The following is a 49,738-nucleotide window of genomic DNA, read 5'->3' as shown; positions in this document are numbered from 1 at the left end:
CAAGGAGAGGGAACAGTCTGCGCCACCGGTTATTCCGCCATTAACCTAGCCGCCGCAAAGAAATAAATATTTTAAAGGCAATTAGTTACTAACCATCAAAAACAAAAAGGGAGCCCAACTCGGCTCCCTACGGTTTTAACGCATTGGCAATAACTCAGGCCGCCAACGTCGCCCCACCATCGATCACAATATCCTGCATCGTGATATGGCTAGCCCGGTCAGACGCCAGGAACAGAATCGCGTCGGCAATCTCCTGTGGCTGGGCAATTTTGCCCAACGGGATACCCAACTTAAACTGGTCAGGGAAACCCTTGATCATATTGCTTTCACCGTGTTCGTCCTGCCACATCCCGCGCAGCATCGGGGTATTGGTCGAGCCGGGAGAAACCAGGTTACTGCGCACACCATAAGGCGCCATTTCCAGCCCCACGGTTTGACACAGGCTGCGCATAGCGGCCTTGGAGGCGCAGTAAGCCGCCATACCAACGCGTGGCACATGGGCCGCGTTAGAAGCAATGCTCACGATGGCCCCCTGCTTCTGGCGGCGGAACACCGGCAAGGTATGACGGAACAGGTTAAAGGCACCACCCGCGTTCACCGCCATGCATGCCAGCCAGTCCGCATTGCTGGTTTCATCGGTCAGCCCCATGCGCAGAACGCCAGCCCCATTGACCAGCACGTCCAACCGTTCATGTTCCGCCAATAAACGCTGGCAAACGCTATCTACCATAGCGGCATCAGTGATATCCAGCACCTCGGTGCGGAACGGATAGTCCAGATCGCTAAAATGCAGATCGAAGCCGATAACCTCGGCCCCACTCTGTGCAAATGCCAATGCGGTTTGATAACCAATCCCCGCCCCGGCACCGGTCACCCAAACGCGTTTACCGCTAAATTCCGGTTCTCTAGCCATCAGGATCTCCTATCGGAAAGCAGCGCCCACCAGCTATCGATCGTCGGTGATTTGGCCAGCGCAATAAAATCGATATCTTCACGAATTTTACGCCAGCGGGTTGCCAACTCCATGATACGCACCGAGTCCAGACCGTAATCGATCAGGTTTTCGTCATTGCCGATCTCTTCACTATCTTCATCAAGCAACGGGATAATTTGCTGGCGCAGCGCATCGATGCTGGCAATACCGGGTAGCAGATCGGCGGTAGTCACCACTCGGCCACAGCGCCCGGCGGTGTAACGCAAGGCCATCAGGTGTTCCTCGCGGGAGAAGTCCGCCAGGCCATCGGCCACCATAAACGGCTTGATGTTACGCATAAAGGCGTCGATAGCCGTGGTCATACAGCCAATATGCGCGTAAACGCCGCAGATAATCAGCTGATCGCGCCCACTTTCTTGCAGGATCTCTTGCAGCGGCGAGCGGTGGAACGCGCTGTAGCGCCACTTCACCAACACCGTATCATCAGCATCCGGTGCCAATTCGCTGACCACCGCCTGCTGCTCAGGGTGCTTGTTCAGCCCCGGCCCCCACATATCATTCAGCAAGGCACGGTCTTCATCACTTTGCTGATTAGGCTGCGCGGTATAAAACACCGGGATACCCTGCTGCTTGCAGTAGCGGCGCAGAGCGGCAATGTTCGCGACCACCTGTTTGATCAGCGGGCTATCTTCGCCCCAGAAATTGAGGAAATATTGCTGCATGTCGTGGATCAGCAGTGCCGCGCGCTGTGGCTCGAAGGCCCAGTTAACCTTGTTAACCGGCAGCTCGCTCGGCGTTGGCAACGCATAATCGTTAAGTTTAGGGATCGCCATGACTTATTCTCCTTTGGCCTGAGCCAGTTGTTGCGTTTCCAGGCGTTCACGCAGCAGTTTTTTATCGACTTTGCCGACCGGGGTTAACGGTAGTGACTCCACCTGAATAAAGCGGTCGGGCAATTTAAATTCGGCCACGCCCTGCTCACGCAGATGGCGGCGCAGCACCACGGGTTTGACGGCCTCGTGCGCGATGACAAAGGCACAGCTTTTTTCACCCATCAGCTCGTCTGGCATCGACACCAGCGCGGCGTTAATCACCGCCGGGTGGCGCAACAACAGGTTTTCAATTTCTTCTGCGGCAATCTTTTCGCCACCCCGGTTGATTTGGTCTTTCTGCCGCCCTTGTACCTGCACGTAGCCGTCCGCCGTCAGGCTGATCAGATCGCCGGAACAGTAGAAACCGTTCTCGTCAAAGGCTTCGGCATTATGCTCAGGGCTTTGGTAATAGCCGCGGAAGGTGTATGGCCCACGCGTCATCAGGCGGCCCGTTTCCCCTACCGGTAGCGGATTACCTTGTTCATCTGCCACCCACAGCTCGTCGTCCGGGCACATTGGCGTGCCTTGGGTGGTGAGAATGTGTTGGTCGTCGTCATCCAGCAATGTGTAGTTCACCAGCCCTTCGGCCATGCCAAACACCTGCTGCAACTGGCAGCCGATCTCGTTGCGTATGCGGGCCGCCAGGGTTTCCCCCAATTTGGCTCCGCCAACCTGCAGCAGCGCCAGGCTGGCTAACGGCTGATTGCTGCCCCACTCTTCGATCGCCTGTAACCACAGGGTAACGGCAGGCGGCACCAGCGCGGTGACAGTGATCTGATGCTGTTCGATCAGTTTGAAACATTGGGCGGCTGCGGGATCGCTGGCAAACACCACCAGCCCGGCACCGTAGAACACCCCCAACACGCCTGGAGAGCTCATAGGGTAGTTGTGGGCCACTGGTAACGCACACAGATAGCGGGTAGCGCTGTCGAAGCGGCAAATCTCTACGCTGCGGCGAATGCTGTAGTAATAATCGTTATGGGTACGCGGGATCAGCTTCGGCGTACCGGTGCTGCCACCGGAAAGCTGGAAAAACGCCACCCGATCGGCGGCCATTGGCGTCGGTTCAAAAGCACCGAGTTCCTCTTCCAGCCAAGCGGCCAACGCCTGTTCACCTTCGGCCTGATTACGCAGCCCAACCACCCGTAGCGAAGGATGCTGTTCTCTGAACGTATCCAGGAACTGATCCTGAGCGAACAGGGCGTGATCGCGATCGGCAATCAGCAGCGCAGGCTTGATTTGGCTGGCATAGGCGTTCAGTTCGCTACGTTGATGGCTGAACAGGGCATTCACCGGCACCACGCCGATTTTTAACAGAGCAAAGAACACCACATAGAATTCAACCACGTTGCCAAGTTGAACCAACGCGGTATCGCCCGATTGCAGTCCGCGTCTTAACAAGGCGGCACCTAGACGATCGGAAAGCTGTTCCAGTTGGCGGTAGCTTAAGCTGCGTTGTGGGTCGATCATGGCAATAGCGTCGTTGTCTGCCTGACGGGACAAGATGTCGGTCAATGACCGATCGATCCAATAGCCGCGTTCGCGGTAACGGCGCGCGAACTCTTCTGGCCAGGGGGTAAAAGCAATAGTCATGGGACTCTCTATCCTTGATTAAGGCCAAACGCACGCAGAATGGTGCTGAGCTTGGTACCGGTTTCGTGCCATTCGGACTGCGGGGAAGAGTCCTGCACGATGCCCGCACCGGCAAACAGACGTACCTGATTCCCCTTGACGGTGCCGCAACGGATGGTGACGACCCATTCTCCGTTACCCTCGGCGTCACACCAGCCGACGATGCCGCCAAACAGTTGCCGGTCAAACGGCTCAAGCTGTTCGATAAGATCGCGCGCTACCAGTGTTGGGGTACCGCATAATGCCGGCGTCGGGTGCAACAGGCAGGCCAGCGACAGGGCATTCTCTGCCCGATCGGCCACTTCACCGTCGATTGGCGTCGAAAGATGCCATAACGTAGTGGTGCTGAGCAGTTCAGGGGTTGCGGGAATATGCAAATGACTGCAACGCCCGGCCAAGACCTGGCGCATACCTTCGGTCACGATCTGGTGTTCATAACGGTCTTTGCCTGAAACCAACAGTTGTTCGCTGACGGCCCGATCCCGCTGCGGATCGCTTTCGCGCCGAGCCGATCCCGCCAGCGGGTTGGAATGGAACTGGTCGCCAAATTTACGCAGCAGCAGCTCCGGGCTGGCTCCCACCAATGCCCCCTCTGCCAGCGGCACGTGGAAATGGAAGCCGTGCGGATTCTGGGCAATGATGCGTGTCATCAACGCTGCGTGGTCTACCGGCTTGCTGGTTTCAATGTCCAACAGGCGGGCGAGCACCACCTTATCCAATCGATCACCACTAGTTGCCTGTACGGCATCGCTAACCATCTGCATAAACTGCGGCTGCGCTGGCAACTCGGTTTGGCGGACAATCTCAGGGATCGATCCAGCAGCAGGTGCCAAACTGGCCTGCAAGGTTTCACGATCGAACCATTGCGTCTGTTGTGGGATAAACAGTGACGAGGGTTGACGAGTGTCAAAAGGGATCGCGCCGCACAGCAGCGGATCCTTGATGCCTGCCTTGCGGGCTTGCGCAAAAGCCTGCTGTATCGCCTGCTGGAATTGACCCTGCAGGTCATCGCCATCAACCGCTGGCAAGGTGATGCGGGCAAAGCATCCCTGGGTGCTCAGACTGCGAAAAGGCGAGGTAAAAAAGAAACCTGAAGTCGGGGATATTGTGGCGACCTGTGCCAGATCTACACCCTGTTGCAGGTCCTTTTGCGCAGCGCCCTTAACGGCTACGTCCATAGGTACTTCCTCTTGTTTCATTAACAATAACCAATATAATAATGATTATCATTTGTATTGCATCCGCGATAAAGTACCTGCCAGAACTTACCATGTCAATAAACGTAACCTCTTCTGCTAACCCACATTAACAGTTAAACTTGGCGGTTTCTGACCAATGAATGATAATCATTCGAATTAAAAGGATGTCACCGATGTCAATTCCCCTGCGGCTCAGCCTGGCGCTGTTTGGCCTGCTGGCATTGAGCGTAGCCCAGGCCGAGACTCAAGCCTGGCCGCGCAGTATCGAAACCTCGCACGGCGTTATCACCCTTAACCACCCCCCACAGCGCATCGTTTCCACCAGCGTGACGGTTACCGGGACACTGCTGGCGATAGACGCTCCGGTGATCGCCAGCGGAGCCACCAGCCCAAACAATAGGCTGTCGGATCGGCAGGGCTTTTTCCACCAGTGGGGAGAGATTGCGGCCAAACGTGGAGTGAAGCGGTTATATATTGGTGAACCCAATGCCGAGGCGATCGCCGGTGAGGCACCTGACCTGATTGTAATGTCCGCTACCGGAGCCGATTCTGCGGTGCGCCTGTACGATCAACTGTCGGCCATCGCTCCGGTACTGGTGGTGAACTACGACGATAAAAGCTGGCAGGAACTGGCCAACATCCTCGGCGTAGCGACCGGCCATGAAGCACAAGCGGAGAAGATCGTCAGCGAGTTTGATCGCCGTGAGAAAACGCTGAAACAGCAGATGACATTGCCACCCCAGCCCATAACGGCACTGGTGTTTCGCAGCGATGGCAAGAATGCCAACCTGTGGACCGCCGACTCATCACAAGGGCAACTGCTGCAACAGCTAGGCTTTACCTTGGCCACCTTGCCGCCCAAACTCAACGCCAGCACCAGCCAAGGGGCGCGGAAAGACATCGTCCAACTCGGCGGTGAAAACCTGGCAGAAGGCTTGAATGGCCAAACGCTGCTGTTATTCGCCAATGACGAAAGCGACGTGCAGCGGCTGATGAGCAACAGTTTCCTGGCCCATCTGCCCGCGGTGGAGAACAAGCGGGTTTATGCCCTGGGGAACGACACCTTCCGGCTGGATTATTACAGCGCCAGCAACTTGCTGACGCGTCTGGAAAAGCTGTTTATTTCTCCGTAGTCGCAGTGGCGGGTTGGAGTTTATCGCTCTGCCCGCCCATGCTCACGTTGCGCAGGCCACGCATGGCAAACGCCAGCACCACAGCCAGCAGCGCCGCACCGAAACCGAAGCTGGTCGAACTCATCGCTGGCAGCATAAATGCCCCCATCGCGCCGAGCAGCAAAGCACCAAGCGCATCCCCTACTACGTTCTGCGCGGTCCACAGGCCGTTAATCCGGCCCAGAAACGCGTCCGGCGTCAGGTTCTGTATCAGGCCATATTGCAGCAGCGAGTTCAGTGCGCTGAGGTAGCCAAACACCACCAGGCACAACAACGCCATGCCGTACCAAGGCATCAGTCCAAACAACCCCACGGCCACGAAAGCCGCTATCGCCGTTATCAACATCATCCAGCCTGGCCGTGCCATCTGAGCCACCCGGCCACTGGTAAATGCGCCAATCGCCGCCCCTAATGGCACCGCCGCATACATGATCCCCAAACTCTGGGTGGTAACCTGCCACATGCCCGAGATAGCTGGATATAACACGCGCACCGCACTGGCCATGGTCATCAACGCACCAATCAGCGCCACCATGCCAATCACCTTGTTCTGGAACAGGAAGGTGAAGCCGCCGATCAACGCCCGCAGCGGGTGTTCACGGGGCTGCGGCGGAGGTGGTAACTGGGGCAGTTTTAATAGCGGGATCAAAGTGATCAACGTTCCCAAGGCCGCCAGCGCATAGTTCCAACTGATACCCGCCCCGGCGATCACCAGCCCGCCGATAGCGGGAGACAGGATCGACCCAAAGCGCACGGTCAGCATGCTGATGGCCCCGGCCTGTACGATATTCTCACGGCCAACAATGGCCGGTGTCGCCGCCAGCAACGCCGTTACGCCTACCGCACCAAAAAATCCGTCCCACACTGCGAGAAGATAAATGGCCGTCAATGAAGGTGAAGGTAGCGCAGCATTGAGGCACAGCCCCAAAAAACCCACACCGCAGGTTGAGCGCGCAAACAGGATCAGGCGACGGCGTTCATAACGATCGGCCAACACGCCGCCCATCAGCAAACCGGCAAACATTCCGCTGCCCGCCAGGGTCACCGACAGCCCGACCAACAAGGTTGAGCCGGTTAACGCCTGGATCTGCACCGGAATGGCGATCGCCATCAGGCCCAATGCCAGGATCGAAATAAAACGGGCGCAGAATACGGCACGAAAAGCGGGGTTGGTCCTAAGCAGGCCAAAATCGAGCAAAATAGAGGGTTTATTCATCTGGTTATCACCACAACTTATATCCTTGATCTTCCACAAACAACGACACGATATTCGATAGGCTCGGTGCTAGTGCTGGTTAGGCTGCCATGCTACCATAGATAAATACAATCAATAATGATAATAGATATCATTGATATTCAGTTAAAATGGGCTGTCATGTTCCGGCTTACACCTAATTGTTCTCCTCCGCTTCCTGACCGCAGGGGCATACTGTTTCTGGGGTTATCCCGCGCCTTCTGGCAGCGCCTGTTTGGCCTGCTGTGCGCCTTTGCCGTGCTGCTGTTGGTAATGATGCTCAGCCTATCGCTGGGAGCTAAATCCATTCCTTTCAGTAACGTCGTTGCCGCTCTGAGCGGCCAATGCAGCGGCGCAGACTGCGTCATCATTACAGAAGCACGCCTGCCACGCACCCTGATCGGCGTATTGGCTGGCATTGCACTTGGGCTGGCTGGCGCGCTGATGCAAACCCTCACCCGCAACCCACTGGCAGACCCTGGCATCTTAGGAGTTAACTCCGGAGCCGGTTTCGCCGTAGTGTTGGGCATAACTTTCTTTGGTGCGACCAACGTCAGCCAATATCTGTGGTTCGCCTTTGCCGGGGCGCTGTTTGCCTCGCTGTTGGTGGCGCTGGTAGGCGCATTGGGCGGCAGCCGCGTTAATCCTGTGCGACTGACGCTGGCCGGGGTAGCGCTGGCCGCTGTGCTGGAAGGGATGACCACCGGCATCGCTCTGCTCAATCCTTTGGTGTTCGATCAGCTGCGTTTTTGGCAGGCTGGCACACTGGACATTCAGAATATGGCGGTAGTACGTGCCGTAGCATTGCCAATCCTGTTGGGTACGCTGATCACCCTGTGGCTTAGCAAGGCGTTGAACAGCTTAAGCATGGGGAGTGAGCTTGCAGCGGCGCTCGGCACCGGGATTATCCGCACTCAACTGCTTGGCCTGTTAGCTATAACGCTGCTGTGTGGCGGAGCTACCGCCGCCGTTGGTCCTATTGCCTTTGTCGGACTGATGATGCCCCACATTGCCCGGCGGTTAGCAGGTTCCGAATTAAGCTGGATGCTGCCCTGGACGCTGGTTTTAACGCCGATCCTGCTGCTAAGCGCTGATTTATTGGGGCGCTTTCTGGTTGCGGGGGAACTGCGGGTCTCCATCGTACTTTCCCTGATTGGTGCACCAATGTTGATTATGCTGGTGCGCCAGCGCCGTATGTTCCGGCGGGGAGGATAAGATGAGCCTGTTGGTTTCCCGCCAAATCCTCGCCAGAAAGCCATTTCGGCTGGCGCGTCCAATGGCAACTGCCCTGCTGTTGTTGCTCACCTGCCTTGCGCTGGCGGTTTATGCCCTCGGTTCTGGTACCTTGCAGCTCAGTGCTGCGCAGGTGATCGACGCGTTACTCGGCGAAGGCCCGACCAATCTTGCGGTGATCGTCACCCAGTGGCGTTTGCCACGTGTGGCCATGGCTTTACTGTTGGGGGCAGCGCTCGGCCTCAGCGGTGCGATTTTCCAGTCACTGTTGCGTAACCCGCTCGGCAGCCCTGACGTGATTGGTTTCAATACGGGAGCCTATAGCGGCGTACTGGTCGCCATCGTGCTGTTTAACAGCAGCGTTATCGGCATTACCTCTGGGGCGTTGGCCGGTGGCCTGCTTACCGCCGGGGTGGTTTATCTGTTGGCCTGGAGCAACGGGGTAGAAACCTTCCGCCTGATCATTGTCGGGATTGCCGTTCGTGCCCTGCTGCTGGCCGCCAATACCTGGATGATCATCAGCGCCTCATTGGAAGCATCCATGACAGCTGGGCTGTGGAACGCCGGTTCCCTCAACGGCATCACCTGGGCGAAAAGCCTGCCGGTGCTGGCGGTACTGCTGCTGGCGTTACTGGTATTGCTGACGTTGACAAGACGTATGCGGTTGCTGGAAATGGGGGATGACACCGCCTGCGCACTCGGCGTTGGGGTTGAACGCTCCCGGCTGCTGTTGCTGCTGGTCGGAGTGATACTAACCGCTGCCGCCACCGCCGTGGCCGGGCCGATTTCCTTTATTGCCCTGGTCGCCCCGCAAATTGCCCGCCGCCTGTGCGCCAATCAGAACGTCTTGCTGCTCACCGCGCTGACCGGTGCCCTATTATTGCTGGCGGCCGATGTGGCAGCGCAGCGCCTGTTTATGCCTTATCAGTTGCCGGTCGGTGTGTTGACCGTCAGCATCGGTGGCATCTATCTGATTTGGTTACTTATCCGTGAGTCACGAAAAAAATGAATGCTGAAACCCCGTTAACCGCACCGCTGCGTGCCGAAAACCTGACGCTGAGCTACGACAAGAAAATCGTCGCACGCGATCTTTCAGTGTCTATTCCTCATGGCGAACTGACGGTCATAATCGGGCCAAACGCCTGCGGTAAATCCACGTTGCTGCGCACCCTCAGCCGCCTGATGCAACCCCAGGCGGGCTCGGTGTGGCTGAATGGCCGACAAATCCGGGAATATCCCACCAAGGAAGTCGCACGCCAACTGGGCCTGTTACCACAAAGCTCAATTGCCCCAGGTGATATCACGGTGTTCGATCTGGTTGCCCGTGGCCGCTACCCTCATCAGAGCCTGTTCAGCCGCTGGCGCGAAGAAGATCAGCAGGCAGTGGAACAGGCCATGCGCTCAACCGGCGTGGCACAGTTGGCCGATCAACCCGTCGATACCCTTTCCGGTGGGCAACGCCAGCGGGTGTGGATCGCCATGGTGTTGGCCCAGCAAACGCCGCTGCTGCTGCTGGATGAGCCGACCACCTGGCTGGACATCACTCACCAAATCGATCTGTTGGAGCTGTTGCGCCAATTGAACCGGGTGAATCATTACACGCTGGTGGTGGTGCTACACGATCTCAACCATGCCTGCCGCTATGCCACCCATCTGATCGCCATGCGCGACGGCAAAGTGGTGGCCGAGGGCGCGCCAAAAGACATTGTTACGCCAGAATTGATCGAGGAGGTTTACGGGCTGAAGTGCGTGATCATCGACGATCCGGTTTCGCATACGCCGCTGGTGGTACCATTGGGGAAATAGCGGCCAGCAAACTCACGATGAAAATCAGACCACCGGCTGATAGCCGATGGCTCTACTGACAGATCATCACCGTGAGCGCGAGAGCCCTCTAACTAACTTTGGCCACCCAAGGTTGGAAGCCTTTACGCAGGCAGCCACAGCCGTGCTCCATTTACTTGGCAGGTGCGACATCCAAGACCGTGACGTTATAGACCATGGTCGAACCCGGCAAGATATCAGGGGGCAGGCCTTTATCGCCGTAAGCCAAGCTTGGCGGTACGACCATCGTGATACTGCCGTGATTTTGCAGCTTAGAGATTGCCGTTCTGAATATCGGTGGATAGCTGCTCAGTAACTGGGTGACCGAGGTGCCTGCCGCCTGCATATCCTTGACGACTTTACCGTTGATCAGGCTCTCTTTCACCGCCACGCTGATCATGTTGTTTGCGCCGATAGTCCCCTTTCCGGTCTTATCGATCCGGTAAAAGTAGCCTAAAGCCTCTTTTTTCACCTGTTTTTGCTTGGCAAACTGCTCGATGTAACGTGCCCCTGCCTTTTCGGTGTCCAATTTTTGCTGCTGTGCATTACGTTGCACCAACTTTTCGCTGGCATCCAACGCCTTGTCGATCTGCTCCGGTTGCAGCTTGAGTTTGCCCGCGAAGGTATCTTGCACCCCCGCCAGCGCCAGACGGCTGTCCACTTCAACTCCCTGAGCCGCCCGCTGTTTGAGCAAGGCCAACATATCTTCTGCCAGGGAACTGCCGATGGCATAATCACGGATCTCAAGCTCTGACTTCGGTTCTATGATTTCTCGTGGCTGTGTAGCCAACTGTTGCTGCAGCCGGCTGTTTTCCGCCTGTTGCTGTTCGTTGGCTACTTTCAGCATCGTCAGTTGGTTTTGCAGGCTTTCATCCAGCGCAAGCTGCAAGATGGGTTTAGCTTCAGTTTTCGCCGATAACTCGGCCAACGCCTTTTTCGCTTGCTCGGCCTGTTGACGGCTGTCGTTCAACTCTGCCTGCAACGCCTTGTTTTCCTCGCTATTATCGGTGTGTGCTTTGGCCAGGGCAGCCAACTGCTTCTGCAACGCCGAGCTCTGTTGGCGGCTTTGGTCCAGCGCCTGCTGTAGCCTACCGTTTTCGTTGGAGTTCTCACCTTTAGCCGTCGCCGCAGCCACCATATCCTGCTGCATCTGCTCCGTCGCCTGCAGATTCTCCTGCAGGGTCTTTTTCAACTGGCTAACCTCGGCGCGAGCATCTGCATCCTGCTGTGCAGCCTGACGAAGTTGCTGCAGCTCTTGGTCACGTTGGGCAAGGGCAGCATTTAACTGTTTGATTTGCGCTTGCAGGGGCGCTGACTCGCGGGTCTTGGTATTGGTGGAGGGTTTACTCACTTTCCTTTCTGCGGGAGGGCTGATCTCATTCAGTTGTGAAGGGCTCAGCAACAACAACGCCGGAGCCTCACTCTCTTGGCTGGTGATCGCTTCCAAGGCCTGGATGGTGCTGGCCCTGTCATCCTTGAGTTGCTCTGCACCCAATGCGCATCCCACTGGCAACGTCAGGCTCAAGGCCAAACCATACTTTAACCCCAACTTCATTTCACGCTCTCCATTTTGCGGATCAGTCCGTTAAGCAAGTCCTGCCCGATCTGTGCACACAGCTGATTGGTTTTATATTTATACAGTGCGTCTACCGTATTTTTGGTCAATGCGTTCACATCACCGCGTACCCCGCTGTAAAACGAGGCGTTGGCCAGCAGGCTGTCAAAATTGGCCTTCCTGACTGCATAGGTCCGAGGACTAACGGTTTGCAACGCGGCAAGATCGCTCTGACACCTGCTTATAGGCGTCGGTTCTGGCGGGGATGGCGGAGTTTCAACGACAACAGGCGTAGGCTCCGCAGTGGGTGTGACAAACGAGGTGACCGGGCGTTCATTCGCGCAGCCAGCCATCAGCAGGACATTGCCGATGATCAGACAGGCAATCAGTGGCTGCCGGTATCCACGGGTTTTCTGAAGCTGTTTCAAATTTTATTCCTTCCTGACTGGATAATGTCCGTCACCGCTGCCCGTGCGCACGCGGATCGCCTCCATTGGCGGGCAATATTGCTATTGCCCGGTTGGGATGATAAGACAGGTCATACTTGGTGGCAACAGCAACAGGGCAAGTGCCGCGTTAGATCTCCTGCCACTTATCGCAGACACTCCACCAGGAAATGTTTTTCAGCGAGAACGGCTCACTGTCGTTTTTAACCTGCTGTTTGCACATGGCATTACAGTTACAGTGCCCGCAACACCCGGTTCAACAAGGGGCCCAATACCTTGAACGAAGCCGGTGAAACGATATCCACATGCGCACAATCCAGTTCAAACACCTGCAACGCGTCGACATATTCCGCCCAGGTGTGCTGCACATCCATGCCTGCTTGCAAGGTGCGCTTGGCCACAAACAGCGTCGCTTGCCCCTGGAAATGCGCCGTATGGGTGTGTGACAACAACCTGACCGAATCCGCGTAGTTGGCTTCGATATTGTCAAACATCGCGACCCGCGCCTCGCCCAACGCCGGATCGAGCGTATCTTCTGATACCGCCAGGAACTGCTCACGCTCGCGCTGTACCTCTTTGAGCACGTTGTCGTCCAGCATCACGTCCCAGTTCTGAGTTTCCGGCGGATAGGTATCCAGCAAGCCAAGGAAAGCCACCTCCTCCCCACGTGCCTGCAAACGCGCTGCGATACCTTGAGCCAACGTTCCCCCCAAAGAGTAACCGATAAAGTGATACGGGCCGTGTGGCTGTACCTGTAATACCGTGGCCAGATGCGCATCGCAGACCTGATCCATATCCTCACCCAGTGCCAGAGGACCCTCCGGCCGTGGAGACTGGATACCCACCAACGACCAATGCTGATCGATATAACGCGGCAGCACGCTGAACTGCCAGGAGAAACCGGAAGCCGGGTGCAGGCAGAACAGCGTTGGGCCTTCGGTAACGCGCAGCGGCAGCACGCTGTCGAAACCGCACTGGTCGGCCTCTTCCTGCGTTCGTTCTTCCGCCAGTAGCTGAGCCAGTTGTTCCACTTTCGAAGCGACCATCACCTGGCCAACCGACACCGCTTTACCCAGATCGCGCCGCAACTCGGCGGCCAGGCGCATCGCCAGCAATGAATGCCCACCCAGGGCAAAGAAATCGTCATCGGCAAATACCTGCTCGCGCTGAAGCAAACGGGCGAAAACGGCAGCAATCTCGCTTTCCAACCCGGGTTGCGGCTCACGCCCGGCCTTTCCCCCCCCGGTTTGCGGCTGTGGCAAGGCTTTGCGATCGAGCTTGCCGTTAGCACTAAGCGGCAACTCGGCCATTTCAACCAGGGCGATCGGCACCATATGCGGCGGCAAGCGATCGGCTAGCGCGGCACGTAGGGCTTCGCTATCCAGATGTACGCCGGGCTGTGGGACCAAGTAACCCACCAGTTGCCGGGCATCGCCGCCCATCGTATCGACAACCGTGCCCTCCAATACCAAGGCATGAGCCACCGCCTGACGTACGCCCGGCAATGACAGCAAGGCGTGGTCGATCTCACTGAGTTCTATCCGCTGACCGCGAATTTTCAGCTGATCGTCACTGCGCCCCAGATATTCTACCGAGCCGTCTGGCAGCCAACGGGCAACATCACCGGTGCGATACATCCGGCCACCGTTGCCCTGCGGATCGGCGACGAAGCGGCTGGCGGTAAGATCCGGCCTGGCCAGATAACCATGAGCCAGTTGCACGCCTGTCAGATAAAGATCGCCAGCTACGCCCGGCGGTACAGGGCGTAAGCGCGCGTCGAGAATGCGTAAACCGGTATTCCACACTGGCAGACCAATAGGGATGTTAGCGCCGGTGACAGCAGCGAGGGCGTCACCAAAGGCCGGATGCCAGGTCACATCCACCGCCGCCTCGGTAGGACCGTAAAGGTTATGCAACGGCACCTGAGTGCGGCTCTGCCACAAGCGGCACAACTCTGCCGGTAATGCTTCACCGCTACAGAACACCTGACGCAGTGGCTGGCAATGGGCGATGGCGGTTGTGCTGTCCAAGGCACCGACAAAGGCCGCCAACATCGAAGGAACAAAGTGCATGGTAGTGACTTTATGCCGATCGATCAGCGCTTGCAGTTGTTGAGGATCGCGGTGCGCCTCCGGCGGTGCCATCACTAACTGCGCGCCCACCATCAATGGCCAGAAGAATTCCCACACCGAGACGTCAAAGCTGCACGGCGTTTTTTGCAGCACCACATCATCTGCCGCCAGCGGGTACTGATGCTGCATCCACAGTAAACGGTTAACGATGGCCTGATGCCCAACCAACACGCCCTTTGGCCGCCCGGTTGAGCCGGATGTGAAGATGATATAGGCCGGATGATGCGGCGTCGGGCCTTGGATCGCACTCGGTGCAGCGGCGGTAGCTACCAGTGGTGCATCGTATAACAGCACTTCCCCCTGCCCCACAAAACGAGCCTGTTGGGAGGCATCGGTGATAATCAGACGTGGGGCTGCGTCTTCCAGCATCATGCTGAGGCGCTCATCTGGATAGCCGGTATCCAGTGGTAAATAGGCCGCCCCCGCTTCCACAATCGCCATTAACGCCAGCGACAGGAAGACAGAACGCGGCAATGCCACGGCCACGATGTCGCCCGGTTGCACACCCTGATCCACCAAACGCTGGGCCAGAGCGATCACCTGTTCGCGAGTTTCGCGGTAGTTAAACCGATGGTATTCATCTGCCAGCGCCGGGGCATTCGGGGTTTTATTCGCCTGCTCGGCCAGCAGACCACTAAGGGTCAGGGCTGCCACCGGATAAGCGGTGTCGTTCACCTTGGCCAGCAGTGCGTGATCTTTTTCACTCAGCAAATCGGCTTCGCTCACCGGCAATGTCGGTTGGGCCGCAAACTGCCGCAGCAACAGCGGCAAGCGCTGTAAGTGCTCCGTCAATTCGGCCAACTGATAACGCTCGGCATTGGCCAATAGCTCAATCTTCAGCGTGCCCACCTCGTCGATAAACAAGGCGATTTCCAAATCACGCACCGGGCCAGAAGCCAGATCGTGAGTGATCCCTTTGATACCAGCAAAATCGAGCTGGTAGTCGAACATCTTGAAGTTGAAGACGGTGCCATACAACGGCTGGCTGTCGCCAATACGCCCCAGATCGCGCTGTACCTGTTCGGCATCATAGCGCTGATGGCGGCGGGCAAACTTCAGTTCACGGCTGATTTGCGCGGCGATATCGGCAAGCGTAGCCTGCGGCGTGACGTGCATCTCCACCGGCAGCACGTTAATCACTGGCCCGGTGGCACAAAGCGCAGCCGAGCCCATGCGGCGCATAAAAATAAACCCGGCGCTGTAGCGGGTTTGCCCTGTCAGACGAGCCACCCACACGGCCACCAGCGCCATCGCCATATCGGCAGCGCTGAGCTGTTGTTGCTGGCCTACGCTGACCAGTGGTGCAAGATCCTGCGCGGCACAGAACTGTGCCAAGCGATGAATACGCGTCGAGGGTGCCTGCCCGGCCAACGGTTGCGGGCATAGGGTGGCTGGCATGGGCAACTGCCGTGCCTTGTTCAACCAAAAATCGGCATCACGCTGATAACCAGGGGATTGCTGGTATTGCTGATATTCCGCCACCACATCGCTAAAAGGTGTGAACGGCGTCGGTTCAGGCTGCTCGTGATGACATAGGCGGGTATAAATATTGGCGATACGGCGAGCAATAGCGGTAAAGCTGAAACCATCGACCACCAGATGATGGTAACGCTGATACCAGAACCAGCGATCGTCGGCCAGACGCATCAGGATATGGCGATACAGCGGTTTGCCGCTGCTCACTCGTAATTCAGCACCAAGGTCGATCTGCATCAACGCGTGGGCCGCCGCCTCTGCATCCGCCGAGTCGCTTAAATCAATCCATTCCGGCGCAGCCAACGGCATCGTGGCGTCGTAATACTGCATTGGCACACCATCACGCTCGACGAAACGCAGCCGTAAGGTATCCACTTCAGCCAGGCCCAGTGAGATCGCCTGTAACAGGTGGTCTTTATCCAGCGGGCCGTTCAGTTCGATATAATGAGCAACCGCATAGGCATTGCCGTACGGTGAAATTTGATCGGCAACCCAAATACCGGGCTGCGCGGCCACCAATGGCAACTCAACGGTCACCTGTTGCCCGGTGGGTAAAATAGAGGTTTCTGACACGACGTTCGCTCCTGTTGTCGGTTCTTGCTGCTGCGTCTCCATCACGCCTTACGCAGTGATGCGGACCGCATATCCTGCCAATTCTGTTCTAGCCAGTTGACGCAGTGCTCCCGGGACGCCGGGCCAAAAACGCTGACCCAACCAGTCGGGATGGTGCTGAAATCCGGCCACAGGCTGTAAAACAGCTCTTCATTACGCAGGACGTAGCAAACTTGCTGCTCGTCATCGAACGGGTTTAAGGTTTCCATTACTTACTCCTTAAGCATGAAGAGGGTTGGCGGACGGCTTCAATGCGGCACGGAGGTTGACCAACTCCGACCAATGCGCTTGTAGACCATCGAGTAAGCCACCACGCCAGCACAGCGCATCGTGCCCGCCCTCCACTAGCCGATATTGCACCTGATGCCCGGTTGCGTTTAACAGGGCCGCCATGCGGTCATTCACCCGGTGGACCAGCTTTTCATGCGCCCCAGCCTCTAAAAACACCTTCAGCTTGCCGCGCGCACCCAACTGCCGCTCTTCTACCTGGCGGATCAACCAGCAGGCATCCTCCGGCACGGTGGGGAACTGCAACATATCGCGGCGTGGCCACCAGAAAGAGCCCGATTGGCTGATGGTGGCACCAAAATATTCCGGCCAGCGCAGGCCAGCATAGAGCGCCCCCAAGCCCCCAAAGCTTTGCCCTGCAACTACGGTATTGGCAGCCTCACGGCTGTGCGGTGCCCAGTCGGCCAATTGCGGTAATAACTCTTCCTGTAGGGCCAACCAAAACTCATCGTTGCAGGTCAGTTCCCGTGCGCGGTGTTGCTGGTCGATCACGTCGATCAGCAGGTAGACCGCCTCCGGCAGTTGGCCAGTACGCGTCAGTTGCATCAGCGGATCCCAGACCGGCATCTGATTGGCCCAGAATTGGCCGTCCAGCAAAATAGCCAATGGCCGCGCCGCCGGGTTACTTTCACCGGTGGAGTAGATCCAGACGTGGCGGGAGGTTCCCAATCGCTGGCTATGCCAGGTATGCCGTTGCAGTTTGGCTGGAGGTGCAGGCGTACAGCGGCCGCTGGTCACGGCATAGTTGTCAAAGTCCCGCCAGGCCGGCTGTTGAGGAGCCTGTGGCATATGCAGGCCAGAAAGAGTATGCCCCCCGACTCCAGGCCAGGCGCGGTAAGGATTAAGCAGATCGTGAGTTGCGTTGGCAAACACCTGGTGCCACCAGTGGCGAATAGAAAGCATATTGGCGTGGGGATTATCCCCCTGAGGTTCGAACGGACTATCCTCCATGCAGGGGATAAAACAGTAGCTACCGCGCCAGTCACCTTGCAGCTCGGTTTGCCAATACCAGACGTCCGACCCAGTGAGGCGTTGCAGGCTTTGAGGAGGAGAAGCTTGATGATGATCGGTGAGGCAATTGATATGGATCCAGACTCGTTGATAAGCCGAGGTCAGTTCACCGCCCTGAGGATCGCGCCACAAGAACGTTACCTTCCATCGCCCATTATCTAGCGGTTCCACCAAAGGGGTGCCACGCCGGGCGATATCCAGCCACCAACCGTGGCTCCCTGCATGCTTGCTCGCCAAAAACGTACTGCTTGCTGGTTGTTGTTCAGTTTTCAAAACGCCCACTCATTGTGTTGTTGGCAAGGCACGCCGTGCGACTCACCGGTTCCCAAATGCCAAACGGCATAAGGAATACTATTGATAATTATTTGCATTTGCAATAGTGTATACAAGCTTGAAATAGAGCGGGCATTCTTCAACAGGGATGGATGCCGAATTATTGAGCGGGATCTTGCTGCCAGTCAGCCTGGCCTCTGGGTTTCGTTACTATTTTCGACTACACAATAAAACTACAACAAACCGTTCCGTGACCGGTTGTCACACAGCGCCGCATCAGGAAGGGTTGTTAGGTAGGAACCTCAAAATGAATCGGAAGTTATCTCGTTATTCTTTAGCCACACTCATCGGGTTAGGATTGGGCACATCTGCATTTTCCTTTACGGTCAATGCCGAGCAAACGGCCCCCCCCTCAGACAGCGCCGCGCTGGCTGAGAAAAGCAAAAAAGAATCCGCCTCTGAAGATGTCATCGTCGTCACCGCCGCCAAACAAAACCTTCAAGCTCCCGGCGTTTCCACCATCACTGCCGAAGAAATCAAAAGACGCCCTCCCGCTCGTGATATCAATGAGCTGATCCGTACCATGCCGGGGGTCAACCTGACCGGTAACTCCACCAGCGGCCAGCGGGGCAACAACCGCCAACTCGATATTCGTGGTATGGGGCCAGAAAATACCCTGATCCTGATCGACGGCAAACCGGCCAGCAGCCGTAACTCGGTGCGCCAAGGCTGGCGCGGTGAGCGTGATACCCGTGGCGATACCGCCTGGGTGCCGCCGGAGATGATCGAACGTATCGAAGTGCTGCGTGGCCCAGCGGCTGCCCGCTACGGTAACGGCGCGGCAGGTGGCGTGGTCAACATCATCACCAAAAAAGCTGGCCAGGACCTGCACGGAACACTGAACGGTTATTTCAACGTACCGCAGCATAAGGATGAAGGCGCTACCAAGCGTACCGATTTCAGCCTTTCCGGCCCGTTAAGCGATCAGTTGAGCTTCCGTCTGTTCGGTGGCTACAGCAAAACGCAGGCCGACGCCTGGGATATCAACCAAGGGCATCAGTCCGAACGTACCGGCACCTATGCCAATACTCTGCCTGCCGGTCGTGAAGGGGTGGTCGACAAAAATATCGATGCCTTGCTGAGCTGGGAATTCGCCCACCTGCAGACCTTGGATTTCCAGTACGCCTATGGCCGCCAGGGCAACCTGTACGCCGGGGATACCCAGAACACCAACACCAATGCACTGGTGCAGAGCAACTACGGTAAAGAAACCAACCGTATGTATCGTGAAACCTATGCGGTCAATTATCGTGGCGCATGGGATAACGGCGTTAGCACCAACAACTACGTCCAGTTTGAGCGCACGCGCAATACCCGTTTAGCCGAAGGGTTGGCCGGGGGCCTGGAAGGGATCTTCGCCAGCGACAGTTACAACACCACCCGTCTGGACGATTTCCTGGCCCATAGTGAAGTCAGTATTCCGTTCGATATGTGGGTGCCGCAAACCGCCACGCTGGGTACCGAGTGGAACCAGCAGAAAATGAAAGATCCTTCTTCGACCACCCAGTCGCTGACCGGCACGAATACCGGGGGAGCGATCCCAGGTACCAATAGTACCAACCGCAGTCCGTATTCCTCCGCAGATATCTTCTCGCTGTTTGCCGAAGATAATATTGAACTGACTGATACCACAATGCTGACCCCAGGCCTGCGTTATGATCACCACTCCATGGCCGGTAACAACTGGAGCCCGTCGCTTAACCTGTCACAGGAATTGGGCGATCTGTTTACCCTGAAAATGGGTATCGCTCGCGCCTATAAAGCCCCCAACCTGTTCCAGAGCAACGGCGATTATATTCTCTACAGCAAAGGCCAGGGCTGTGCCGCCAGCTCGACGGGGACCGGCTGCTATCTGATGGGTAATGACGACCTTAAGGCCGAGAACAGCATCAACAAAGAGATCGGGCTGGAATTCCACCATGAAGGTTGGCTGGCCGGCATCACCTACTTCCGTAACGATTACCGCAACAAGATCGAAGCGGGCTATTCGCCAACGGCCTCTAACGCTAGTAAAACCGATATCTATCGCTGGGAGAACGTGCCTAAAGCGGTGATCCAGGGTCTGGAAGGAACGTTGAACGTGCCGGTGAGCGAAACGGTAGCCTGGAACAACAACGCTACCTACATGATTGAGAACGAGAATAAAACTACCGGTGATTACCTGTCGATTATTCCCAAGTTCACCATCAACTCAACCCTGAGCTGGCAGGCCACGCAGGATCTGTCTTTGCAGACCACAGCGACCTGGTATGGCCGTCAAAAGCCGAAGAAATACAACTACCGTGGGGAGCCAACCGCTGGGCCGGAAACTCATGAGGTCAGCCCTTACGCAATCTTTGGCCTGAGCGGCACCTATGCGTTGACTAAAAATGTCAGCGTGACGACGGGAATCGAGAACCTGTTCGACAAACGCCAGTTCCGTTCCGGTAACTCGCAAAACGTAGGTAACCCAGTCACCGGGGCAGTCAATATCTATGGTGCCGGGGCGGCAACCTATAACGAACCGGGTCGGACTTACTTTATGAGCCTGAACACCCAGTTCTAAATGTGTGCTACCAAGTCAATCTCAGCGCGGCGCTTATGCCGCGCTTTTTTTTGCCGTTTTCCTCAATCATCCCGATCCCGCTGCTGCCCATTTCGGGTTAGAGTAGCGGTGACAAAGGAGAAATGATGGATCCACAGCAACAAATTATTGATTGGTTACGCCAAGATAGTGAACGTATGCAGGCATTGGCGACCGCCCGGCGGCTCGGGCTGAACGATTGGTGCCTGGGTGCGGGCTTCGTGCGTAATCTGGTGTGGGACCGGCTGCATGGTTTTACGGCCAGCACGCCGCTTAATGATATCGATGTGATCCATTTTGATTCGCGCCATAGCGATGCCGAGCGCGACCAAATGTTGGAGTCGCGCCTGTTGGAGTGGTCAGCACAACCCTGGTCGGTTAAGAATCAGGCGCGTATGCACCTGCGTAGTCACCGCGCGCCCTATCGCGACAGCGAAGACGCCATCAGTTATTGGACGGAGATCGAAACCGCCGTGGGTGCCCGATTGCAGGCCGATGGCAGCATCCAGCTCGTCGCCCCTTTTGGCCTACAGGCGCTGTTCAATCACAGCATCACCTTCAATCCCAAGAGCAACAACCTGGCCGCTTTCGAGCAGCGCGTAGTGGAGAAACAGTGGCTCGAACTCTGGCCACGGCTAAAACTGATGCCAAGGTAAAGTTTTGCCGCGATTTGCCGATACCTTTGGCAAGCTGCCTGGGAGGATCGCATGTCGACCAACATTACCATGATTGTGCCCATCAAGAACCCGATTGCCGGAGTCCGCGAGGTATTCACCGCCACGGGTAAAGGCGGGGCTGCACTGATGTCGGCACCGGTTAACAATGTCCCTGAAGGGGAGAAATCCAAGAAAACTGATAATGATGCGCCAGTAACCCCAAAAGATAGCAGCGCGGCGTCACGTATTGCAGCGCTGTATAAGCAGATCCAGAACCTGCAGCAAAAACTGATCGAACTGAAAGACTCGGGTGGCGACACTCAAGAGATCGAACAGCAAAAACAGCTGATCATGAGCCAGATTGAAATGCTCCAGGCTGAGATCGCGCGCATTCAGAAACAAGAAATGGAAAAACAGCAGCAAGAGCAGATGGCCAAAGCCATGAGCGGTGATGGGGTTAACCGCCCGACCGACGCCAACGCCGTGGACGTTTATATCTAGACGATAAAGGGGCGCAACATGGCGTTACGCCCATCGACTCAGCTTTTCTTCAGGGGTTTGATCAGGTGATCCAACCCTTCAATTTTAATCGCCAACGTCATTTCCATCAGCATTCCCAGTCTGCCGTTGGGGAATTCGCCCTTACGGGCGAACCACAGCAGATACTCTTCCGGCAGGTCAATCAGCACCCTGCCCTGGTATTTGCCAAAAGGCATCACGGTGTTGGCGATTTCAATCAGATTCTCTTTTTCCATCAGGCCCCCAGCAGGCGGATCATCTCTGCCTCGTCGATCACCTCGATCCCCAACTCCTGTGCCTTGACCAGCTTGGAGCCAGCAGCTTCACCGGCGATCACCAGATCGGTTTTCTTGGATACGCTGCCACTGACCTTGGCCCCCAGCGCCGTCAGCCGATCTTTGGCTTCATCACGGGAAAGTTGGCTGAGAGAACCGGTCAGCACCACGGTTTTACCGGCAAACGGGCTGTCGATCTCTTCAGCTACCACCACGATCGGAGCAGGCCAGTTAATGCCGATTTCTGGACTAATCAGCTCGGCGATCACCTGTTGGTTATGGGCTTCGGCAAAGAAGTTCACCACGTGGCTGGCTACCACTTCGCCCACGTCCGGTACCTGTTTCAACGCATCCAGGTCGGCCTCTTGCAGCTTCTCCAACGAGCCAAAGTGCGCTGCCAGACCGGCTGCTGTAGCCTCACCCACTTCCCTAATACCCAACGCATACAGGAAGCGCGCAAAGGTAGTTTGTTTGGCGGTGGTCAAGGCATTGACCAGATTCTGTGCCGATTTTGGCCCCATGCGATCCAGCCCGGTGAGAAGACCGGCGGAAAGACGGAACAGATCGGCTGGCGTTTTGACATATTCCTTATCGACCAGTTGTTCGATAATTTTATCGCCCATGCCGTCAACGTCCATCGCCCGGCGGGAAACGAAGTGCTTCAGCGCCTCTTTACGTTGGGCACCGCAGATCAGCCCGCCGGTGCAGCGCGCAATGGCTTCGCCTTCCACTCGTTCCACATCGGAACCGCACACCGGGCAATGCTGTGGGAATACCACTTCACGCGCGTCCTGCGGGCGACGATCTTCGATCACTCCGACCACTTTCGGGATCACATCCCCGGCACGGCGCACGATCACCGTATCGCCGATGCGCAGGCCAAGGCGTTCGATTTCATCGGCATTATGCAGCGTGGCATTACTGACTATCACCCCGGCCACCAATACTGGCTCAAGACGCGCGACCGGCGTAATCGCACCGGTACGCCCGACCTGGAATTCCACTTCACGCACCACGGTGAGCTGCTCTTGCGCCGGGAACTTGAATGCCGTAGCCCAGCGCGGTGCACGAGCAACAAAGCCCAGAGATTCTTGCAGATCGATATCGTCGATCTTCACCACCACGCCGTCGATATCAAAGCCAAGATTGATGCGGTCCTGTTCTACCTGACGATAAAACGCCAGCACCTCATCGCTACCGGTACAGAGCTTAACGCGATCGCTCACCGGCAAGCCCCAGGCTTTAAACTGCATCAAGCGTTGCCAATGGCTGCGTGGCAATTCGCCCCCTTCCAGCAGGCCAACACCGTAGCAGAAGAAGGTCAGCGGGCGCTTGGCAGTGATACGCGGATCAAGCTGACGCAGCGAGCCCGCCGCCGCGTTACGCGGGTTGGCGAAGATTTTGCCGTCTTTGCGGCGCGCCTCTTCGTTCATCTGCTCAAAGCCGGCATGCGGCATAAAGACTTCGCCACGCACTTCCACCCTGCGCGGAATATTGTCGCCAGTCAGGCGCAGCGGGATGGCGCGGATAGTGCGCACATTAGAGGTGATATTTTCCCCGGTGGTGCCATCACCACGCGTGGAGGCACGCACCAGCTCGCCATCTTCATACAGTAGGCTGACGGCCAACCCGTCCAGCTTCAGCTCACAGCAGAAGGTCAGCGGCTCGCTGCTTTTGAGGCGATCCTGCACGCGCTTGTAAAACGCCAGATAGCTTTCTTCATCAAAGACGTTGTCCAACGACAGCATCGGCACTTCATGCCGCACCTGATCAAACGCCGCCAAAGGGGCGGCCCCGACGCGCTGCGTCGGCGAATCGGCGGTGATCAGCTCAGGATGGGCCTCTTCCAGCTCACGCAGCTCACGCATCAGGCGATCGTATTCCGCATCCGGGATCTCCGGCGCATCGAGTACGTGATACTGATATTCGTGATGGCGCAATGAGGTGCGTAGTTGATTGATTGTTTCGTTAATCGATGCCATGGCTCACCATCAAAGATAAAAAACCCCCGGCTGGCGGGGGTTCTGGATTACGGATTATGCAGTGCGCAGGCAACCGGTCAGGCGTTGTTTTCCAACACTTCGCGGATACGTGCTTTATAGGTTTCCAGCTTTTGCGGGGTCATCATGCGGCGCTCATCGTCAAGCACCACGCCACCCACATCGTCGGCAATACGTTGTGCCGATTGCAGCATCAGCTTGAAGTTCTGATTAGCGTCGCCGTAAGACGGCACCATCATAAACATCGAGACGCCCTGCGTGGAGAAATCGGACATCATTTCCGGATCGAATGAGCCAGGCTTGACCATATTGGCCAGGCTGAACAGCACAGGACCACTACCTGCCGGGCTGATATGGCGATGGAAGATATTCATCTGGCCAAATTGGAAACCTGCCTGCAACACGCTCTGCAGCAAGACTTCCCCCCCGATAACGCCACCTTGATGAGCAGCGACGTGCAGCACCAATACGGTTTCCTGCAATTTTGCCGGTTTCAACGATTCCGGCGCGGGCTGCGGTTCAGGCACAGGCTCTGCATGTTGGAAAGCAGGCTCTGGCGCAGGAGCGGTAGCCGGAGGCATATCGTCAACGCGCGGCTCACGACGCACAACAGGTTGCTGCGGCTCTTCGTCCTCGTCCTGGGCATAGTTATCCAGCAGGATGTCATCATACTCCGGCCGCTGAGAAAGCGGCGCGGGCTGGGCTGGCCGAGACGCAGGTTGAGCTGCTGGAGCTGGCCTTGGTGCAATTACCGGCTCTTCGCGTGCGACATCGATATGGCCCATTGATGGCTCATCCTCAACTTCAGCGCGAGTGGCACGGATACGTACCTCTCCCACGCTTTCGGCAGGATCATCAAGTGGAGTAGGTTCACGCTCGTTTTTCGAGCGTTTGGCTGGGCGATCGCGAAAAAGGGACGAGCGTTCCTTACGGCTGGTCCAAAGACCATGTAATAACAACGCTATTATGGCGATCGCGCCAACAACGATTAATATCAGACGCAAATCCTGCATCATTGCTATCTCTGTTGTTCCAAGACATTGCCACCGCGGCAAACATTCACTCTTTAACTCTATTTGCCCGCAGGCACAAGTGCAAGTCCGTGCTGAACTTTATGCCAATAAAGATGATTATCCGGCATTTTTTTGCTGTTTTTTCAGCCAATGTGGCTCTAGCCAGTGGAAAATCAACCCTATATGATAGGTTAGCCTGTTTAGCCAAAGAGAAAATCTTAAGATATGTCCTATGTTCCTCCCCCTGTCGGACCCACCAACGGCTTCCATTATTTTGCCCAAGGATGGCGCCTGATTTCGCGCCCGGGTATTAAACGCTATGTCGTCTTGCCGTTGCTGGTGAACGTGCTGCTGATGGGTTCTGCCTTCTGGTGGCTGTTCAGCCAACTGGGCGACTGGATCCCGAGCATGATGAGCCATGTGCCAAGCTGGCTACAGTGGCTGAGTTATTTACTCTGGCCGATGGCGGTCATTTCCGTGCTGTTGGTGTTCAGTTACCTGTTCAGCACCATCACCAACCTGATCGCCGCCCCGTTTTGCGGACTGTTGGCGGAACAGCTCGAAGGCAGCCTGACTGGCAAACCGTTGCCGGATACCGGTATGCTCGGCGTGGTCAAAGATCTGCCGCGCATCATGTCCCGTGAATGGCGCAAACTGATGTATTACCTGCCGCGCGCGCTGGGCCTGCTGTTACTCTATTTTATACCGGGCATCGGCCAAACGTTGGCACCGGTGCTGTGGTTCCTGTTCAGCGCCTGGATGCTGGCCATTCAATACTGCGATTATCCATTTGATAACCACAAGGTCAGCTTCGCCGAGATGCGCCAGGCGTTGCGCCAGCACAAAACCGACAACCTGCAGTTTGGCGCGTTGGTCAGCCTGTTCACCATGATCCCCATCCTCAATCTGGTGATCCTGCCGGTGGCGGTCTGCGGTGCCACGGCGATGTGGGTAGACCGTTATCGTGCACAATTTGTTCGTCACTAACGGCTTTATTTGAGGGCGCTTCTTGCGCCCTTGCTATTGTGATTAAAACTTATTCTCTAATAACATATCGATATACCAATTCTTTACTTCCCTGCCGAGACCGTTAGCGTATGCTTTCGATGTTCCCTACATTTCATAGAGTTATAAGGACGGGCCATGAGCAAGATTTACCAAGACAACTCATTAACAATCGGCCATACGCCGCTGGTTCGTCTGAACCGTATCGGCAACGGACGCATTCTCGCCAAGGTTGAATCTCGCAACCCGAGCTTCAGCGTCAAATGCCGCATCGGTGCCAATATGATTTGGGATGCTGAAAAACGTGGCATTCTTAGCGCAGGCAAAGAACTGGTGGAGCCAACCAGTGGCAACACCGGTATCGCCCTAGCGTTTGTCGCCGCGGCGCGGGGCTACAAGCTCACGCTGACCATGCCGGAAACCATGAGCATCGAACGTCGTAAACTGCTCAAGGCGCTGGGTGCCAATCTGGTGCTGACCGAAGGTGCCAAAGGCATGAAAGGGGCGATCGCCAAGGCCGAAGAGATTGTGGCCACCGATCCGAATCGCTACATCCTGCTGCAACAGTTCAGCAACCCGGCCAACCCGGAAATCCACGAACAAACCACCGGCCCGGAAATCTGGGAAGATACCGATGGCGAGGTCGATGTCTTTATCGCGGGCGTCGGCACTGGCGGTACGCTGACCGGCGTCAGCCGCTTTATCAAGAACACCAAGGGCAAAGCCATCACCACAGTGGCGGTTGAACCGACCGACTCACCGGTCATCAGCCAGGCGTTGGCAGGCCAGGAAATCAAACCCGGTCCGCACAAAATCCAGGGCATCGGTGCCGGTTTCATTCCTGGCAACCTGGATCTGAGCCTGGTTGACCGCGTCGAGCAGATCACCAACGACGAAGCCATCAGCATGGCACGCCGTCTGATGGAAGAAGAAGGTATCCTGGCCGGGATTTCTTCCGGTGCCGCCGTGGCGGCCGCCGTCAAACTTTCCGAAGAAGCCGACTTTACCGACAAGACAATTGTGGTTATTCTGCCTTCTTCAGGTGAGCGCTACTTGAGCACCGCTTTGTTTGCCGATCTGTTCACCGAACAGGAACTGCAGCAATAGCGCAAACAGTGCACAAATAGCTAAAAAAGCACCTATTCAGGTGCTTTTTTTGTGGACTGGATCAAAGTTTACACCACTCAACGATTGATTTTCGCCGCTGGCTTTAGTATTTAACCGGTCAATTATTTCGATGCGCAAAATTAATCACCTTCCTGCCATTGTTTGAGCTGAATCGATTTACTCATTTGTCGCTCAAGCGAAAAACACGGCATAATGGGGAGCTGATTGAAACAACGCCAGATGCTCGGATTTTTTGATCTGAAATGCTTAAAGCGTCGTTTTATGTTGCATCAACGCTCGCCCCTGTACCATAGTCAGGCGCTAACCAGACAAGCTAAAATCACGCCATTAGGCTAAACTTTAGCTCCACAACCTTAAATCCGATAAGTTGGGGAAACATCAATGTTCCAGCAAGAAGTGACTATCACCGCTCCGAATGGTCTGCACACTCGCCCTGCCGCTCAGTTCGTAAAAGAAGCCAAAGGCTTCACGTCTGACATCACCGTGACTTCCAACGGCAAGAGCGCTAGCGCCAAAAGCCTGTTTAAGCTGCAAACTCTGGGCCTGACCCAAGGAACAGTAGTCACCATCGAAGCCGTTGGTGAAGACGAGCAGAAAGCCGTTGAGCACTTGGTAAAACTGATGGCAGAGCTTGAGTAATCGGCCCGTCTTTTTAGTTAACACCAGTCAAGAGTAAGGTAGGGTTATGATTTCAGGCATTTTAGTATCACCGGGTATCGCTTTTGGTAAGGCTCTCTTGCTGAAGGAAGATGAAATTGTCATCAACCGGAAAAAAATCTCTGCAGACCATGTAGAGCAGGAAATCTCACGTTTTCTGGCAGGCCGCGCCAAAGCGTCTGAACAGCTGGAAGTAATCAAAACCAAGGCAGGCGAAACCTTCGGCGAAGAAAAAGAAGCGATCTTCGAAGGCCACATCATGCTGTTGGAAGACGAAGAGCTTGAGCAGGAAATCATAGCCCTCATCAAAGACGATCTGGCGTCTGCCGATGCGGCAGCCTACACCGTGATCGAAGGCCAGGCGAAAGCGCTGGAAGAATTAGACGACGAATACCTGAAAGAGCGCGCGGCTGACGTGCGTGATATCGGTAAACGTCTGCTGCAAAACATCCTGGGCCTGGCGATTGTTGATCTGACCGCCATTCAAGATGAGGTGATCCTGGTCGCGAAGGACCTGACACCGTCAGAAACCGCACAGCTGAACCTGGACAAAGTGCTGGGCTTCATCACCGATCTGGGTGGCCGTACTTCCCACACCTCGATCATGGCTCGCTCCCTGGAACTGCCCGCTATCGTTGGCACCAGCGACGTGACCACCCAGGTGAAAAACGGCGATTACCTGATCCTGGATGCGGTTAACAACAAGATTTACGTCAACCCGACGGCCGAGGTGATTGAACAGCTGAAAGCGGTTCATACCCAATACGTCACCGAGAAAAACGATCTGGCCAAGCTGAAAGACCTGCCGGCGATCACGCTGGACGGGCATCAGGTTGAAGTCTGTGCCAACATCGGTACCGTGCGCGACGTCGCCGGTGCGGAGCGCAATGGCGCCGAAGGTGTCGGCCTGTATCGTACCGAATTCCTGTTCATGGACCGCGACTCACTGCCAACCGAAGACGAGCAGTTCTCGGCTTACAAGGCCGTTGCGGAAGCCATGGGCTCACAGGCAGTTATCGTCCGTACCATGGACATCGGCGGCGATAAAGACCTGCCGTACATGAACCTGCCAAAAGAAGAGAACCCGTTCCTGGGCTGGCGCGCGATCCGTATCGCGATGGACCGCCGGGAAATCCTGCACGCTCAGCTGCGCGCCATTCTGCGTGCCTCTGCTTTCGGTAAACTGCGCATCATGTTCCCGATGATCATCTCGGTGGAAGAAGTGCGCGATCTGAAGGGCGAGCTGGAAACGCTGAAAGCGCAGCTGCGTGAAGAAGGCAAAGCCTTTGACGAGAGCATTGAAGTGGGCGTGATGGTGGAAACACCAGCTGCGGCAGTGATCGCTCGCCACCTGGCGAAAGAAGTCGACTTCTTTAGTATTGGGACAAACGATTTAACCCAGTATACTCTGGCAGTAGATCGCGGCAACGAGCTGATTTCTCATCTCTATAACCCGATGTCCCCATCAGTGCTTGGCCTGATCAAACAGGTTATTGATGCATCTCACGCAGAAGGCAAGTGGACCGGTATGTGCGGCGAGCTGGCTGGCGATGAGCGTGCTACACTGTTGCTTTTGGGCATGGGGCTGGATGAGTTCAGCATGAGTGCGATTGCAATCCCGCGCATCAAGAAAATTATTCGTAATACCAATTTCGAAGATGTGAAGGCATTGGCAGCGCAGGCCTTGGAACAACCAACGGCACAGGATTTGATGAACTGCGTCAATAAGTTCATCGAAGAAAAAACGCTCTGCTAAAATTCCACGACACTGGAACGCCGCCCAATTTAATGCTTAGGAGAAGATCATGGGTTTGTTCGATAAACTGAAGTCTCTGGTTTCTGATGACAAGAAAGACATGGGCACTATCGAGATCGTCGCTCCACTTTCTGGCGAGATCGTCAATATCGAAGATGTACCGGACGTCGTATTCGCCGAGAAGATCGTCGGCGATGGCATTGCTATCAAACCTGCTGGCAACAAAATGGTTGCTCCGGTTGACGGCACTATCGGTAAAATTTTCGAAACCAACCATGCGTTCTCTATCGAATCTGATAGCGGCATTGAGCTGTTCGTGCACTTTGGTATCGACACCGTTGAACTGAAAGGCGAAGGCTTCAAACGCATCGCGGAAGAAGGCCAGCGCGTCAAGAAAGGCGATGTGATTATCGAGTTCAATCTGGCCCTGCTGGAAGAGAAAGCCAAGTCTACCCTGACTCCGGTGGTTATCTCCAACATGGACGAGATCAAAGAGCTGATCAAACTGTCCGGCAGCGTCACCGTTGGCGAGACCCCGATCATCCGCATCAAGAAGTAATCGCGGTTCGATCGTAAAAATGGCGCCTTTATCGGCGCCATTTTTTTATCCAGAATTTCTAAGCCCTACTGCGCTACCAGCGGCTCCGCTTGTAGCTCCTGTTGCTGTCTTTCACGCTCCAAAGCCAATACGCCACGATGTGACAGATAGCAGAACAAGATGCAGCACACCACGCCGCCCATCAGCAGATAAAAGCCTCCATGCCATCCCATGTTATCAACCATCACGCCAAACAGGCTGGTGCCCAGCGTGGCCCCAAAGATATAGCTCATAAAGCCTCGCAGGCCAACGGCGGAGCCGACAGCAAAGCTGGGAACGATCTCCATCGTCTGTACCGAAGCCAGGAACTGTGGCACATAGATCAGGCAACCGACGATGGCGGCAAAGATGGTGACCATCAACAGCGAGTCACTCTTCCAGTAACCAATCAGGCAGATAAAAATCATCACCATGCAGATCATCGCCAGCGGCATACGGCGTCCCTTGAACAGCTTATCCGACAGCCACCCAGCCAACAATGTGGACGGGATCGCCGCCCATTCAAAGAACAAAAACGCGATGCTCATCTGCTCTTTGGAAAAATGTTTTTCGGTGAGCAGGTAGATGGGCAGCCAACTGATCATGCCAAAGCGCACCATGTAGACAAATACGTCCACCAGCGAGACATACCAGGCATTTTTATTACGCAGGACATAAGTACAGAAGATCTGGAAGGCGCTCATATTTTCCGGTGCCTGCTCCTGCACACCGGTTTTCACCCTGATGGTTTCTTCCGGCATCATTTGTTCCAGGGCTGGCAAACCTTCACTGCGCGGGGAGCCTTTACCCAGCCACAGCACCACCAAAGCAAACAGCACTGCCACGCCCGCTGGGACGATATAGCTGGCACTCTGCCAGTGTTCACTGCCCAACACCGCAAAAGCCACGCCAACGATGGGGGCCACCACCCCACCGCCGATATTGTGGGATATATTCCAAAATGCGCCAACGCGGCCGCGCTCACGGCGTGGGAACCAGTTGGCGATGGTAATGAACGAAGGGCCTACGCCCATCCCCTGGAACAGGCCGTTAAACACCACCAATGCGGCAAAGATCCAGAAAGCTGAGCTGAACCCCAAACCGACGTTGACGATGGCACACAGCACCAGGCCACAGGCCATAAACACTTTGGGATTGGCCTTATCGGCCAGGCTGCTCATCACTCCTTTGCTGATGCCGTAGGCAATCAGCATGCAACTGCTCAACATGCCGATCTGCGTCGCACTCAGATCCAGATGCTCTTTCAGGTAGGGCGTCGAAAGGGTGAAGTTGTTACGCACGATGTAATAGGCCAGGTAGCCCAAAAAGACGCTCAGTAACGCCTGCATGCGATAACGCTGGTAGGTTGCCTGCACCTGTTCTGGCGGAACACGCTTTGCCGCCGCGCTAGGTTTTAATAATGAAAACATGTTATTCCCCTGTGAGGTTTATCTGTACTGGCTCAATGCGTCTGCTATTTATTAATAACGCTCGCAGCGGATGGTGTAATTAATTCATTAATAAGACAAGCCCCGTAATATGTGTCAAAATTGACTCAAACCCAAAACAAATAAGCCCATTTTTGACCCATCAATTAACATTACCATTATTAACCAAAAGCCAGTTCGCTCACCTCCCCGCGCCAGAGCGCCACAGCAATGCGGTTGCACACCAAGCCAGCCCACCAGTGGCGATGTTTTTGAAGGTGTTAACAGTATTGATGGTCTATCAATGGTAATATCCTGGCTTCATCAACGTTATAACCCCGGCTAAATCCTATTGGTTCACGAAAATATTTTTGTCCCAAATGTTTTGCGGGTTATTTTTATCGTCATTGCGATTTTATGAATAAGATCACAAACGATGAGGTCGAGGGAGAATTTTATTATGCGTGCAACGCTCATTTTTACGGCAATGGTCTGCTGGCTGTTATCCAGTGTCGCCGGAGCCAAAAGAAATGAACTGGTGATGGCCACTACCTTTTCACCAGAGGCAACCGCCTACCTCATCAGCCGTTGGCAAGGCCAGCCTCAGTCGGTGGTCATCCGCACGCTGAACCGCACCAGCAGTTCCCTGGAACAACTGCTCGACAGCACCGGCAGCGACAACGTCGATCTGGTACTGACCTCCTCCCCCATGCTGCTCCAGCACCTGCAACAGCATCAGCGTCTGGCAAACTATGAGGGTGCTCCGGAACAATCACAGCGGCTGGTACCTGAACCTATCCGCAATACCGCCGTGGCGGTGGCCATTTCGGGCTTTGGCCTGCTAATCAACCGCACCAATCTGGCAGAGAAACGGCTGCCGCTGCCAGACGATTGGGACGATCTGACCGATGCCCGCTACCAGGGTGCTTTGCTGATGAGCAGCCCTTCCCGCTCGGATACCAACCACCTGATGGTGGAATCGCTGTTGCAACAGCGGGGCTGGCAATCTGGCTGGCAAACGATGCTATCGGCGGCCGGTAACCTGATCACCATCTCTTCGCGCAGCTTTGGCGTGGCGGATAAAGTCAAAAGCGGCCTGGGTTCCGTTGGGCCGATTATCGATAACTACGCCAATCTACTGCTCGACGATCCGCATCTGGCCTTCCATTATTTCCCTCAGGCCGCGGCCTCCCCCACCTATATTGCCGTAACGAGCAATAGCCATTATCCCGCTGAGGCCCGGCGCTTTATACAGTTTCTGCTCAGCCCGCAGGGGCAACGGGTTCTGGCAGATACCAGCACGGGAAAATACCCTGTGGTTCCATTGCCGGCAGATAACCCACGTTTTGCGCAACAGCAAAAGCTGTTACAGCGGCCACCGCTGAATTACTCCCTAATTTTGCAACGTCAGCGCCTGGTGCAAAAGCTGTTTGATACGGCCATCAGCTTCCGCCTGTCTCAGCTCAAGGACGCCTGGAAAGCGTTGCATGGCGCTGAAAGCCGCCTCAAACGGCCTTTGCCGGAAATCCGTGCATTGTTGACCGCTATTCCTGTCACCCAGGCCCAAAGCGAAGATCCTCAGTACCTTAAACAGTTTGCGGCACGTAGCGAGAGTGAGCAGCAAGTCATGGAATGGCAGCTGTTCTTTCAGCAGCAGCAGAGAAAGGCCATCAAGGCGCTGGAAGAGTTGAAATGAGCCGTTTATTGCCGCGCTTCTTTAAACGCCTGACCATCAGCGCCTGCCTGCGGGGAGCCTTTCTCACCGGCGCGCTGCTGACGCTTACCGTCAGCGGGGTCAGCCTATACTCCTGGCATGAGCAAAGCTCGCAGGTCCGCTATGCGCTGGATGATTACTTTCCACGCATCCAATCTTCGTTCGTGATCGAAAGCAATCTGAACACGCTGGTCGATCAGCTCAATGAATTTTTGCAGGCCGCCAATACCAATGCCCGCCTACAGTTGAGAAATCAGATCGTCGGCCATTTGGAACAAATCGAGCAGGCCAGCATGCTGTTGGATAACCCTGAACGTCAGCAAATTCAGGCGACGCTGGCAGAAAGCCGCCAACTGTTGGGCCGATTGGACAACGCGCTGTACAACATGTTTATCGCCGGGGAAAAGGTCAATGAGATCGCCGCGCGCATCAGTTGGCTACATGATGACTTCACCACCGAGCTGAATTCGCTGGTGCAGGATTTCAGTTGGCAACAGGGGGCATTGCTCGATCAGATGGAGACAGGCTCTGGCCAGGTATTCCCCCGATTGCAGGCTAGTTTGCGCGAAGTACAAAGTGAACAACAGCAGGTCTATGCCCTGGCACGCATCGAGAACCAGATCGCCGATGCCCTGCGCGATCGCCTCAACGAGCTGCAATCCGGCGCTGAAGAGCCCACCTCGGTTGCCGAGCATGTACGTTACCTAGCCTATCTGCAAAAGACGGCGAACGAAAATATGCAGGGGTTGCAGGCTCATCCCAGTACCATCACGCTACGGCAAACCATCGACGAACTGCTGGAGACCGGCATTGCCGAAAACAGTATGCCCGCAGCGATGAAAAACTATCATCAGGCGCAACAGGCACTTACGCTGGCCACTCAGGCCAAGGAGGCCACGCTTGCCCGCTTTCGCACACAGCTGGAATCGCAACTGAGTAACAGCCACCAGCAGATGCAGACCTTTAACCATCGCCTGGAGCAAATCATCCGCGTCAGCGGCAGGCTAATTGTGATCGCCACCCTGCTGGCGATGTTATTGGTGTATTTGCTCAATCACTACTTTATCCGTTCCCGCCTGGTCAAGCGTTTTACCCAGCTGAACCAGGTGGTGGTGCGTATCGGCCTTGGGGAAACCAACGCGGCGATCCCGGTTTACGGTGGCGATGAACTGGGCCGCATCGCACGTCTGTTGCGGCGCACCCTAGGCCAATTGAACCAGCAAAAATCCCGGCTGGAGCAGGAAATTACCGAGCGCAAGGGCATTGAGCTGCATTTGCGTGCCACGCAGGATGAGCTGGTGCAGGCCGCCAAGCTGGCCGTGGTTGGGCAGACCATGACCACCCTGGCCCATGAGATCAATCAGCCGCTGAACGCTCTATCGATGTACCTGTTTACCGCTCGTCATGCGGTGGAGAAACAACAACCAGAGGCGGCCGCGCTGGCCCTGACCAAAGCAGACGGTCTGATTGGCCGCATGGATGCCATCATCCGCATGCTGCGGCAATTCACCCGGCGAACGGAACAGGATAGCCCCTCTCAGCCCGTTGATTTGCGCCAGTCATTCATCGCCGCCTGGGAGTTGCTGGCTCTTCGCCACCAACCGCTGCACGGGGAACTGCGGCTACCGGAAGGTGCGCCAAATGTGTTAGGCGATGAGGTGCGCATTCAGCAGGTGTTGGTCAATCTGATGAGCAACGCGTTGGATGCCTGCCAGGAACGACCGCTATTGCAGATAAGCTGGCAACACCACGAGTCCGGGTGGCAGATCATGCTGTGGGATAACGGGCCTGGCTGGCCGCTGGCGCGGGCTGAATCGTTACTCAAACCTTTCACCACCAGCAAATCGGTAGGTTTGGGGATTGGCCTGTCCATCTCGCTTTCGCTGATGCAGCAAATGGGCGGTAGCCTGCATCTGGCCTCTACGCTGACGCAAAACGCCTGCGTCGTTTTACAGTTTCAACCGGTGGATCAACCATGTTAAGCCAACAAGCGCAAATTCTGTTAATCGACGACGATGCCGACGTCCTAGATGCCTATACCATGCTGCTCAACCAGGCAGGCTATCAGGTTCAGGCCTGTAGTAACCCACTTAAGGCACAGGAAATGCTCGGTGAGGAGTGGCCAGGGATCGTTATCAGCGATGTCTGTATGCCTGGCTGTTCCGGAATTGAGCTGATGGCGCTACTGCTCGCTCACGATGCCTGTTTACCGGTGTTGTTGATCACTGGCCATGGCGATGTGCCGATGGCGGTTGAAGCGGTGAAAAAAGGGGCCTGGGACTTCCTGCAAAAACCGGTCAACCCGGCCCAGCTACTCGAACAGGTCGCCACCGCGCTGGCCCAGAGACGTTCTTACATTGCCCGTCGTCGTTGGCAGCAAGAACAGCTGCAGAGCAATCTGATTGGCCGTAGTGAGTGGGTAAAGCAGCTACGAGTGCGTTTGCAGCAGGTGGCCGAAACCGATTTGGCGGTTTACCTGCAAGGGGAGCTAGGGGTCGGCAGGACTTTGGCAGCACGTTATTTACACCGTATGAGCCATCGTAGCGAACAGCCGTTGATCGTGGGTGAATTGACGCCAGGGGGTGAGGCACCGTTAGAGCAATGGATTGAGCAGGTAAGCGGCGGGACGCTGATTTTACGCCACCTTGAGCACTTGTCTATCCCCCAGCAGGCGCGGCTGATCCAGCTCCAGGGGCAAGACCCGCTCCCCTTCCGGCTGATCGGCACTGGGACTTCACCGTTGGTGGAGCTGGCCGCCGGGCATACCCTCCTGCCCGATTTCTATTACTGCTTTGCCATGACCCAAATCGCCTGCCTGCCGCTTTCTCTGCGTCCCGACGATATAGAGCCGTTGTTCCGCCACTACCTGGAACAGGCCTGCCTGCGCCTTAACCATCCGTTGCCGGATCTGCCAGCCGAGTTGATTAAGCGTTTGGTCAAAAGGATATGGCCAAATAACGTGCGCGAGCTGGCCAATGCCGCAGAGCTGTTTGCCGTCGGGGTGATGCCACTGGCAGAGACCGCCAATCCGCTGTTACACGGATCCGATCCCGCTCCGCTGGATCAGCGTATCGAAGACTATGAGCGCCAGATCATTACCGAGGCGTTGAACCTGCATCAGGGGCGGATTAATGAGGTGTCCGAGTATTTACAGATCCCGCGTAAAAAGCTCTACCTGCGGATGAAAAAGTACGATCTGGACAAGCAGCATTATCGTTAAATTGGCCAGCGCGGTACCCGCAGCGTGATCACCAACCCCCCCTGTTCGCCATTGTGTGCCTCAACCTGCCCACCATGGGCCAGCACCACTTTGCGAGCGATCGCCAAACCCAGGCCATAGCCCTTGCCAGACATCGCCGACTTTACCCGAACGAAGGGATCAAAGATGCTGGACAGCTTCGACTCCTCCACGCCCGGCCCCTGATCGCGGACCTGGATCTGGAACAATTGGTCGATACGCGACAGCACCACCGTCACGCTCTGGCCGTGACTGGAAAAGCGCAGGGCATTACGCACAATGTTCTCAACCGCACGGCGCATCAACTCGGCATTGCCTTTTACGGTGTACTCCACGTCGGAACTGGCCTGCAACACGATCTCTACGCCGGGGATTTGCGCCTCGTAGCGCGCATCGTTAACCACCGCGTCCACCAACCCATAAAGATCGAAATACTCCTCATCATTCGACAGGCCGCTGTTCTCGGTGCGTGACAGCGCCAACAGTTCGCCGATCATCTTGTCCAACCGCCCGGCTTCATGCTCGATACGCTGCAACGAGTTCTCCACGTTACCCGGATTTTGCCGCCCCAGGCCGATGGCTAGCTGCAAGCGGGCTAATGGGGAGCGCAACTCATGGGAGACATCATGCAGCAATTGCTCACGGGCGCTAACCAATACCTCCAGCCGCTCTGCCATGCTGTCAAAGTCACGCGCCACCTCAGAAAGCTCGTCATGTCGCCGCCGCATCGCCGGGAACAGCCGCACCGCCAGATCGCCCTGCGCTACCCGCTCAAAACCGACGCGCAGTTGGCGCATCGGGCGCGTCAGGTTCCAGGCCAACATAGCGCTGAACAGCAAGCCCCCCAGCCCACCGACCCACAGCATCGGCTCCGGAATATTCAGCAAACGCCAAGGCTTGGCTGGCCGATATTCGGCCCGCAGCCCCTCCACATCGTAGCTCAACAGGTAACCCTGATTGTCCGCCCCCTTGACCCACTCCACCATCTTGGTAGGCCGAGGTGCCTGGTTTTGATCTGGCTGCTCGGCTGGAGGTTGGGCCATAGGCGTCACGCTAAAGAAGCGGCGCTCGACTTCAGGCCAGTCGGCGACCATCGCGTTCAATGCTGGCATGCCACCACTGTGTAACACGGAGGCCGCAGAGGTCAGTTGCAGATTGACAATGCGCCGAGCCATGTTGTTTTCCGGCGATTCATGGCGATTGCCATAGAACGCGAACGTCACCCACAGCGCCTGGGTCATGATGATAAACGTCAGCCAGAAACCGAGCAGGATTTTCCAGAACAGTCTTCCGCGCATCGGCATTACCTGATGCGGTAACCGATACTGCGCACGGTTTCAATGCTCAGTCGGTTATCGGTTAGCGCGCCCAGCTTCTGGCGGATATTGCTGATATGTACATCCACGCTGCGATCGTAAGCCTCGCGTGGCCGCCCCAGCCCTTTCTCTGACAGTTCATCCTTCGACACTACTCGTTCAGGAGAGCGCAGCAGTAACTCCAGCAAGTTGAATTCTGAGGCGGTGAGATCAAATGCCTTACCCTGCCAGGCACTGCTGCGGGTGGACGGGTTGAGCGTCAATTCATTAAATTTCAGGGTCGAGACTTTATCCACCGCTTCCGGCTGCTCTTCAAATCGGCGCAGCACCGCACGCAGGCGTGCCACCAGTTCGCGTGGGTAACAAGGCTTGGGCACATAGTCGTCGGCCCCCATCTCCAGCCCGATCACCCGGTCGATATTGTCTCCCTTGGCCGTCAGCATGATGATCGGCAAACGGCTCTTTTTGCGAACCTCGCGCAGCACGTCGATCCCGCTCATGTCCGGCAGCATGATGTCGAGGATCATTGCGGTATAATCGCCAGAAAGCGCCCCATCCACTCCGGCCTTGCCAGTCAGCACCAGGGACGCGTTGAATCCTTCAGCCGTCAGGTATTCGCTCAGCATGGTGCCAAGTTCCAGATCGTCATCGACCAATAAAATTTTCATGCCCATTCCTCCGCTGGTTTACCGCCATTTTCGCGTCTATTGTGGCTGTACGCAGCCGGTTTTACCTAATCCTTACACATTGACATTCTCCCGGCACAAATGAAAGACGGGGCTTATGGCTCAGGGGATACTCGATCTTGAGGGGATAAATGGCAGAGGTTGGGGAATAGGTAGAGAGTCTCGCTCCTCCCTACCGATTATCGCTCAGCTAGGAAAATACGCCGGTAGACAGGTAGCGGTCACCGCGATCGCAGATAATAGCGACAATGACGCTGCCAGGGTTGGCCGCAGCAACGCGCAACGCCCCAGCTACGGCTCCACCAGAGCTGACACCGCAGAAAATACCTTCCCGCTGCGCCAGTTGGCGCATGGTCTGTTCGGCTTCGCTTTGTGCCATATCCAACACCTGATCCACCAGCTCCGGGCGGAAAATACCCGGCAGATAGGCCGGTGCCCAACGGCGGATACCCGGGATGCTGCTGCCTTCTGCAGGCTGTAAACCGATGATATTCACCTGCGGATTTTGGCTTTTCAGGTAGCCGCCAACGCCGGTAATGGTGCCGGTAGTGCCCATGCTGGAAACGAAATGAGTGATACGACCGGCGGTCTGCTGCCAGATTTCCGGGCCGGTAGTGGTGAAATGCGCGTAGGGGTTATCCAGATTGTTGAACTGATCCAACACCTTGCCCTGCCCCTGCTGCTGCATCTCCAGCGCCAGGTCACGCGCCCCCTCCATCCCCTGCTCACGGCTGACCAGGATCAGTTCAGCACCATAAGCTCGCATCGCTGCCTGGCGTTCCATGCTCATGTTTTCCGGCATTAGCAGCTTCAGCGTGTAGCCTTTCATTGCACAGATCATCGCCAGCGCGATGCCGGTATTGCCACTGGTGGCCTCGATCAGCGTATCGCCCGGCTGGATTTCACCGCGCAGTTCCGCCTGCTGGATCATCCCCAGCGCGGCCCGATCCTTGACCGACCCCGCCGGATTGTTGCCCTCCAGCTTGAGCCAGATTTCACTGTCCAGCCCTTCGGCCAGTCGTTGTAGTTTTACTAACGGTGTATTACCGATGCATTGTTCCAGCGTGGTCACAATCATTGCCTGCGTATAATGTAAAAAGGCAACCCTGGGTTGCCTTAAATGGGAATGGTTAGAAATTATCAGGCGCTTTTCGCTAACGCAACCGGTTGTAACAGTTGTTCACCGGCGTAAAGGCGGGCATTCAGGCTGCCAACGTAGTAACGGTCCCCGCGCGCCGGTGCGACATGGCCTTCTGACATAATCACGCTGATAGGCTCCTGATGCCAACCAATCGGCTGCACGGTCAACTGCCAGAAGTGGCCACGCGGGCTGACTTCCAACACCTGTACCGGTAATGGACAACGGGCGCTGCAATCGGTGCCAATCTCCATTTCCCACGGGCGCAGGAACAGATCGACGCTGCCTTGGTGCATTGGCTGGAACGACAGCGGCCATTGGTGAGCGCCCACAAACAACTGTGAACCACGGATGTCACCGTTCAGGCGGTTAACTTCGCCCATAAACTCCAGCACGAAGCGGGTCGCGGGTTCACGCATGATCTCGGTCGGTGAACCTACCTGCTCGATATTCCCCTGGCTCATCACCACGATGCGATCGGCGACTTCCATCGCTTCTTCCTGATCGTGAGTCACGAACACGCTGGTGAACTTCAGTTCTTCATGCAGTTGACGCAGCCAGCGGCGCAGTTCTTTACGCACCTGGGCATCCAGCGCACCAAACGGCTCGTCCAGCAGCAGGATCTGGGGCTCCACCGCCAGCGCGCGCGCCAAGGCGACACGTTGCTTCTGGCCGCCGGAAAGCTGTGAAGGGTAGCGGTTAGCCAGATGACCCAACTGCACCATCTCCAGCAACTGCTCCACTTTCTGTTTGATCGCCGCCGCATTCGGACGCTCACGGCGTGGCAAGACGCTCAGGCCAAAAGCGATATTGTCGAAAACCGTCATATGACGGAACAGCGCGTAGTGTTGGAACACGAAGCCGACGCGACGATCGCGCGCATGCACGCGGCTGACGTCGGTGCCGTGGAAACCCAGCTTACCGCTGCTCTGGCTTTCCAGCCCGGCGATAATACGCAGCAAGGTGGTCTTGCCCGAACCGGATGGGCCTAACAGCGCCACCATCTCACCGGAAGGAATATCGAGCGAGATATCGTTCAATACCTTGGTACGGCCAAAAGACTTGTTGATACCGTTAATCTCAATGCTCATGATTTTCCTCCCGCTCAAGACGCGCATCCTGACGCGCCAGGCGCCATTGCAGTCCGCTTTTCAGAAATAGGGTGACTATCGCCATCAGGGTCAACAGTGCCGCAGCGGTAAATGCCCCGGCGGTGTTGTAATCCTGATGCAGTAATTCCACTTGCAGTGGCAAGGTATAGGTTTCGCCACGGATAGAGCCGGACACCACCGATACTGCGCCAAACTCGCCAATCGCGCGGGCGTTGGTCAGCACCACGCCATACAGCAATGCCCAACGGATGTTCGGTAAGGTGACGCGGCGGAACATCTGCCAACCGGAAGCGCCCAACAGCACCGCGGCCTCGTCTTCCTGGCTGCCCTGGCTCATCATCAGTGGCACCAGTTCACGGACCACAAACGGGCAGGTCACGAATATTGTCACCAGCACCATGCCCGGCCAGGCGAACATCAGTTGAATGTCATGGGCATCCAGCCAGCCGCCGATCGGGCCGTTGGTACCGTAAAACAGCAGATACAGCAGCCCCGCGACCACCGGCGACACCGCAAACGGCATATCGAACAGTGTCAGCAGCAGTTGGCGGCCAGGGAAGGTAAAGCGCGTCACCAGCCAGGCCAGCAAAGTACCGAACACCAGGTTGACTGGCACGGTGATCAGCGCCACCAGCACCGTCAACCAAATGGCGTGCAGCATGTCCGGGTCCGAAAGGTTATGCCACACGGCACCCACGCCGGAGGAAAATGCCTCGATAAAGATCATCACCATCGGCACGACCAGCAGCAGGATGGAGAACAGCGCGCCAATGGCAATCAGCGTCCATTTCCCCCAATTTACGCGTGGGCGCTCTGCGCCGTTCAGGGCGGTAACATCAGCCATCAGTGCCCTCCAATTCGGCGGCCAAAGCGGCTCTGTAGGGTGTTAATGGCGAACAGCAGCAGCAGTGACGCCGCCAGGATCACCGAGGCAATCGCACTAGCGGCCGGGTAATCGAACTCCTGTAAGCGCACAAAAATCATCAATGAGGTCACTTCGGTTTTCCAGGCGATGTTGCCAGCGATAAATATCACCGCACCAAATTCTCCCAGACTGCGGGTAAACGACAACGCCGTACCGGCGAGCAGCGCTGGCGCAACCTCTGGCAATACCACGCGGCGGAAGCTCTGCCAGCGGGTAGCCCCGAGCGTTTCAGCGGCCTCTTCATATTCCGGCCCCAACTCTTCCAGCACCGGTTGCACCGTGCGCACCACGAAAGGAATGCTGGTAAAAGCCATCGCCACCGCAATCCCCAACCAGGTGAAGGAAACCTTGATATCAAAATGAGCCAGCCATTGGCCGTACCAACCGGTGGTAGAAAACAGCCCTGCCAAGGTCAGGCCGGCCACAGCTGTAGGCAATGCAAACGGCAAATCCATCAGGCCATCCAGCAAGGAACGGCCGGGGAACTCGTAACGAGTGAGGATCCAGGCCATCAGCATGCCAAACACCGCGTTGAAAATGCTGGCAACTCCGGCTGCCAGCAGCGTCACTTTATAGGCCGCGACGACCTGCGGATTGGTGATCACTTCCCAATACTGTGCCAGACTCATCTGCGCCAACTGCATCACCAGCGCGCTGAGCGGCAACAACAAAATCAGGCAGGTGAAAAGCAGACTGCTTCCCAAACTGAGAGTAAACCCAGGCAGAACCCGCTTGCTGGCCATCGAAAACATTACTTATGCCCTGCCGCTAACAGTTGGTCCAATTCTCCGCCGGTTGCAAAGTGGGCACTCATCACCTGTGGCCAGCCACCGAACTGATCTTCCACGCTGAACAGCTTGGTCTCAGGGAACTGGCCTTTGGCCGCCGCCATCACCTGTGGGTCATTGACGCGATAATAGAAGCTGGTGATCAGTTTCTGGGCCGCCGGACTGTAGAGATAGTTCAGGTATTCTTTGGCCACCTGCTCGGTGCCGTTTTTCTCGACGTTTTTGTCCACCCAGGCCACCGGGAACTCCGCCAGAATATCAACCGGCGGCACGATCACTTCATATTTGTCTGCGCCGTACTGCTTGCGGATATTGTTCACTTCGGATTCAAAGCTGATCAGCACGTCGCCCAGGCCACGCTCGACAAAGGTCGTCGTTGCACCACGGCCACCGGTATCAAACACCACCACGTTTTTCAGGAAACGGGTCATGAACTCGCGGGTCTTGGCCTGATCGTTGCCGTCAGCCTGGCTGGCAGCGCCCCAGGCGGCCAGATAGGTATAGCGGCCATTTCCGGAGGTTTTCGGGTTCGGGAATACCAGCTTCACGTCATCACGCACCAGATCGCTCCAGGTGTGGATGCCTTTCGGGTTGTCCTTGCGCACCAGGAACGCCATGGTGGAATAGAAGGGAGAGCTGTTGTTCGGCAGGCGTTGCTGCCAATCTGCCGGGATCAGTTGGCCGCGATCGTGCAGGATTTGCACATCACTGACCTGGTTATAGGTGACCACATCGGCACGCAGCCCCTGCAAGATCGCCAGCGCCTGTTTGGAAGAACCGGCGTGGGACTGTTTGATGGTCAGTTTGTCGTTCGGATGCTGCTGATCCCACTGTTTTTCAAAGCCAGGGTTCAGCGCAGCAAACAGTTCGCGGGAGACGTCATAAGAGCTGTTGAGCAATTCTGCCGCCGAAACCGTACCGCTGGCTAACAATGCCGCCACCAGCCACCCTTTCAACAGCGTATTTCTAACCCGGGAATGTTCCATTGCGCACCTTATCACTGAGTCTTACCGCCGGGCTGATGCCCTGATATTGACCAGTGTATTTATAACTTGATGCAGACCTGTAACGCTTTTATATACCGTTTAGTGATTTTCAAGCATCAAACGCTATAAGGCAGGAGGGGAGCGGTTCACCGCAGAGGGAGGGAAAGCCCGGAGCCAGAAGAACTGGCCCAGAGAATGACAATGTTGATGAATTTATTGTAGGGGTGCCGCATGCTGCGCCCGTTTAACAGCGTGCTATACCCCTACATAAAAGCCAATTACATCAAAGCGACATCAGACGCGTCAGCGAAGGGGCAAAGTAGTAGCTCCCGGTCACCGCGCGGCTGAAACGCAGCATCGCGTCGTGTTTGCCGTCCAGCTCGCCGAACATGCTTAACAGCTGCTGTTCGATATTATGCAGGCGCGCGCAATAGGCGATGAAATACAGGCCATGTTTGCCGCTGGCGGTGCCATAAGGCAGGCTCTGGCGCAAAATTTTCAGCCCTTTGCCGTCTTCTTTCAGATCGACACGGCTGACGTGCGAGGTATCTGGCCGTTGATCCGGCGGCAGTTCTTCACTGTCTTGTTTGGTACGGCCAATGATCTGTTCCTGCTGTTCGGTAGTGAAACGCTGCCACTGGCGCAGGTTGTGCTCGTAACGCTGTACCAGCACGTAGCTGCCTCCCTCGTCCTCTTCGCCAGCGCCAATCACCGCGACTTCCGGACGTTGTTCGCCCTGCGGATTTTCGGTACCGTCGATAAAGCCGCTCAGATCGCGCTCTTCTACCCAGCGGAAACCGTGCGTTTCTTCTTCAATACGAATGGTGTTACCAAACGCGGCCAAGGCGGCCTGCGCCAGGGTGAAGTTGACGTCATGACGCAGCGATTGAATATGGATCAGCATATCGCGTTGGGTGGCCGGTGCCAGCCCTTTGCCCAACGGCGTGAAAGGCTTCAGCTCTTTGGCCCCCTGGCCATTGGAGAGATCATGCCAAACGTCGGAGCCAAAAGCGATAACCGCACCTAAGTGGGCATCTGGAAACTGTTGCTGCAACTCGCCAAGCACCTGACAAAACTGTTTGCAACCTTGGCGCAGATCGACGAATTCGCCCTGCACCATCGCTTCCATAAAAATACCAAAACGGCAGTGTTCCAGCAGGATGCCGCTCTGAACCTGTGTCATGTTGATTTCCTCAAGACCTGAATCGGGTAACAGGTTGCCCTGTTATAAACGCGCAATATCATAACGCACAGCAGGCTGATTGCCTTGCCCGAACGCAAAGAAAATAGGGATTTAACGCCAAACGAGGCAGGCACACCGCAAGGTGCGCCCGCAATGAGAATTATTGTGCTTTGGCATGCCAGACGATTTTACTCACCGTCCAGCTCTGCAGAGTATCGTCCGGTGGGATCAGGTCCTGCGGGCCAGCCCATTTACCACTGAAGATATAGCTGACATTGTGGCTTTGCTGTGCCACACACTCGACCTTGCCAGCATCCTCACCTTCGGCTGGTTTACAGGCGCCGTAGGCCTTGTTGAACAGTTCACTAAACGGCGTACCCAACTTACTGCCCCATTCGGTGGCGATCTTGGCATCCATCACGTCAATGCGCTGCACGTGGCCTTTAGGCTCCCCGGTGATCACCAGCTTCACGTCATCGCCGTCCAATGCCTGGAAGTAGGAAACAATCTGCCCTTGATTGGTCGCCATCCCGCCACGCATGCGGTAATTGTTATTCAGGCCCTTGCCAATCGCCGCTTCCGTCATGGGGGTACCAGCCCCCACATCACCGACGCCTTTAGCACTGACCTCTACGCTGCCGCCAAACCAGTTGAACGGCGACAGGCTTGACCAGGAGAAGTTTGACATGGCCGAACAGCCGGTCAACAACAGCGGTAGCCCTAACAACAGTGGGCGAATATTCATTCATAGCTCCTTAACATCAAAGACATCGGCGAAATGCAGCCTCTCATAACCACTGTGGCTGCGCCATCAATTGCCAGGTTGGAGTGCGTAAATTGGGAAAAGTGCCGCAACTTTTAACAATTAACCCGCCTCATCCTGCGGGATAAAACAGGCTTTCAAGCGCCGATTCATTAACAGATACCCCATCGCCAGCACATCCAACAGCGCCAGCAGGAGATCCAACGGAGGTTCATTGCTGTCTTGCTGCCACAGGCTGTACAGCGAGCCGAGCAGCGCTGCCGCCAGCGAAACTATCAGTACCCAACGCCAACTACGCCACAGTCGTGGCCAATGCAGGCGGCGGCCAGCAATCAAAAAGGCCAGCGCCGCAGGCAGCCCAAGCGCAATACCGTACCAAAAGCGCTGAGTATCTGGATAGAACAGTTGTAACAAGCCAGCACCCTGATCGCGTGAGGTGCCCGCCATCACAAACAGTAGCCAGGTACGAGCCTGTAAGATCAGTACGCCCCAAAACCACAGCGGCAACCGTAACATACCGTGCTGATCGTAATCGTCCGGTGAAAACCGGTGTGTTGACGCCTTCAAAGACTTTTCCTTGCCGATGTTATGATTACCCTTGCAAATGGCGACGGTGGCCACCATTTTCAATCTCCAGCTTAAGAAGCTCTTAAGATCCTTATGGTTTAATCAGGTTATGTCCCGCTAACGGGAAATCATTCAGACCACTGATAAGGAAGATCCAGATGAAAAAGATCGCTTTACTCACACTCATCGCATTATGCAGCGCACCGGTTCTAGCTCAACAGGGCGGGTTCCTCGACCCCAACGCAACACCGGCTCAAACGCAAACCAGCCCGCAAGGTGGCTTTTCTGGCCCTAGCGCCACACTGACCACGGTAGATAAGGTCAAATCGATGAGCGATGATACCTGGGTGATGTTGCAGGGCAATATCGAACAGCGCGTGGGGGATGACACCTACACCTTCCGCGACGCCACCGGCACGCTGACGGTAGAGATCGACAGAAAGCGCTGGAACGGCCAGACCATCACCCCAAAAGACAAGGTACAGTTGGAAGGGAAAGTGGATAAGGACTGGAACAACGTGGAAGTCGATGTGAAAAACATCAAAAAACTGCCTTGAACCAGGGCTTGGGGGCGGTGGCAACCACCGCCCTGACGATCAATACTCTTGATCTTCGATCAGGCGTTTCCCCAGACTGGTGATCGCCTGAATTTCGTAGCCGAGCTTTTCATACATTTCGATCACGGTGTCGTTATCTTCACGCACCATCAGCTGAATTTTTGGGCAACCGCGCGCAATCAGCTTTTTCTCCAGCCGATTAATCAACGCATTGGCAATGCCTCGCCCGCGATAGTCTGGATGAACGCCCAGATAATACGCCGAGCCACGGTGGCCATCGTAACCCCCCATCACCGAGCCCACCACCTCGCCGCCCACTTCCGCGACCAAAAACAGATCAGGATCGTGGTTCAGTTTGCGTTCAATATCCATCTCGGGATCGTTCCATGGTCGCAATAGGTCGCAACGCTCCCACAGGGTGATGACCTCTTCAAAGTCGTCTTGCCGAAATACGCGAATTTCCATCGTTGCTCGCTACTGTTAATTAACTTATTTAATACCCTATGGATTTCAAGCTGCAGCGTGAAAGACGACGGGTATATCTGATTATTACGTAATTATTGACTGATACCCGCCGTCTTTCAAGCCGCAGGGTTTTGTCAGGTAATAAATGGCAATAGTTATCAAGTCGATTAATGAGTATCAATACGCTATAACGTCGCGAAATAGATTGATCGAGTTGGAGCCGCGCGTGATGAAAAAACAGAGCAAAACCTACCTCAATTTCAGCCCCCTCACCGCTTCATCGACCCGTCGCCAACTGCTGCTCTCCGGCCTGGCCCTGGCCCTGCTCGGGGGGAAAACCTCAGCCACCCAGGCAAATATGCTGCAACCCAAGCCGCACAGTAAACCACTCCCCAAGGCCACGGGGAGCAGAAGAGTGGTGATGATCGATCCCGGTCACGGCGGTATCGACTCCGGTGCGGTGGGCCATGAAGGCTCACAGGAAAAACACGTGGTGCTGGAAATTGCCAACCACGTGCGGCGTTTTTTGCATGAGCACGAACACGTTGAAGCCCGGCTGACCAGGGAAGAGGACGAATTTATCCCGTTGTTCCAGCGCGTGGAAATCGCCCACCAGCATCAGGCCGATCTGTTTATCTCGATCCATGCCGATGGATTTACCAGCCCGGATGCCGCCGGTGCTTCGGTGTTTGCCCTTTCCAACCGTGGAGCCAGCAGCGCAATGGCACGCTATCTCTCCAATAAGGAAAACGCTGCCGATGACGTCGCGGGGGGCAAATACAAAGATCAGGATAACTATCTACAGCAGGTGTTGTTCGATCTGGTGCAAACCGACACCATCAACAACAGCCTGACCCTGGGCCGCCACGTGCTGGGCCAGATCCGCCCGGTTCACCGCCTGCATAGCGAAAGCACCGAACAGGCGGCGTTTGCCGTATTAAAGTCCCCTTCAATTCCTTCGGTGTTGGTAGAAACCTCGTTTATCACCAACCCCGGTGAGGAGCGCCTGTTAGGCACCACCGCCTTTCGCGAAAAAATTGCCCGCGCCATCGCCGACGGCGTGATCAACTTCTTCCAATATTACGACGCACACCAACGTAAGCCGCGCTAGACCTGCAAAATACGGGGCGAGAAGGTATACTTGTCGCCCCGTTCAGTTACCCGTTGCGAATAACCTGTATGAGTTTACCCACCATTGCCGCAGTAAAATCCTTCCTGCTGGCGTTGCAAGATAATATTTGTGAGCACTTGGCCCAGGCTGATGGCGGCGCCGCTTTTAAGGAAGATCGCTGGACGCGTGAGGAAGGCGGCGGTGGCCGTAGCCGGGTGCTGACCAACGGTAAGGTGTTCGAACAGGCAGGAGTAAACTTTTCCCACGTTTCCGGTGCCACACTGCCCGCCTCAGCCACCGCGCATCGTCCCGAACTGGCCGGGCGCAGCTTTCAGGCGATGGGCGTATCGCTGGTGATCCATCCGCTCAGCCCCTATATACCCACCAGCCATGCCAACGTGCGCTTCTTTATTGCGGAAAAACCGGGTGAAGAGCCCGTTTGGTGGTTTGGCGGTGGCTTTGACCTAACGCCCTTCTATGGCTTTACAGAAGACGCCATTCACTGGCACCGCACCGCGCAACAACTCTGCGCCCCCTTCGGTGACGATGTGTACCCAAAATACAAGAAGTGGTGCGATGACTATTTCTTTATCAAACACCGTAATGAAGCCCGCGGCATCGGCGGCCTATTCTTTGACGATCTGAATACCCCGGATTTCGAAAGCTGTTTCGCGTTTACCCAGGCGGTAGGTGAAGGTTTCCTGGAGGCCTATCTGCCGATCGTGGAAAGACGTAAAGCACTGCCTTGGGGCGACAACGAACGCCAGTTTCAGTTGTATCGCCGTGGCCGCTATGTCGAGTTTAATCTGGTGTGGGATCGCGGTACGCTGTTCGGCCTGCAAACCGGGGGGCGCACCGAATCGATCCTGATGTCGATGCCGCCTTTGGTGCGTTGGGAATATAACTTCCAGCCTGCAACCGACAGCCCGGAAGCCGCGCTATACCGTGACTTTCTGCCAGTGCGCGACTGGCTACAGGAGCAAGAATAATGCAGATTTGGGTCGATGCCGACGCCTGTCCAAACGTGATCAAAGAAGTGCTGTTCCGTGCCGCAGATCGCGCGGCGATGCCAGTTACCCTGGTGGCTAATCAGCCTTTGCGCACGCCCCCTTCCAAATTTATCCGCACCTTGCAGGTTGCAGCGGGATTTGACGTGGCGGATAACGAAATCGTGCGCCGCTGTGAAAAAGGCGATCTGGTGATCACCGCGGATATCCCGCTGGCCGCCGAAGTGATAGAAAAAGGCGCTATCGCCCTGAATCCTCGCGGTGAGCGTTATACGCCAGACACCATTCGTGAACGCCTGAATATGCGTGATTTTATGGATACCCTGCGCTCCAGCGGGATCCAGACCGGGGGGCCGAATACCCTCAACCAGCGCGATAGACAGCAGTTTGCCAATGAGTTGGACAAGTGGCTGCAGCAGGCGAAACGGGCCAATTAGCACCGAGATTACCCCTCACCCTACCCCTCTCCCCAGGGAGAGGGAACCGAACGTGCCACCAATTAGCTTCCGTATCTGACTTGCCACCCATTGACTTCTATATCTGAATTCAACCTTGTATTGGCTGAAGTATGAAACGTGCCACATTCGATTCCCGCACCTGAACGCTGCTCCGGAACAGCTCCCTCTCCCTGTGGGAGGGGACCGAACGTGCCA

General features: G+C 56.0%; 43 protein-coding genes and 2 pseudogenes. 19 read left to right on the top strand and 26 right to left on the bottom strand.

From position 1 onward, the window contains the following. Positions 1-154: 154 nt before the first annotated feature. From dhbA to N6G83_RS51100, 4 genes are read right to left on the bottom strand one after another with little or no spacing between them, the layout of a single operon-like run. Positions 155-913, bottom strand: coding sequence for a 2,3-dihydro-2,3-dihydroxybenzoate dehydrogenase (gene dhbA, locus N6G83_RS51115; RefSeq protein ID WP_211136900.1), 759 nt, complete (start codon positions 911-913; stop codon positions 155-157). Next, positions 913-1,767, bottom strand: coding sequence for an isochorismatase (locus tag N6G83_RS51110; RefSeq protein ID WP_024527142.1), 855 nt, complete (start codon positions 1,765-1,767; stop codon positions 913-915). The genes dhbA and N6G83_RS51110 overlap by 1 nt, the downstream gene beginning before the upstream one ends. Positions 1,768-1,770: 3 nt before the next feature. Further along, a complete protein-coding gene (locus N6G83_RS51105; RefSeq protein WP_260524297.1) occupies positions 1,771-3,399 on the bottom strand; it encodes a (2,3-dihydroxybenzoyl)adenylate synthase in 1,629 nt (542 codons plus the stop codon). Between the two features lie 8 nt (positions 3,400-3,407). Beyond that, positions 3,408-4,616 carry an isochorismate synthase gene (locus N6G83_RS51100; protein ID WP_260524296.1) on the bottom strand — a complete coding sequence of 403 codons (1,209 nt, stop codon included), beginning with the start codon at positions 4,614-4,616 and terminating at the stop codon, positions 3,408-3,410. A 185-nt stretch (positions 4,617-4,801) separates the two neighbouring features. Between N6G83_RS51100 and fepB the strand changes: the two genes are divergently transcribed. After that, a complete protein-coding gene (fepB, locus tag N6G83_RS51095) occupies positions 4,802-5,770 on the top strand; it encodes a Fe2+-enterobactin ABC transporter substrate-binding protein (RefSeq protein ID WP_370571974.1) in 969 nt (322 codons plus the stop codon). On the opposite strand, the gene entS is transcribed toward fepB, so the two are convergent. Then, a complete protein-coding gene (gene entS, locus N6G83_RS51090; protein WP_024527138.1) occupies positions 5,757-7,025 on the bottom strand; it encodes an enterobactin transporter EntS in 1,269 nt (422 codons plus the stop codon). The two genes, fepB and entS, sit on opposite strands and share 14 nt — an antisense overlap. 159 nt (positions 7,026-7,184) lie before the next feature. Between entS and fepD the strand changes: the two genes are divergently transcribed. Genes fepD through N6G83_RS51075 form a run of 3 tightly spaced genes read left to right on the top strand, consistent with a single transcriptional unit; the run spans position 7,185 to position 10,082 of the window. Continuing rightward, entirely contained in the window at positions 7,185-8,258 is a 1,074-nt protein-coding gene (fepD, locus tag N6G83_RS51085; RefSeq protein ID WP_211135509.1) for a Fe(3+)-siderophore ABC transporter permease, read from the top strand. Position 8,259: 1 nt separating this feature from the next. After that, positions 8,260-9,285: an iron-enterobactin ABC transporter permease gene (gene fepG, locus N6G83_RS51080; protein ID WP_199062373.1), complete on the top strand. Its 1,026-nt coding sequence runs from the start codon at positions 8,260-8,262 to the stop codon at positions 9,283-9,285. Next, positions 9,282-10,082: an ATP-binding cassette domain-containing protein gene (locus tag N6G83_RS51075; RefSeq protein WP_021178674.1), complete on the top strand. Its 801-nt coding sequence runs from the start codon at positions 9,282-9,284 to the stop codon at positions 10,080-10,082. The genes fepG and N6G83_RS51075 overlap by 4 nt, the downstream gene beginning before the upstream one ends. 151 nt (positions 10,083-10,233) lie before the next feature. Here N6G83_RS51075 and N6G83_RS51070 read toward each other — a convergent pair whose 3' ends face one another. The 5 genes from N6G83_RS51070 to fes all read right to left on the bottom strand — a co-directional run bounded on the left by N6G83_RS51070 (position 10,234) and on the right by fes (position 17,893). Continuing rightward, positions 10,234-11,655, bottom strand: coding sequence for an FKBP-type peptidyl-prolyl cis-trans isomerase N-terminal domain-containing protein (locus N6G83_RS51070; protein WP_211135510.1), 1,422 nt, complete (start codon positions 11,653-11,655; stop codon positions 10,234-10,236). After that, the gene (locus tag N6G83_RS51065; protein WP_199062375.1) at positions 11,652-12,083 is read right to left on the bottom strand and encodes a hypothetical protein; all 432 of its coding nucleotides are present in this window, start codon (positions 12,081-12,083) and stop codon (positions 11,652-11,654) included. The genes N6G83_RS51070 and N6G83_RS51065 overlap by 4 nt, the downstream gene beginning before the upstream one ends. 251 nt (positions 12,084-12,334) lie before the next feature. After that, positions 12,335-16,282 carry an enterobactin synthase subunit F gene (locus N6G83_RS51060; protein ID WP_248006615.1) on the bottom strand — a complete coding sequence of 1,316 codons (3,948 nt, stop codon included), beginning with the start codon at positions 16,280-16,282 and terminating at the stop codon, positions 12,335-12,337. Between the two features lie 41 nt (positions 16,283-16,323). Further along, positions 16,324-16,530, bottom strand: a complete 207-nt coding sequence (locus tag N6G83_RS51055) for an MbtH family protein (RefSeq protein WP_211135512.1) — start codon at positions 16,528-16,530, stop codon at positions 16,324-16,326. Positions 16,531-16,540: 10 nt separating this feature from the next. Further along, positions 16,541-17,893: an enterochelin esterase gene (fes, locus tag N6G83_RS51050; RefSeq protein WP_211135513.1), complete on the bottom strand. Its 1,353-nt coding sequence runs from the start codon at positions 17,891-17,893 to the stop codon at positions 16,541-16,543. A gap of 307 nt (positions 17,894-18,200) precedes the next feature. Between fes and N6G83_RS51045 the strand changes: the two genes are divergently transcribed. From N6G83_RS51045 to N6G83_RS51035, 3 genes are all read left to right on the top strand, one after another. After that, positions 18,201-20,498, top strand: a complete 2,298-nt coding sequence (locus N6G83_RS51045; RefSeq protein ID WP_211135514.1) for a TonB-dependent siderophore receptor — start codon at positions 18,201-18,203, stop codon at positions 20,496-20,498. 125 nt (positions 20,499-20,623) lie between these two features. Further along, positions 20,624-21,172, top strand: coding sequence for a nucleotidyltransferase family protein (locus tag N6G83_RS51040; RefSeq protein WP_024527128.1), 549 nt, complete (start codon positions 20,624-20,626; stop codon positions 21,170-21,172). Positions 21,173-21,223: 51 nt separating this feature from the next. Continuing rightward, on the top strand, positions 21,224-21,673 hold the full coding sequence (locus N6G83_RS51035; protein WP_024527127.1) for a FlxA-like family protein: 450 nt from the start codon (positions 21,224-21,226) through the stop codon (positions 21,671-21,673). A gap of 38 nt (positions 21,674-21,711) precedes the next feature. Here the strand turns inward: N6G83_RS51035 and N6G83_RS51030 are convergent, their stop codons facing one another. The 3 genes from N6G83_RS51030 to zipA all read right to left on the bottom strand — a co-directional run bounded on the left by N6G83_RS51030 (position 21,712) and on the right by zipA (position 24,982). Then, positions 21,712-21,927 (bottom strand): DUF3820 family protein, encoded by a 216-nt coding sequence (locus N6G83_RS51030; protein ID WP_021178683.1) that lies wholly within the window; start codon positions 21,925-21,927, stop codon positions 21,712-21,714. After that, on the bottom strand, positions 21,927-23,948 hold the full coding sequence (gene ligA / locus N6G83_RS51025; RefSeq protein ID WP_024527126.1) for an NAD-dependent DNA ligase LigA: 2,022 nt from the start codon (positions 23,946-23,948) through the stop codon (positions 21,927-21,929). The genes N6G83_RS51030 and ligA overlap by 1 nt, the downstream gene beginning before the upstream one ends. Positions 23,949-24,025: 77 nt before the next feature. Then, positions 24,026-24,982, bottom strand: a complete 957-nt coding sequence (gene zipA / locus N6G83_RS51020) for a cell division protein ZipA (RefSeq protein ID WP_024527125.1) — start codon at positions 24,980-24,982, stop codon at positions 24,026-24,028. Between the two features lie 222 nt (positions 24,983-25,204). Here zipA and cysZ point away from each other — a divergent pair, with 222 nt between their 5' ends. From cysZ to crr, 5 genes are all read left to right on the top strand, one after another. Then, the gene (gene cysZ / locus N6G83_RS51015) at positions 25,205-25,966 is read left to right on the top strand and encodes a sulfate transporter CysZ (RefSeq protein ID WP_024527124.1); all 762 of its coding nucleotides are present in this window, start codon (positions 25,205-25,207) and stop codon (positions 25,964-25,966) included. Positions 25,967-26,122: 156 nt separating this feature from the next. Continuing rightward, positions 26,123-27,091, top strand: a complete 969-nt coding sequence (cysK, locus tag N6G83_RS51010; protein ID WP_199062377.1) for a cysteine synthase A — start codon at positions 26,123-26,125, stop codon at positions 27,089-27,091. Positions 27,092-27,493: 402 nt separating this feature from the next. Continuing rightward, positions 27,494-27,751, top strand: a complete 258-nt coding sequence (gene ptsH, locus N6G83_RS51005; protein WP_024484477.1) for a phosphocarrier protein Hpr — start codon at positions 27,494-27,496, stop codon at positions 27,749-27,751. 46 nt (positions 27,752-27,797) lie between these two features. Continuing rightward, positions 27,798-29,525 carry a phosphoenolpyruvate-protein phosphotransferase PtsI gene (gene ptsI / locus N6G83_RS51000; RefSeq protein ID WP_021178689.1) on the top strand — a complete coding sequence of 576 codons (1,728 nt, stop codon included), beginning with the start codon at positions 27,798-27,800 and terminating at the stop codon, positions 29,523-29,525. Positions 29,526-29,574: 49 nt separating this feature from the next. Then, entirely contained in the window at positions 29,575-30,084 is a 510-nt protein-coding gene (gene crr / locus N6G83_RS50995; protein WP_021807057.1) for a PTS glucose transporter subunit IIA, read from the top strand. Between the two features lie 65 nt (positions 30,085-30,149). Here the strand turns inward: crr and pgtP are convergent, their stop codons facing one another. Continuing rightward, the gene (gene pgtP, locus N6G83_RS50990; RefSeq protein WP_024527122.1) at positions 30,150-31,532 is read right to left on the bottom strand and encodes a phosphoglycerate transporter PgtP; all 1,383 of its coding nucleotides are present in this window, start codon (positions 31,530-31,532) and stop codon (positions 30,150-30,152) included. Positions 31,533-31,989: 457 nt separating this feature from the next. Between pgtP and N6G83_RS50985 the strand changes: the two genes are divergently transcribed. From N6G83_RS50985 to pgtA, 3 genes are read left to right on the top strand one after another with little or no spacing between them, the layout of a single operon-like run. Continuing rightward, a complete protein-coding gene (locus N6G83_RS50985; protein WP_282440806.1) occupies positions 31,990-33,225 on the top strand; it encodes an ABC transporter substrate-binding protein in 1,236 nt (411 codons plus the stop codon). Beyond that, a complete protein-coding gene (pgtB, locus tag N6G83_RS50980; protein WP_211135515.1) occupies positions 33,222-35,225 on the top strand; it encodes a two-component system sensor histidine kinase PgtB in 2,004 nt (667 codons plus the stop codon). The genes N6G83_RS50985 and pgtB overlap by 4 nt, the downstream gene beginning before the upstream one ends. Next, entirely contained in the window at positions 35,219-36,463 is a 1,245-nt protein-coding gene (gene pgtA, locus N6G83_RS50975) for a two-component system response regulator PgtA (protein ID WP_211135516.1), read from the top strand. The genes pgtB and pgtA overlap by 7 nt, the downstream gene beginning before the upstream one ends. Here pgtA and N6G83_RS50970 read toward each other — a convergent pair. The 11 genes and pseudogenes from N6G83_RS50970 to N6G83_RS50925 form a co-directional block, all read right to left on the bottom strand. After that, positions 36,460-37,431 (bottom strand): annotated as a pseudogene (locus N6G83_RS50970) (ATP-binding protein); the annotation flags it as partial. The gene pgtA and the pseudogene N6G83_RS50970 sit on opposite strands and share 4 nt — an antisense overlap. 86 nt (positions 37,432-37,517) lie before the next feature. Further along, positions 37,518-37,779: pseudogene (locus N6G83_RS55010) on the bottom strand (sensor histidine kinase); the annotation flags it as partial. A 5-nt stretch (positions 37,780-37,784) separates the two neighbouring features. Then, entirely contained in the window at positions 37,785-38,465 is a 681-nt protein-coding gene (locus N6G83_RS50965; protein WP_024527117.1) for a response regulator transcription factor, read from the bottom strand. A gap of 208 nt (positions 38,466-38,673) precedes the next feature. Further along, positions 38,674-39,555 carry a cysteine synthase CysM gene (gene cysM, locus N6G83_RS50960; protein ID WP_039995377.1) on the bottom strand — a complete coding sequence of 294 codons (882 nt, stop codon included), beginning with the start codon at positions 39,553-39,555 and terminating at the stop codon, positions 38,674-38,676. Positions 39,556-39,623: 68 nt separating this feature from the next. Continuing rightward, positions 39,624-40,712 (bottom strand): sulfate/thiosulfate ABC transporter ATP-binding protein CysA, encoded by a 1,089-nt coding sequence (gene cysA, locus N6G83_RS50955; RefSeq protein ID WP_211135519.1) that lies wholly within the window; start codon positions 40,710-40,712, stop codon positions 39,624-39,626. After that, positions 40,702-41,577, bottom strand: a complete 876-nt coding sequence (gene cysW / locus N6G83_RS50950) for a sulfate/thiosulfate ABC transporter permease CysW (RefSeq protein WP_021807067.1) — start codon at positions 41,575-41,577, stop codon at positions 40,702-40,704. Before cysW ends, cysA begins: the two co-directional genes overlap by 11 nt. Further along, positions 41,577-42,410, bottom strand: coding sequence for a sulfate/thiosulfate ABC transporter permease CysT (gene cysT, locus N6G83_RS50945; protein ID WP_024527114.1), 834 nt, complete (start codon positions 42,408-42,410; stop codon positions 41,577-41,579). The genes cysW and cysT overlap by 1 nt, the downstream gene beginning before the upstream one ends. After that, on the bottom strand, positions 42,410-43,432 hold the full coding sequence (locus N6G83_RS50940; RefSeq protein WP_024527113.1) for a sulfate ABC transporter substrate-binding protein: 1,023 nt from the start codon (positions 43,430-43,432) through the stop codon (positions 42,410-42,412). The genes cysT and N6G83_RS50940 overlap by 1 nt, the downstream gene beginning before the upstream one ends. Before the next feature lie 283 nt (positions 43,433-43,715). Further along, on the bottom strand, positions 43,716-44,615 hold the full coding sequence (locus N6G83_RS50935; RefSeq protein WP_024527112.1) for a Dyp-type peroxidase: 900 nt from the start codon (positions 44,613-44,615) through the stop codon (positions 43,716-43,718). A gap of 160 nt (positions 44,616-44,775) precedes the next feature. After that, entirely contained in the window at positions 44,776-45,360 is a 585-nt protein-coding gene (locus N6G83_RS50930) for an RpoE-regulated lipoprotein (protein WP_211135520.1), read from the bottom strand. Between the two features lie 120 nt (positions 45,361-45,480). Beyond that, positions 45,481-45,945, bottom strand: coding sequence for a DUF2919 domain-containing protein (locus N6G83_RS50925; RefSeq protein WP_024527110.1), 465 nt, complete (start codon positions 45,943-45,945; stop codon positions 45,481-45,483). Positions 45,946-46,103: 158 nt separating this feature from the next. Here N6G83_RS50925 and N6G83_RS50920 point away from each other — a divergent pair, with 158 nt between their 5' ends. After that, complete coding sequence (locus N6G83_RS50920) at positions 46,104-46,502, top strand: YgiW/YdeI family stress tolerance OB fold protein (RefSeq protein WP_024527109.1); 399 nt, start codon at positions 46,104-46,106, stop codon at positions 46,500-46,502. 39 nt (positions 46,503-46,541) lie between these two features. Here the strand turns inward: N6G83_RS50920 and N6G83_RS50915 are convergent, their stop codons facing one another. Continuing rightward, positions 46,542-46,967 (bottom strand): GNAT family acetyltransferase, encoded by a 426-nt coding sequence (locus N6G83_RS50915; RefSeq protein WP_024527108.1) that lies wholly within the window; start codon positions 46,965-46,967, stop codon positions 46,542-46,544. A 229-nt stretch (positions 46,968-47,196) separates the two neighbouring features. Here N6G83_RS50915 and amiA point away from each other — a divergent pair, with 229 nt between their 5' ends. The 3 genes from amiA to N6G83_RS50900 all read left to right on the top strand — a co-directional run bounded on the left by amiA (position 47,197) and on the right by N6G83_RS50900 (position 49,522). Next, positions 47,197-48,078 carry an N-acetylmuramoyl-L-alanine amidase AmiA gene (gene amiA, locus N6G83_RS50910; RefSeq protein WP_024527107.1) on the top strand — a complete coding sequence of 294 codons (882 nt, stop codon included), beginning with the start codon at positions 47,197-47,199 and terminating at the stop codon, positions 48,076-48,078. 68 nt (positions 48,079-48,146) lie between these two features. Continuing rightward, positions 48,147-49,067 carry an oxygen-dependent coproporphyrinogen oxidase gene (gene hemF / locus N6G83_RS50905; protein WP_211135521.1) on the top strand — a complete coding sequence of 307 codons (921 nt, stop codon included), beginning with the start codon at positions 48,147-48,149 and terminating at the stop codon, positions 49,065-49,067. Next, positions 49,067-49,522 (top strand): YaiI/YqxD family protein, encoded by a 456-nt coding sequence (locus N6G83_RS50900; RefSeq protein ID WP_024527105.1) that lies wholly within the window; start codon positions 49,067-49,069, stop codon positions 49,520-49,522. Before hemF ends, N6G83_RS50900 begins: the two co-directional genes overlap by 1 nt. The last annotated feature ends 216 nt before the right edge of the window (positions 49,523-49,738 follow it).

This window comes from Serratia sp. PL7 (assembly GCF_945957435.1).
The sequence above is the reverse complement of the archived record's forward strand: the minus strand, read 5'-3'. Positions and strand labels throughout refer to the sequence as shown.

What these genes read in the sequence shown, in the direction of transcription:
- ptsH (WP_024484477.1), top strand. Translation starts at nt 27,494, where the DNA reads ATGTTCCAGCAAGAAGTGACTATCACCGCTCCGAATGGTCTGCACACT.
- N6G83_RS50985 (WP_282440806.1), top strand. Translation starts at nt 31,990, where the DNA reads ATGCGTGCAACGCTCATTTTTACGGCAATGGTCTGCTGGCTGTTATCC.
- fepD (WP_211135509.1), top strand. Translation starts at nt 7,185, where the DNA reads ATGTTCCGGCTTACACCTAATTGTTCTCCTCCGCTTCCTGACCGCAGG.
- N6G83_RS50940 (WP_024527113.1), bottom strand. Translation starts at nt 43,432, where the DNA reads ATGGAACATTCCCGGGTTAGAAATACGCTGTTGAAAGGGTGGCTGGTG.
- N6G83_RS51045 (WP_211135514.1), top strand. Translation starts at nt 18,201, where the DNA reads ATGAATCGGAAGTTATCTCGTTATTCTTTAGCCACACTCATCGGGTTA.
- N6G83_RS51075 (WP_021178674.1), top strand. Translation starts at nt 9,282, where the DNA reads ATGAATGCTGAAACCCCGTTAACCGCACCGCTGCGTGCCGAAAACCTG.
- N6G83_RS50920 (WP_024527109.1), top strand. Translation starts at nt 46,104, where the DNA reads ATGAAAAAGATCGCTTTACTCACACTCATCGCATTATGCAGCGCACCG.
- fepB (WP_370571974.1), top strand. Translation starts at nt 4,802, where the DNA reads ATGTCACCGATGTCAATTCCCCTGCGGCTCAGCCTGGCGCTGTTTGGC.
- cysZ (WP_024527124.1), top strand. Translation starts at nt 25,205, where the DNA reads ATGTCCTATGTTCCTCCCCCTGTCGGACCCACCAACGGCTTCCATTAT.
- N6G83_RS50935 (WP_024527112.1), bottom strand. Translation starts at nt 44,615, where the DNA reads ATGACACAGGTTCAGAGCGGCATCCTGCTGGAACACTGCCGTTTTGGT.
- pgtA (WP_211135516.1), top strand. Translation starts at nt 35,219, where the DNA reads ATGTTAAGCCAACAAGCGCAAATTCTGTTAATCGACGACGATGCCGAC.
- cysA (WP_211135519.1), bottom strand. Translation starts at nt 40,712, where the DNA reads ATGAGCATTGAGATTAACGGTATCAACAAGTCTTTTGGCCGTACCAAG.
- N6G83_RS51070 (WP_211135510.1), bottom strand. Translation starts at nt 11,655, where the DNA reads ATGAAGTTGGGGTTAAAGTATGGTTTGGCCTTGAGCCTGACGTTGCCA.
- ligA (WP_024527126.1), bottom strand. Translation starts at nt 23,948, where the DNA reads ATGGCATCGATTAACGAAACAATCAATCAACTACGCACCTCATTGCGC.
- N6G83_RS51110 (WP_024527142.1), bottom strand. Translation starts at nt 1,767, where the DNA reads ATGGCGATCCCTAAACTTAACGATTATGCGTTGCCAACGCCGAGCGAG.
- N6G83_RS51040 (WP_024527128.1), top strand. Translation starts at nt 20,624, where the DNA reads ATGGATCCACAGCAACAAATTATTGATTGGTTACGCCAAGATAGTGAA.
- N6G83_RS50965 (WP_024527117.1), bottom strand. Translation starts at nt 38,465, where the DNA reads ATGAAAATTTTATTGGTCGATGACGATCTGGAACTTGGCACCATGCTG.
- pgtB (WP_211135515.1), top strand. Translation starts at nt 33,222, where the DNA reads ATGAGCCGTTTATTGCCGCGCTTCTTTAAACGCCTGACCATCAGCGCC.
- N6G83_RS51055 (WP_211135512.1), bottom strand. Translation starts at nt 16,530, where the DNA reads ATGGAAACCTTAAACCCGTTCGATGACGAGCAGCAAGTTTGCTACGTC.
- fepG (WP_199062373.1), top strand. Translation starts at nt 8,260, where the DNA reads ATGAGCCTGTTGGTTTCCCGCCAAATCCTCGCCAGAAAGCCATTTCGG.
- cysT (WP_024527114.1), bottom strand. Translation starts at nt 42,410, where the DNA reads ATGTTTTCGATGGCCAGCAAGCGGGTTCTGCCTGGGTTTACTCTCAGT.
- entS (WP_024527138.1), bottom strand. Translation starts at nt 7,025, where the DNA reads ATGAATAAACCCTCTATTTTGCTCGATTTTGGCCTGCTTAGGACCAAC.
- zipA (WP_024527125.1), bottom strand. Translation starts at nt 24,982, where the DNA reads ATGATGCAGGATTTGCGTCTGATATTAATCGTTGTTGGCGCGATCGCC.
- hemF (WP_211135521.1), top strand. Translation starts at nt 48,147, where the DNA reads ATGAGTTTACCCACCATTGCCGCAGTAAAATCCTTCCTGCTGGCGTTG.
- N6G83_RS50900 (WP_024527105.1), top strand. Translation starts at nt 49,067, where the DNA reads ATGCAGATTTGGGTCGATGCCGACGCCTGTCCAAACGTGATCAAAGAA.
- N6G83_RS51035 (WP_024527127.1), top strand. Translation starts at nt 21,224, where the DNA reads ATGTCGACCAACATTACCATGATTGTGCCCATCAAGAACCCGATTGCC.
- pgtP (WP_024527122.1), bottom strand. Translation starts at nt 31,532, where the DNA reads ATGTTTTCATTATTAAAACCTAGCGCGGCGGCAAAGCGTGTTCCGCCA.
- cysW (WP_021807067.1), bottom strand. Translation starts at nt 41,577, where the DNA reads ATGGCTGATGTTACCGCCCTGAACGGCGCAGAGCGCCCACGCGTAAAT.
- cysK (WP_199062377.1), top strand. Translation starts at nt 26,123, where the DNA reads ATGAGCAAGATTTACCAAGACAACTCATTAACAATCGGCCATACGCCG.
- N6G83_RS51030 (WP_021178683.1), bottom strand. Translation starts at nt 21,927, where the DNA reads ATGGAAAAAGAGAATCTGATTGAAATCGCCAACACCGTGATGCCTTTT.
- N6G83_RS51100 (WP_260524296.1), bottom strand. Translation starts at nt 4,616, where the DNA reads ATGGACGTAGCCGTTAAGGGCGCTGCGCAAAAGGACCTGCAACAGGGT.
- N6G83_RS51105 (WP_260524297.1), bottom strand. Translation starts at nt 3,399, where the DNA reads ATGACTATTGCTTTTACCCCCTGGCCAGAAGAGTTCGCGCGCCGTTAC.
- crr (WP_021807057.1), top strand. Translation starts at nt 29,575, where the DNA reads ATGGGTTTGTTCGATAAACTGAAGTCTCTGGTTTCTGATGACAAGAAA.
- ptsI (WP_021178689.1), top strand. Translation starts at nt 27,798, where the DNA reads ATGATTTCAGGCATTTTAGTATCACCGGGTATCGCTTTTGGTAAGGCT.
- amiA (WP_024527107.1), top strand. Translation starts at nt 47,197, where the DNA reads ATGAAAAAACAGAGCAAAACCTACCTCAATTTCAGCCCCCTCACCGCT.
- N6G83_RS50915 (WP_024527108.1), bottom strand. Translation starts at nt 46,967, where the DNA reads ATGGAAATTCGCGTATTTCGGCAAGACGACTTTGAAGAGGTCATCACC.
- N6G83_RS50930 (WP_211135520.1), bottom strand. Translation starts at nt 45,360, where the DNA reads ATGAATATTCGCCCACTGTTGTTAGGGCTACCGCTGTTGTTGACCGGC.
- dhbA (WP_211136900.1), bottom strand. Translation starts at nt 913, where the DNA reads ATGGCTAGAGAACCGGAATTTAGCGGTAAACGCGTTTGGGTGACCGGT.